The sequence below is a fragment of the Neobacillus drentensis genome (genome assembly GCF_036962125.1).
In the GTDB taxonomy this organism is placed as follows: domain Bacteria; phylum Bacillota; class Bacilli; order Bacillales; family Cytobacillaceae; genus Neobacillus; species Neobacillus drentensis_B.
Genome location: NZ_JBALOA010000003.1, coordinates 200,338 through 254,269, shown reverse-complemented (window position 1 = coordinate 254,269; position 53,932 = coordinate 200,338). Strand labels below are relative to the sequence as shown.

Annotated in this window: 56 protein-coding genes, 2 tRNA genes, 1 other RNA gene, 1 pseudogene and 1 riboswitch; of the genes and pseudogenes, 15 read left to right on the top strand and 45 right to left on the bottom strand. The window is 38.4% G+C overall.

Annotation, left to right across the window (positions count from 1 at the left end; genetic code table 11):
* Positions 1–64 precede the first annotated feature (64 nt).
* Entirely contained in the window at positions 65–1,576 is a 1,512-nt protein-coding gene (locus tag V7121_RS03300; RefSeq protein ID WP_335545706.1) for an MDR family MFS transporter, read from the top strand.
* 127 nt (positions 1,577–1,703) lie between these two features.
* Here V7121_RS03300 and V7121_RS03295 read toward each other — a convergent pair whose 3' ends face one another.
* Positions 1,704–3,635, bottom strand: coding sequence for a fructose-1,6-bisphosphatase (locus V7121_RS03295; RefSeq protein WP_335545704.1), 1,932 nt, complete (start codon positions 3,633–3,635; stop codon positions 1,704–1,706).
* Positions 3,636–3,874: 239 nt separating this feature from the next.
* Between V7121_RS03295 and V7121_RS03290 the strand changes: the two genes are divergently transcribed.
* Positions 3,875–4,291 (top strand): DUF1284 domain-containing protein, encoded by a 417-nt coding sequence (locus tag V7121_RS03290; protein WP_335545702.1) that lies wholly within the window; start codon positions 3,875–3,877, stop codon positions 4,289–4,291.
* 164 nt (positions 4,292–4,455) lie between these two features.
* Here the strand turns inward: V7121_RS03290 and V7121_RS03285 are convergent, their stop codons facing one another.
* Together V7121_RS03285 and V7121_RS03280 are read right to left on the bottom strand one after the other, a co-directional pair.
* Positions 4,456–4,671, bottom strand: coding sequence for a DNA-binding protein (locus V7121_RS03285; protein ID WP_335493797.1), 216 nt, complete (start codon positions 4,669–4,671; stop codon positions 4,456–4,458).
* Between the two features lie 224 nt (positions 4,672–4,895).
* Positions 4,896–5,918, bottom strand: a complete 1,023-nt coding sequence (locus V7121_RS03280) for a DUF3231 family protein (RefSeq protein ID WP_335545701.1) — start codon at positions 5,916–5,918, stop codon at positions 4,896–4,898.
* A 298-nt stretch (positions 5,919–6,216) separates the two neighbouring features.
* Here V7121_RS03280 and V7121_RS03275 point away from each other — a divergent pair, with 298 nt between their 5' ends.
* Complete coding sequence (locus tag V7121_RS03275; RefSeq protein WP_335493799.1) at positions 6,217–6,663, top strand: MarR family winged helix-turn-helix transcriptional regulator; 447 nt, start codon at positions 6,217–6,219, stop codon at positions 6,661–6,663.
* 138 nt (positions 6,664–6,801) lie between these two features.
* The gene (locus tag V7121_RS03270; RefSeq protein WP_335493800.1) at positions 6,802–7,668 is read left to right on the top strand and encodes a permease; all 867 of its coding nucleotides are present in this window, start codon (positions 6,802–6,804) and stop codon (positions 7,666–7,668) included.
* A gap of 257 nt (positions 7,669–7,925) precedes the next feature.
* Here the strand turns inward: V7121_RS03270 and V7121_RS03265 are convergent, their stop codons facing one another.
* The 6 genes from V7121_RS03265 to V7121_RS03240 all read right to left on the bottom strand — a co-directional run bounded on the left by V7121_RS03265 (position 7,926) and on the right by V7121_RS03240 (position 13,101).
* On the bottom strand, positions 7,926–8,537 hold the full coding sequence (locus tag V7121_RS03265) for an FMN-binding negative transcriptional regulator (protein ID WP_335493801.1): 612 nt from the start codon (positions 8,535–8,537) through the stop codon (positions 7,926–7,928).
* A gap of 6 nt (positions 8,538–8,543) precedes the next feature.
* The gene (locus tag V7121_RS03260) at positions 8,544–9,068 is read right to left on the bottom strand and encodes a GNAT family N-acetyltransferase (RefSeq protein ID WP_335545699.1); all 525 of its coding nucleotides are present in this window, start codon (positions 9,066–9,068) and stop codon (positions 8,544–8,546) included.
* 25 nt (positions 9,069–9,093) lie between these two features.
* Positions 9,094–9,546, bottom strand: a complete 453-nt coding sequence (locus V7121_RS03255; protein WP_335545697.1) for a MarR family winged helix-turn-helix transcriptional regulator — start codon at positions 9,544–9,546, stop codon at positions 9,094–9,096.
* Between the two features lie 283 nt (positions 9,547–9,829).
* Positions 9,830–10,807: a fumarylacetoacetate hydrolase family protein gene (locus tag V7121_RS03250; RefSeq protein WP_335493804.1), complete on the bottom strand. Its 978-nt coding sequence runs from the start codon at positions 10,805–10,807 to the stop codon at positions 9,830–9,832.
* A gap of 60 nt (positions 10,808–10,867) precedes the next feature.
* Positions 10,868–11,590: a FadR/GntR family transcriptional regulator gene (locus V7121_RS03245; protein WP_335545695.1), complete on the bottom strand. Its 723-nt coding sequence runs from the start codon at positions 11,588–11,590 to the stop codon at positions 10,868–10,870.
* A gap of 302 nt (positions 11,591–11,892) precedes the next feature.
* The gene (locus tag V7121_RS03240) at positions 11,893–13,101 is read right to left on the bottom strand and encodes a YhgE/Pip domain-containing protein (RefSeq protein ID WP_335545693.1); all 1,209 of its coding nucleotides are present in this window, start codon (positions 13,099–13,101) and stop codon (positions 11,893–11,895) included.
* Between the two features lie 166 nt (positions 13,102–13,267).
* On the opposite strand from V7121_RS03240, the gene V7121_RS03235 reads away from it, so the two are divergent.
* From V7121_RS03235 to V7121_RS03220, 4 genes are all read left to right on the top strand, one after another.
* Positions 13,268–13,885, top strand: a complete 618-nt coding sequence (locus tag V7121_RS03235; RefSeq protein ID WP_335493809.1) for a TetR/AcrR family transcriptional regulator — start codon at positions 13,268–13,270, stop codon at positions 13,883–13,885.
* Positions 13,886–14,091: 206 nt separating this feature from the next.
* Positions 14,092–14,703 carry a cell wall hydrolase gene (locus tag V7121_RS03230; protein ID WP_335545691.1) on the top strand — a complete coding sequence of 204 codons (612 nt, stop codon included), beginning with the start codon at positions 14,092–14,094 and terminating at the stop codon, positions 14,701–14,703.
* 149 nt (positions 14,704–14,852) lie between these two features.
* Positions 14,853–15,257, top strand: coding sequence for a VOC family protein (locus V7121_RS03225; protein WP_335545688.1), 405 nt, complete (start codon positions 14,853–14,855; stop codon positions 15,255–15,257).
* A 116-nt stretch (positions 15,258–15,373) separates the two neighbouring features.
* Positions 15,374–15,694, top strand: coding sequence for a hypothetical protein (locus V7121_RS03220; protein ID WP_335545687.1), 321 nt, complete (start codon positions 15,374–15,376; stop codon positions 15,692–15,694).
* Positions 15,695–15,750: 56 nt separating this feature from the next.
* Here the strand turns inward: V7121_RS03220 and ffs are convergent.
* The 12 genes from ffs to V7121_RS03160 all read right to left on the bottom strand — a co-directional run bounded on the left by ffs (position 15,751) and on the right by V7121_RS03160 (position 23,845).
* Positions 15,751–15,836: signal recognition particle sRNA small type (gene ffs / locus V7121_RS03215), an RNA gene on the bottom strand.
* A tRNA-Asn gene (locus V7121_RS03210) sits at positions 15,836–15,907 on the bottom strand. The genes ffs and V7121_RS03210 overlap by 1 nt, the downstream gene beginning before the upstream one ends.
* 35 nt (positions 15,908–15,942) lie before the next feature.
* A tRNA-Thr gene (locus V7121_RS03205) sits at positions 15,943–16,018 on the bottom strand.
* 178 nt (positions 16,019–16,196) lie between these two features.
* On the bottom strand, positions 16,197–16,934 hold the full coding sequence (locus V7121_RS03200) for an esterase family protein (protein ID WP_335545685.1): 738 nt from the start codon (positions 16,932–16,934) through the stop codon (positions 16,197–16,199).
* Positions 16,925–18,118 (bottom strand): ATP-grasp domain-containing protein, encoded by a 1,194-nt coding sequence (locus tag V7121_RS03195; protein WP_335545683.1) that lies wholly within the window; start codon positions 18,116–18,118, stop codon positions 16,925–16,927. Before V7121_RS03195 ends, V7121_RS03200 begins: the two co-directional genes overlap by 10 nt.
* 135 nt (positions 18,119–18,253) lie before the next feature.
* On the bottom strand, positions 18,254–19,084 hold the full coding sequence (locus tag V7121_RS03190; RefSeq protein WP_335493819.1) for an alpha/beta hydrolase: 831 nt from the start codon (positions 19,082–19,084) through the stop codon (positions 18,254–18,256).
* A gap of 232 nt (positions 19,085–19,316) precedes the next feature.
* Positions 19,317–20,399: a LysM peptidoglycan-binding domain-containing protein gene (locus V7121_RS03185; protein ID WP_335545681.1), complete on the bottom strand. Its 1,083-nt coding sequence runs from the start codon at positions 20,397–20,399 to the stop codon at positions 19,317–19,319.
* A 286-nt stretch (positions 20,400–20,685) separates the two neighbouring features.
* Positions 20,686–21,021, bottom strand: coding sequence for an IDEAL domain-containing protein (locus tag V7121_RS03180; RefSeq protein WP_335493823.1), 336 nt, complete (start codon positions 21,019–21,021; stop codon positions 20,686–20,688).
* Between the two features lie 107 nt (positions 21,022–21,128).
* Entirely contained in the window at positions 21,129–21,542 is a 414-nt protein-coding gene (locus V7121_RS03175) for an RrF2 family transcriptional regulator (protein WP_335493825.1), read from the bottom strand.
* A 151-nt stretch (positions 21,543–21,693) separates the two neighbouring features.
* The gene (locus tag V7121_RS03170) at positions 21,694–21,828 is read right to left on the bottom strand and encodes a BA3454 family stress response protein (RefSeq protein WP_335545678.1); all 135 of its coding nucleotides are present in this window, start codon (positions 21,826–21,828) and stop codon (positions 21,694–21,696) included.
* A gap of 35 nt (positions 21,829–21,863) precedes the next feature.
* Positions 21,864–22,259, bottom strand: a complete 396-nt coding sequence (gene spxA / locus V7121_RS03165) for a transcriptional regulator SpxA (RefSeq protein WP_335493829.1) — start codon at positions 22,257–22,259, stop codon at positions 21,864–21,866.
* Between the two features lie 218 nt (positions 22,260–22,477).
* Complete coding sequence (locus V7121_RS03160; protein WP_335545675.1) at positions 22,478–23,845, bottom strand: dipeptidase; 1,368 nt, start codon at positions 23,843–23,845, stop codon at positions 22,478–22,480.
* Between the two features lie 157 nt (positions 23,846–24,002).
* Here V7121_RS03160 and V7121_RS03155 point away from each other — a divergent pair, with 157 nt between their 5' ends.
* Positions 24,003–24,476 (top strand): hypothetical protein, encoded by a 474-nt coding sequence (locus tag V7121_RS03155; protein WP_335493833.1) that lies wholly within the window; start codon positions 24,003–24,005, stop codon positions 24,474–24,476.
* Between the two features lie 217 nt (positions 24,477–24,693).
* Positions 24,694–27,729, top strand: coding sequence for an efflux RND transporter permease subunit (locus V7121_RS03150; protein WP_335545673.1), 3,036 nt, complete (start codon positions 24,694–24,696; stop codon positions 27,727–27,729).
* An 85-nt stretch (positions 27,730–27,814) separates the two neighbouring features.
* On the opposite strand, the gene V7121_RS03145 is transcribed toward V7121_RS03150, so the two are convergent.
* Both V7121_RS03145 and V7121_RS03140 read right to left on the bottom strand, forming a co-directional pair.
* The gene (locus V7121_RS03145; protein ID WP_335493836.1) at positions 27,815–28,585 is read right to left on the bottom strand and encodes a YhfC family intramembrane metalloprotease; all 771 of its coding nucleotides are present in this window, start codon (positions 28,583–28,585) and stop codon (positions 27,815–27,817) included.
* 179 nt (positions 28,586–28,764) lie between these two features.
* Complete coding sequence (locus V7121_RS03140; RefSeq protein WP_335545671.1) at positions 28,765–29,334, bottom strand: hypothetical protein; 570 nt, start codon at positions 29,332–29,334, stop codon at positions 28,765–28,767.
* A 386-nt stretch (positions 29,335–29,720) separates the two neighbouring features.
* On the opposite strand from V7121_RS03140, the gene V7121_RS03135 reads away from it, so the two are divergent.
* Positions 29,721–30,578, top strand: a complete 858-nt coding sequence (locus tag V7121_RS03135) for an SPFH domain-containing protein (RefSeq protein WP_335493840.1) — start codon at positions 29,721–29,723, stop codon at positions 30,576–30,578.
* Between the two features lie 13 nt (positions 30,579–30,591).
* The gene (locus tag V7121_RS03130) at positions 30,592–30,747 is read left to right on the top strand and encodes an Arc family DNA-binding protein (RefSeq protein WP_098573206.1); all 156 of its coding nucleotides are present in this window, start codon (positions 30,592–30,594) and stop codon (positions 30,745–30,747) included.
* Positions 30,748–30,811: 64 nt separating this feature from the next.
* On the opposite strand, the gene V7121_RS03125 is transcribed toward V7121_RS03130, so the two are convergent.
* The 4 genes from V7121_RS03125 to V7121_RS03110 all read right to left on the bottom strand — a co-directional run bounded on the left by V7121_RS03125 (position 30,812) and on the right by V7121_RS03110 (position 34,464).
* Complete coding sequence (locus V7121_RS03125; RefSeq protein ID WP_335545668.1) at positions 30,812–32,005, bottom strand: macrolide family glycosyltransferase; 1,194 nt, start codon at positions 32,003–32,005, stop codon at positions 30,812–30,814.
* Between the two features lie 212 nt (positions 32,006–32,217).
* Positions 32,218–32,676: a hypothetical protein gene (locus V7121_RS03120; protein ID WP_335493844.1), complete on the bottom strand. Its 459-nt coding sequence runs from the start codon at positions 32,674–32,676 to the stop codon at positions 32,218–32,220.
* 11 nt (positions 32,677–32,687) lie between these two features.
* Positions 32,688–33,176: a CBO0543 family protein gene (locus V7121_RS03115; protein WP_335493846.1), complete on the bottom strand. Its 489-nt coding sequence runs from the start codon at positions 33,174–33,176 to the stop codon at positions 32,688–32,690.
* Between the two features lie 247 nt (positions 33,177–33,423).
* Positions 33,424–34,464 (bottom strand): NAD(P)-dependent alcohol dehydrogenase, encoded by a 1,041-nt coding sequence (locus V7121_RS03110; RefSeq protein ID WP_335493848.1) that lies wholly within the window; start codon positions 34,462–34,464, stop codon positions 33,424–33,426.
* Between the two features lie 241 nt (positions 34,465–34,705).
* Between V7121_RS03110 and V7121_RS03105 the strand changes: the two genes are divergently transcribed.
* A complete protein-coding gene (locus tag V7121_RS03105) occupies positions 34,706–35,098 on the top strand; it encodes a MerR family transcriptional regulator (protein WP_335493850.1) in 393 nt (130 codons plus the stop codon).
* A gap of 415 nt (positions 35,099–35,513) precedes the next feature.
* On the opposite strand, the gene V7121_RS03100 is transcribed toward V7121_RS03105, so the two are convergent.
* The 17 genes from V7121_RS03100 to V7121_RS03020 all read right to left on the bottom strand — a co-directional run bounded on the left by V7121_RS03100 (position 35,514) and on the right by V7121_RS03020 (position 53,074).
* Complete coding sequence (locus V7121_RS03100; RefSeq protein WP_335493853.1) at positions 35,514–35,648, bottom strand: YjcZ family sporulation protein; 135 nt, start codon at positions 35,646–35,648, stop codon at positions 35,514–35,516.
* A gap of 380 nt (positions 35,649–36,028) precedes the next feature.
* The gene (locus tag V7121_RS03095; protein ID WP_335545665.1) at positions 36,029–36,679 is read right to left on the bottom strand and encodes a vWA domain-containing protein; all 651 of its coding nucleotides are present in this window, start codon (positions 36,677–36,679) and stop codon (positions 36,029–36,031) included.
* A gap of 78 nt (positions 36,680–36,757) precedes the next feature.
* Positions 36,758–37,750, bottom strand: coding sequence for a macro domain-containing protein (locus V7121_RS03090; RefSeq protein WP_335545663.1), 993 nt, complete (start codon positions 37,748–37,750; stop codon positions 36,758–36,760).
* Positions 37,751–37,939: 189 nt separating this feature from the next.
* Positions 37,940–38,479 carry a VUT family protein gene (locus tag V7121_RS03085; RefSeq protein WP_335493859.1) on the bottom strand — a complete coding sequence of 180 codons (540 nt, stop codon included), beginning with the start codon at positions 38,477–38,479 and terminating at the stop codon, positions 37,940–37,942.
* A gap of 34 nt (positions 38,480–38,513) precedes the next feature.
* Positions 38,514–39,242, bottom strand: a complete 729-nt coding sequence (gene queE / locus V7121_RS03080) for a 7-carboxy-7-deazaguanine synthase QueE (protein ID WP_335493861.1) — start codon at positions 39,240–39,242, stop codon at positions 38,514–38,516.
* A complete protein-coding gene (gene queD / locus V7121_RS03075) occupies positions 39,239–39,715 on the bottom strand; it encodes a 6-carboxytetrahydropterin synthase QueD (protein WP_335493863.1) in 477 nt (158 codons plus the stop codon). Before queD ends, queE begins: the two co-directional genes overlap by 4 nt.
* 4 nt (positions 39,716–39,719) lie before the next feature.
* Complete coding sequence (queC, locus tag V7121_RS03070) at positions 39,720–40,373, bottom strand: 7-cyano-7-deazaguanine synthase QueC (protein WP_335493892.1); 654 nt, start codon at positions 40,371–40,373, stop codon at positions 39,720–39,722.
* A 237-nt stretch (positions 40,374–40,610) separates the two neighbouring features.
* Complete coding sequence (locus tag V7121_RS03065; RefSeq protein ID WP_335545660.1) at positions 40,611–41,669, bottom strand: PrsW family glutamic-type intramembrane protease; 1,059 nt, start codon at positions 41,667–41,669, stop codon at positions 40,611–40,613.
* 405 nt (positions 41,670–42,074) lie between these two features.
* A complete protein-coding gene (locus V7121_RS03060) occupies positions 42,075–42,542 on the bottom strand; it encodes a CoxG family protein (protein WP_335545658.1) in 468 nt (155 codons plus the stop codon).
* 221 nt (positions 42,543–42,763) lie between these two features.
* Positions 42,764–44,341 carry a phytoene desaturase family protein gene (locus tag V7121_RS03055; RefSeq protein ID WP_335545656.1) on the bottom strand — a complete coding sequence of 526 codons (1,578 nt, stop codon included), beginning with the start codon at positions 44,339–44,341 and terminating at the stop codon, positions 42,764–42,766.
* Positions 44,342–44,523: 182 nt separating this feature from the next.
* Positions 44,524–45,723: a phosphoglycerate dehydrogenase gene (locus V7121_RS03050; protein WP_335545654.1), complete on the bottom strand. Its 1,200-nt coding sequence runs from the start codon at positions 45,721–45,723 to the stop codon at positions 44,524–44,526.
* 176 nt (positions 45,724–45,899) lie between these two features.
* Positions 45,900–45,978: riboswitch (ZMP/ZTP riboswitch) on the bottom strand.
* A 100-nt stretch (positions 45,979–46,078) separates the two neighbouring features.
* A complete protein-coding gene (locus V7121_RS03045; RefSeq protein ID WP_335545652.1) occupies positions 46,079–47,104 on the bottom strand; it encodes a threonine aldolase family protein in 1,026 nt (341 codons plus the stop codon).
* Positions 47,105–47,342: 238 nt separating this feature from the next.
* Positions 47,343–47,834, bottom strand: coding sequence for a GNAT family N-acetyltransferase (locus tag V7121_RS03040; RefSeq protein ID WP_335545650.1), 492 nt, complete (start codon positions 47,832–47,834; stop codon positions 47,343–47,345).
* Positions 47,835–47,860: 26 nt separating this feature from the next.
* Positions 47,861–48,628, bottom strand: a complete 768-nt coding sequence (locus tag V7121_RS03035) for a TSUP family transporter (RefSeq protein WP_335493876.1) — start codon at positions 48,626–48,628, stop codon at positions 47,861–47,863.
* A 469-nt stretch (positions 48,629–49,097) separates the two neighbouring features.
* Positions 49,098–50,978: a molecular chaperone HtpG gene (htpG, locus tag V7121_RS03030; RefSeq protein ID WP_335545648.1), complete on the bottom strand. Its 1,881-nt coding sequence runs from the start codon at positions 50,976–50,978 to the stop codon at positions 49,098–49,100.
* Positions 50,979–51,326: 348 nt separating this feature from the next.
* On the bottom strand, positions 51,327–52,763 hold the full coding sequence (locus tag V7121_RS03025; protein WP_335545646.1) for a glycoside hydrolase family 1 protein: 1,437 nt from the start codon (positions 52,761–52,763) through the stop codon (positions 51,327–51,329).
* A 101-nt stretch (positions 52,764–52,864) separates the two neighbouring features.
* Positions 52,865–53,074: a hypothetical protein gene (locus V7121_RS03020; RefSeq protein ID WP_335545644.1), complete on the bottom strand. Its 210-nt coding sequence runs from the start codon at positions 53,072–53,074 to the stop codon at positions 52,865–52,867.
* A gap of 205 nt (positions 53,075–53,279) precedes the next feature.
* Here V7121_RS03020 and V7121_RS03015 point away from each other — a divergent pair, with 205 nt between their 5' ends.
* A complete protein-coding gene (locus V7121_RS03015; protein WP_335545643.1) occupies positions 53,280–53,465 on the top strand; it encodes a hypothetical protein in 186 nt (61 codons plus the stop codon).
* 180 nt (positions 53,466–53,645) lie between these two features.
* Complete coding sequence (locus V7121_RS03010; protein ID WP_335545641.1) at positions 53,646–53,771, top strand: hypothetical protein; 126 nt, start codon at positions 53,646–53,648, stop codon at positions 53,769–53,771.
* Positions 53,772–53,804: 33 nt separating this feature from the next.
* On the opposite strand, the pseudogene V7121_RS24880 reads toward V7121_RS03010, so the two are convergent.
* A pseudogene (locus V7121_RS24880) lies at positions 53,805–53,932 on the bottom strand (hypothetical protein); the annotation flags it as partial.

Below are 53,932 nucleotides of genomic sequence, written 5' to 3'. Positions count from 1 at the left end.
TTAGTCAATAACTTGACTAATTCAAAAATATTTCTAATATTTTTAAAAATAAGGAGAGTAGTACATGCCTAAAACAACAACAAATCGAAAAATGGTAACTGTTGCGATGCTGGTTGCGATTCTATTAGTCGCGATCGATGTCACAGTTGTCAGTACGGCCATGCCGCAGATTGTCAGTGACCTGAGCGGGTTAAAATTAATCAGCTGGGTCTTTGCCATCTATACGCTTACCACTTCTGTTACAACTCCGATTTACGGAAAATTAGCGGATTTATTCGGCCGAAAGAAAATCTTTATCACTGGTGTTATTTTGTTTGTGGTCGGCTCGATGTTGTCGGGTGCAGCTCAAACGATGACGCAATTGATTTGGTTCCGTGCTTTTCAGGGTATTGGGGCTGGTGCGGTGATGCCGCTTACCTTTACGATTATTGGTGACCTTTACCCTGGTGAGCAGCGAGCCAAAATGCAGGGAGTATTTAGTTCGGTCTGGGGAATTGCCGGTCTTTTAGGACCCTTAGTAGGCGGCTTCTTTGTTGACCAAATCAGTTGGCGTTGGATTTTCTATATTAATTTGCCGGTCGGTTTAGTCTCGCTCGTGTTAATTTCTGTCTTCTTCCACGAAACTGTTGAATTACAAAAGGACCGAAAAATTGATTATCTTGGTGCCCTTACTTTTACAATTGGAATTTCTACTCTTTTATATGCCCTGTTGAATGCTGGTCCGGGCCAAAAATACGCTTGGAATTCGACCTCCATTTACACTTTGTTTGCTGTTGCAGTCATCTTTATAGTGCTGTTTGGCTATATTGAGACCAAGGTGAAGGAACCAATGCTTCCTCCATCGTTATTCAAGATTCCCGTAATCCTCGTTTCGAATTTCATTGGTTTTCTAGCAAGTGCTGTCCTAATTGGAGTAAATGTTTATTTACCGATGTGGATTCAAACGATTCTTGGACATAGTGCGACGAGCTCAGGACTGACACTCATGCCGATGTCGATTGCTTGGCCGTTAGGTGCTACATTCGCGGGTCGTTATATGTATAAAATTGGCTCTAAGTTTACAGCAATCCTTGGTGCTATTTTGATAGCCTTAGGTGGAACATGGCTCCTTGCTGTGGAACTTGACTCCCCTTATTGGTATTTTGTAGGGATTATGATAGTGATTGGACTTGGCATGGGTTACGCAACCACTCCAACAACCGTGCTTGTTCAATCAGCGGTTGGTTGGCAAATGCGTGGCGCGGCAACCGCATCAAACTCCTTTACAAGATCCATTGGCCAAACGGTTGGGGTTGCTGTCTTCGGAACGATTTTCAACAACTCTCTGATTACGTTTGGAAAAGAACATGCAGGCGGAGGTTGGAGCGGTGGAGGCAATATTAGCAATCTCCTAAGTTCAGATACCATTAATAAGCTGCCTACAAATGTCATGACGATGATCCAGGAGGCGCTCGCCCATGGAATGCACCTTGTGTTTATTCTCGTATTTTTTATAGGGATCGCGAACCTCCTGTGTACGTTTTTCCTTCCTTCCCATAAGAAGGTAATGGAACATCAAAAGCAAGTCCAACATTAAAACGTATAGTCCTAAAAGAATGATTCATCATCTTTTTGGGATAATTAGTTTTCTTTAATAAATATCAGAGGGAGTTGACATAATTTGTCTACTCCCTCTGTCTCTTTTTCATCCTATTCTTCTGTTATTAATTCATATATCGATATTCTCTCAAACTATTCAAAATGGAAATTTCCTGTAATAGTTCTTGTCCAATATTCGTTTCTCTTACCTTTTTTCGCACCAGTTCTTTATCCACTAAGCGTTTGACCGATAATACATCCGTTCCGTCCCCTAATACGTTTTCTTTTGAATGGAACTGTTTATGAGCCACTAGCTGCATTCCGTAGGAATTATAAAGTAACGTATAGCCTGCTATACCGGTTACCGATTGATAGGGTTTGGAGAACCCACCATCGATGACAAGCATTCTTCCATTTGCTTTGATGGGATTCTCTCCCTCGATTTCTTTTACTGGCGTATGGCCATTGATAATATGGCCCTGCTCAGGATCGAGGTCAAATTCAGCTAGTAGTTTTTTACAAATTTCTTCCTTCTCACGTAAATAATAGTAAGGGTTCTTTCCTTCCTTATGCGTTGCCTTATCCTTAATAAAGTACCGTTCAAAGGTAGTCATCTCTCTTTTTCCAAACAGAGACGAGTATTCGCCGGTCCACAAATACCAAACCATATCGGTTGCCAGGTCATCTGTTTTTTCCGTGTGTTCAAATGCATATCGTAAATAAGATTCAAACGTATCGAGTAATTCACGGCCAGCATAGGTTTTATTATCAATTGTCATTTTTTCCATATTGCCTTCTTCATCTAAAGGAATACACCCATGAATTAATAAGTTGCCGTTATATTTCAAGTAAAGGCTGCCTTTTTTTATCAAGAAATTCATATGTCTCGCTAGCTTTTCAGAATGCTGAACGGAAAATAACAATTTTTCAATCACTTGTTTTTCTTCCTCTAATAATTCAGCTGGCTGCAGTGGATTAACGGTAGCAAAGCAGCTATTTTCTAGTGGGTAGGTTTTCCCGCGGATCGTGATTTCGTTCTTTTCATAATCTACCTTTTCAAGTAACAGCCTTTCAGACATATTAAAAAACGGTCGTCTTTTAATAATAGGCATTTCGAGTTTGAATTGAATCATCGCAATCGCTTGATGGATTTTGGTTATTTGCAATTTTTCATGATCTGTTATTTTTTTATCGGAGTGAACCTTCGGCCGAAATGCTGGATTATCTCCATAGTACTTTTCCGCTAGATTGAGTAAGGGTCTAAGATTGATTCCGTAAACGTCTTCAATAATATCTAAATTGTCGTATCTTGCACAAATACGAAGAATATTAGCCAAACATACCTTTGATCCAGCAAATGCCCCAATCCAGAGGACATCATGGTTGCCCCACTGAATATCAACGGAATGGTAATCGATTAGTGTATCGATAATTTTATCGGGTTCAGGTCCACGATCGTAGATGTCGCCCACCACATGAAGATGGTCGACTACTAATCTCTGCGTCGTATAGGCAAGCCCTATGATCAGCTTATCAGCCTGTCCTAAAGAGATAATCTGCTGGACAATTTTTGAATAATAATCATCCTTATTGGTGGAATCATTTCTTTTGTAAAGCAGTTCTTCAATGATATAGACAAACTGATTCGGCAACGCTTTCCGTAGCTTTGAGCGAGTGTATTTAGAGGAGGCATAAGAGATGAGCATCATCATCCGCTCGATCATTTCTTTATACCATTGATTTAATTCTAGCTCATTATAAAAATGATTTTTGATTAGCTGAAGTTTTTCTTCAGGATAATAAATTAATGTGGCAAATTCATTCCTTTGGTTTTCCGATAAGATATATTGAAAAAGGTCATTGATTTTCTCTTTTACCTTTCCAGAACCATTTCTTAATACATGTTGAAAGGCTTGATACTCCCCATGTAAATCGCTGACAAAATGTTCCGTCCCCTTAGGTAAATTAAGAATGGCTTCGAGATTAATAATTTCTGTGACTACTTTTTCTGCACTATCATATTTTTGCGCCAATAAATCTAGATATTTTTCATTCAAGAGTATGTATCCCCTTTCATAGATGACTATGTATTAACCCTTTAACACATTTCTCACATTCTATTATAAGTTTTATAATAAATATTAAAAGAGTTAGTGAGTTTATGGAATTTTTTACTCCCCTTAGTGTAACAAAAAAAGTGATCAATTTGTTCAGGTGTGATATGTTATGATGAAAAAAGAGGTAATGTTAACTAATAATAATTTTAAGTTAACATCTATAAGATAGGAGGAGAATTATGTTTCAACTGCGAGGTCATCATCTTTTTTGCCTTTTGGGCTATCGGGGAATGGGCTATTCGGATGAATACGTAAAAAATATGACACGATTGCATCAAACCTTGAGAAATAACCCAAAGACTTTAATTCAGCTTGTTAAGGGTCCTGACCAGTTGTGTGAAAAATATCCCAACTCTGGTCAATACCACTGCCAAGACCGTAATATTTATGATAGAGATCAGGCTATTTTAGATAAAATAGGACTTAAAATTGGACAAATATTGAATTGGGGGGACATTGAGTCGTGCATAAGAAAGTTTGTCGTTCCCTCCGATATTCAAATTTTGTGTGAAACTTGTTCCTGGCGTTCCTATGGAGTTTGTGAAGAAGGTATTCAAGAGATTCATGATTGGAAAGGTTTAAGGAAAGTTAAATAACCATCCGCACTTAGAACATCATTTGCTTCCACATAATCTTAATTAAATCTGAACACTGAGTTTAGATAGGTTCTTTTTTGATAACCAGATTTGCCATTGACATACACATAGCTATTCAAATTAAAATAGCTCTGGACTCTTACGAAATAGAGTACAGAGCTTTGTTATTTTCCAGAAAAAGATAATTGCTTTTCCTGAAGTGCTTCATTTAGGATTCTCACCGCTTTCGGCCCAACTCCATGTAACTTCAATATTTCTGCTTCAGTTACATGTGTCAATTGATCAAGTTTAAAGTACCCTGCATTGTTCAGAGCTCTTGTAGCAGGTTTACCAATGTTGGGGAAATCATTTTCTAGTGGTTCTTTATTGATCTTGTCCATATTTATTTCTCCTTTCTTAATTGAAAATCTTTAAATGGAGTCACCATACACTCTCCCATCTTTTATTTAATGTAACCGCGACTACTTAATTATATGGTAAATGTTGTGAATTTTAAAGCACTCATTTAGAGTTACTTTAATCCAGATTTATCACAAACGCCAAACAACCTCCTTATTTCAGGGAGGTTGTTAACGGTTTTATACAGAAGGATAACAAATGTGATTTATAATTGATTCTTTTTCCGTATTAATTCATCTCGATCCGGTGCCATTGGAGGCTGCTCTATCCATCTATTTTTTATCATGATATTCGCACCATCTTCAGAATACATTTGAACTTCTAAAGATAGTCGGTTATACATTGCACCAAGATCACCTCTAGGACTTTGACTGACAGCTGTACCGTAATACCCTATGCTCAAACCGACCAATCCAGAAGTGAAGAACATCATAAGCTTATCGGAAAATGTATACGCTGTACTATTGGTTATTTCTGAATCCCAACCCATAGGCGCCGGAAGTTTACTCTCTTCTAACTTCCCTCTAAATATTTTGATATGTTTATTCCCAACCTCTAAACCTTTTAAAAAGAATTTTTGTACATCCTTATCTTGTGCAACCTGACTAAATCCTGTAAGTGTAGCAACTCCCAAAGCGTTTCTTTGCAGATTGGCAAATAAACTATCTATTTCAGTACCTGTTAACGGTCTTTTCTCGCCAAACACATCTAACATGAACCATTGCTTTTTAACAAACTCAACCTTCTCGATATTAGGCAAGCTGGGAGATCTGATATACAATCCTTTTGATAATAATAATTCAGTTGCCTTTTTATCTAATTGCATAGTTTCGGTCAGGCAGTCCATATAATAGGTTTTGATATCACTCCTTACAGATGCTGCAACACTACCAGCGTAGGAGGTAAGTCCAACCTTAGACATTTGATTGATAAAATTAAGGACAAAACTGTCCGAATATAGTCTAGCCGCAGTTACGTTTACATCCTCTTTAATACTAAAGCCATGTGGAACTACATGCTTTTCCTCAGTTAAAATGGTGGTAATTTTTTCAATATGTGATTGAGATAACTCTAGTGCATATTTAATAATAGGCTTAATTTCTTCATCCTCCGCTTTTTCAAAAAAGTACGAAAGAACGCAAATGCTAGCGCTATCATTTAAATATTGCATCCAAAGTTGTGCAATCTCGCCAGCTGTTAGCCTGATCTGGTTTCCCTTTTCCTCCATAAGCAGCCTCCAAAAAAGATATACTGTATAATACCTTCTCATAAAAGTACTCATAGTATGTCCGATAACTGTCCCAAATACCAAAAAGGTAATCAAAATGAGATGATTCCATGCAAAAATCCATTCATATAAATGCAAAAGTTTTTTTAAATTGATTAAGTAAAAATTATTTCAAACATTTGGTGTGCTATACACACAGCAAATGAATATCCCTATAGATAAAAAATTTTCCAATTTCAAAGAAAATAAGTTGCAATTTACAAATATTTAGTATATAAATAAAGCAGAGGTGAAATAAATGGAAAATCTTAGAGAAATATTTCAAGTGATGACAAGACGTTTTGGTCTTTTGAATAAAAACTGTTGCCAGGTTGGTGGCGAAGAATTATCTCTTGTTCAGAGCCACATTCTTTACGAAATTCTTCAAAAAGACAGACCTTCGATGCAACAGGTTGCTGACACATTAGCAATCGATATAACCACATTTAGTAGGCAAATTCAAACATTAGTAAAGCTAGAGCTGGTTAAAAAAACACCACTTCCAGAAGATAAACGAGTGTCACAACTAACCCTGACAACTCAAGGGAAGTATGTTGCAACAAAGATCGATGCAGATATGAACCGATATCTTACCGAAGTTTTTTCACATATGAGCGAGTTTGAACAAGAGATGGTCATCCGATCCGTTAAACTTCTAAACGAAGCCATGTCCAAATCTACTGTTTGTTGTAAACCATTAATTTGAGCAAGAACATCTTGCTTATTTTATTAAATAATTACTTGCAAATTGCAAATAAAAAAAGCGCTGTGAAATTTAATATCCAAGCATTATGTTGTGAAATTGAGAACACAAACATTGTTAATAAACTAGGAGGGTTTGCTTATGTGGTCAGAAGTGTTTCAAAGTTTTGTTTCCATCGCATTGGAATTAACCATTTTGTTCATTGGAATCTCATTTTTAATCAATCTATTACAAGGGGTGATACCGTATGAAAAGATGGAACGACTGATGGAGAAGAGTCACCCATTAGTTAGTGCGTTAGTCGCGCTGGGATTTGCCTTTATCACGCCTTTTTGTTCATGCTCTACCATTCCTGTCGTAGTGAATCTACTCAACAAAAAAGTTCGATTTGGGATTGTCATGATTTTCTTATTCTCTTCTCCTGTTCTTGATCCGACCATCATCACCTTAATGACAGCTGTACTTGGCGCAAAGGTTGCTCTTGCCTATACTCTCATAACAGCCACATTATCCATTATCATTGGGTTTGCGTTAGAAAAGTTTGGGTTTGAAGAACAAATAAAAAATGTCGTAGTAAAGGGATATCAAGAACCTAATAAGAAATTTCAACTGAAAGCTGCATTGGTAGAAACGCTTCAACTCATGAAAAGTGTCTATCCTTATTTACTAATAGGGGCATTTATTGGTGCTTTCATTCATGGGGCCGTTCCAACCAGTTGGATTTCCACTTTTATGGGGGGTGATAAGTGGTGGCTTGTTCCGATCGCTGCAATTATTGGAATTCCACTCTATATTAGACTTTCGACGATGATTCCGATTTCACAAATTATGATTGCTAAAGGGATGGCGTTGGGGCCAGTCATGGCGCTCATGATTAGCTCGGCAGGCGCAAGTTTACCAGAATTAACTTTATTAAATAGCATTTTTAAAAAGAAACTTGTCTTTGCTTTCGTCGGTTCCGTCTTTACAATGTCAACTATATCTGGATTTTTATTCTATATTATTTAAGGAGGTATTAATAATGAACATTTTAAAAAGCCTATTTGGAAAAAAAGAAAGTCCTTGCTGCGGTGTGAAAATTGAGGAAGTAAAAGTAGATGGTAAACCAAAAGAAGAACAAAAAAATAGTTGCTGTAAATAATCACCTTCATTAGTGGTTAATCGTTCAAATATATTGATATTAAGTAAGCCAATGGTGAACAATCGCTTTTATGATATGGTCAACCAGATTTTTCTGGTTGACCAATATTCGTAGGGTTTTAGTCTTATTTTTGGAGATTTTTCCTCATAAGAGCTGCCACTTGTATTTGATCCTGATTAGTACTGTTTTCGAGGTTCTTAATAATTAACTCTTGGCGTTCTACAGGCTGATTTTGGCTTAATTTCGCTTTTGCTTCTATTTTTGTGATTTTGATTCTAAATGGCACAATTCCTTTACCCATTCCTTCGATAAAACTCGGTTCTACATCATGTAAATGGTATGGACTATCAGAGCTTTCATATTTATTTACCAAGTCATTTAACGATTCAAATATTACTTCACTATCTTCAATAATCTCCAGACTTCCATATAAATGGATAGATACATAATTCCAGGTTGGCACTGCTTTCATTGTTTCGTACCAAGAGGGAGAAATATAACAGTGTGGACCTTGGAAAACCACAAGAACTTGTTGGTTTTCCACATCTCTCCATTGTTCATTCGAACGAGCAAAATGGCCATATAAAGCATTTTCAGATTTATTTAACATTAGTGGAAGATGGGTAGCATATGGTTCCCAGTTATGATGAGAAAATAGGGTGGCAAAACCATATTTTTCGATAAAATCATAAATTACTTTTTCATCGTCAATATTAAAATGTTTAGGTATATACAAAATGAATCATCCTTCGGAAAGTGTTTTGGTCATTATCAAGTCCGTTTGTTCCTCATCACCCATATAAAAAGAGTGGGCCCCAGTTTGAACAAATCCCATTTTCTTATAAAAAGCAATCGCATTTTCATTTTTTTCCCATACGCCTAGCCAGATTTTCTTTTTATTCTCTTTCATCGCCACTTCCAACGCTTGATTTAGAAGGTGTTTACCAAGCCCATGTTTTTGGAATTGGTTCTTTATATAAATCCGCTCGATTTCAAGTGTTTGATCGCCCATTTCTTCGGACTGAGCCTCATCGGTATTTACCTTTACATATCCAGCGACTTCATTATTGTAATAAATGAAAAAGAAATACGAAGAAACATTGGTTAATTCTTTTTCTAATTGTGGTAAGTTAAATGCTCTTTCCAAATAGGCATTCATATTTTCGGGTAAATTCTGATCCTTAAAAGTCTCATTAAATGTTTCATAACTTATTTCTTGAAGCTTACGTGAATCTTCTAGTGTGCACTTTTTTATATTGATCGTCATTTAGTTATGTCGCTCCTTACTGTATTCAATATTTTCTTTTGTTTCCCTTTTTCACAAATTCCCAGTCTTTTTCTACATTTACTCTAACTTTTTGAAGAAGAGTGAAAATGTTTTCTACTTCTCTTTCAGAAAATCCCTCTAATGCAACGGTGTTGGAATAATCATTTTCTCTTTTTATAAAAGGATAAACATTTTTCCCTTTCTCTGTAGGAAAGAGTTTTTTAATTTTTTTGTTCTGTTGATCCTCTTTCTTTTCAATAAAGCCATTCAGTTCAAGCTTTTTTATTGCACGAGACGCGGTTGTTCGATCTACTTTAATCATCTCAGCCAACTTTTCTTGAATGATTCCTGGATTTTCGCATATTCGCACGAGGTACAAATACTGCCCTTTTGTAAGGTCAAATTCTTTAAATTCTATATTGCTTATAGAATCTAACGCCCTTGCAATCATTCCAATTTCTCGTAAAATTTCCTTCATCATTAACTCCTAGGTACGTATTTTTGTTGCAAATGCAATAAAAAATGTTATATATAAAATTTACCCCAATTTTGTTGTATTTGCAACATTTAAATGTAAAATGCCCCAATTTGGCACCCCATTCCCCTGTTGAGAAAAATAAAAAAGCTCCAAACTTCATTTAAGAGCTTGGAGCTTCTATTCTAATAATCCTTTTTTATCATTTTAAAGATAATATCCATAATGGCTATGAAACAAGGGGCTGGCTGGGATTAGGTATAAACCCCAGATCAAATTTCCAAATTTAAGAAACGGTTACTTTGCTTGCTACCACTTTGTTTACTTGTTCGCCAAGGTCGATTGTTCCATCTGCGCTTTTAATCTGACAACGAACCACATCGCCCTCTTTAAGGTATTTCCCATTATTGATTTGGCTTTCCACCAGTAAATCCATTTTCTTTTGGTAAGCAAGTGCTGGATTGGAAATTTCCCCTAAAATTTCTGGTGTAAGCGTTAATGCTACACCGCCAGTTGTACCTGTGATGATTAAATCTCCTTTTGATAAGTCCATCGTTTCTGAAAGCTCCTTGATGGTTTCAGCAGGTTTAAAAATCAACTGATTCGTATTGGCAGATTGACGCAATTCATCATTTACCCAGCATTTTAATTCAAGATCATGAATGAGAGCTGTCTCTTCCTTATCTAATAAGTATAGAAATGGTCCTGTTGGTCCAAATGTACGGTAGCTTTTCCCTTTTAACCATTGTCCTTCAGAAAGCTGCACATCCCGAGCAGACACATCATTAAAGATGACTAGCCCGGCAACATATTGATGAAGATTCTCATCTGTTACTTCTACGGCTTCAGTAATCTCTGTGCCAATGACCAGTCCTAACTCAATTTCATAATCTAGGAGTTGAACATGAGAAGGACGGATAATTTCGGTGTGGGCACCACAAAGTGAACTATCTGCTTTGCTAAAAATCATGTTATACGGAGGGCGGGATGCTTCAAGGCCTGCTTCTGCACGGTGTGAAGAATAATTTGCACCCTGACAAACAATTCTTGCTGGTCTTGTGACTGGACTTAAAATGGTTACCTCTTCAAGTGAAATAGCCCCATTCGTCCCCTGTTCTTTAATTGTCCTGGCTTCTTCAGTGCCAGCTTCCAAAAAATGTGCCAAAGAGCTATAGTTCCCTTTTAAGACAAGAATTTGATCGTTTGATACGACTCCCCACTGCTGTTTATTTTCCTTTTCAAATCGTACAACTTGTAATCCCATGTTCTTACCCCTCTCAAATATGCCTATTTTTTCGCAAATATAATAAGACCTCTATTGGAGTTAGTCTTGAAAACCATATATTTTTTCTAAGATTCTCTTCACTCGTCTGATTAAATCAGTCATTGTTTGCCTAGCCAACTCTTCATCTCTTGCCATGACTGCATCATATATGACACGGTGCCTTTCCAACACTTCTTGTGTCGGAGAATCATAGGGTGATTCAGGGAAATCCTTTAATGCTTGCAGTGTTTTCTCTCGGCTGATGACTAGCGCCTTTCGAAGTGTTTTCACCGTATTGATGATAAGATCATTGTGAGAAGCTTGTAAAATGCTTTCATGGAAATCATAATCCGCTCTTGCCCAAGCCTTTTCATCGCCGATGGATTGCTCTAAACGCTCAAAAGCATCTTTTATTTTTATCATGTCTTGGTCGGTTGCCCTTTTAGCCGCTAATTCAGCGGCAGTTGGTTCAAGCCCCAATCTCACCTCTGATAAATGCACTAAAAAATCTCTATTTTTCTCATCTTCGAGCACCCAAGATAGTACATCTAGATTCCACCATTGCCAATCCGAACGTGGAAGGACAACCGTACCGGCTCTTTGATTAGACCTAACAAGTCCCATGGTTGATAGGACTCTTAGCGCTTCACGAACTACCGTCCGGCTAACTTCAAGCCTTTCACTAACAACTTCTACTTTTGGCAGTAATTCTCCAGGTGCAAATTCACCTGTTACGATTTTCTTTCCTAAATCATAAACCAGTTGATCACTTCTATTCTTCATTCAGACCACTTCCTCTTCTCCAGTCTTGATGTGACCCTCATTCTAGTAAAGATGATATTTAGTAAGAATCAGAGGTTAATCAAAAAAGGGAACGCTTCCACTACCATAAATGTTGAATTTATTATATAAACACCTACCTTTTTAAGCTAAACACTCCATTTTTTAAAAATAAATATTATTTATCTGATTATTATGGTAAATAATATTTATTTTACTGTCAATATCTTTTTAAAGTTTTTACTTTGCACACATAAAAAGTAACACCAACTCCAAAGAGCTGGTGTTTTCTTATAAATTTAAAATCAAAAGCTTTGGCCAACTGATTTGTTATTTTCGTTTTGTGATATGTCTTTTACTGAACTGTGTTTTAAGGAAGAAGCTAGTATGATTACCATGCTTGTTAATCCAATCCATACGAGGTTAGATAAAGAAGAATCCCAAGATAATCCCTTTCCGAAGAAGAACAACTCTCGGAGACCTTGGATCATAAATCGCATCGGCAACCAAGAATAGATCCAATCTTGATAAAACGGAGACATCATTTCAGGAGCCATTGCGAGCAGTGGTGCACCAAAGAATAACAATAGGGCAAAAAGAGCGATACTTCTTATTCCCAGCCATGAAAGTACAGCTGAAATCATTAGGAAAAAGCTAAAGGAAGTAATCGATAGGAATAAAGCTGTATCGATAAACTGTGGGATATAAAGTCCTACCATATTATCTGCGAGCCAAGTTAAACCGAATCCAACGACAAGAGAAATAACCGCACCTATTAAAATTTGTCCTATTTTTGTAATCAATTTCTCTTTTCGATTTACAATCGGTAATTTACTAACGGCCAAAAAGATAATCGCCGCACTCGCCAAACTTCCTATCCATAACGGCTGAAATAAGGAAACAGGAGAATTTCCGTTTGCACTATTCGTACCAATTTCATTCACATTTGTAACCTTTTTTGTAATAGGTGTGGCCAGATTTGCAGCTTGTTCTGCTGTTAACGTTCTTCCTTGCTTTTCAAATCCATCTAGCAGTTGTGTACGCACATTGATGTTTATATTATCAACTATTCCATTCAACATTTGTCCTGCCATCGTTGAAGCTGCTGTATTCATTCCCTGATTGATATAGATTTGAACTTCAGGGGAAAATGGTGCTGGTGTCCTTAATGATGCCTGCTTCACACTAAAATCTTTCGGAATCACCAATGCTGCATAATATTTTTGATGATCTAACCCTTTTAATACTTCCTCTAAGGTTTTTGCTTCTACCCATTTAACTGCTGGGTCTTCGTCTGTTGTTGCTTTTGAATTTTTTTCCATTGTTTCAACGATGGTTTTACCCATATTCATTTCTGGTTGATTAGGTAACTGAACTCCCTCATCCTCATTTACGATGGCAATAGGCAGATTTTTGGGTTGAGGCTGGACTGATGGGAATAAGGTTAAAGAAAAAATAAAGATAATTGCCAAAGCGATAATCGGTGAAAGTAATATCAGTTTGTTTTTGAACATATTTTAACCTCCTACAATTTTTGATATAATAATAAACAACCTGTTGTTTATTATATTTCAGATTGTATAATTGATTCCAATTCAGTTCAATAATCAAAAACAACAGATGTGTTGGTTATTGAACACCTTTAATAAATGTGTTGGAAAAAATGAAGGAGGAATTAGTTTGCGAGATCGTACTATGGATATGCGGATTATTCGAACAAAAGAATCTATCCGAGATGCCCTCGTTGAATTGATCGATGAGAAAGGCTTCGAAGCTATTACGGTAAAGGATATTACAACAAGAGCGAAAATTAATAGGGGGACATTTTATGCCCACTATCAAGACAAATTTGATTTAATAACCAAATGTGAGGAAGAAATCATACTGGAGATGTCCAGACTTGCTAAACAGAACTTCCCAAGTGTGATTGCCGCACTGGGAACCAGCTCTCCGACTTTAGCTCCCTTTCCGCTTGCCGTTTTAATATTTGAGTATTTAAATGAAAATAGTGGATTTATGAAAGCTGTGTTAGGTCCAAAAGGCGATTTATCCTTTCAAACAAGACTGAAAAATTTTATGTGGAATACGCTGTTTGGAAATGATGCAACAGCACTTATTAAGGAGGAAAATTTGCTTGTGCCAGGACAATATTTAGCTTCCTATATTGCGTCTGCACATATAGGAGTCATTCAACAATGGCTAGATAGTGGCAGAAAAGAAACTCCGCAAGAAATGGCTCGAATCCTTTCAACCATAACAGTAAACGGCCCCTTCTTTGCAGCTGGGTTAAAAAAATAAATTTGGCAAGTAGATGGGACAGTACCTTAGAGTAATGGTACTGTCCCTTTTTATATCCGAATATAAATATAGCTCCCTATTATTATGAGACAGGATTTTATTTCAATGTAACTAAACTGTAAAACTAAACTCTCTTAATTGTAATACTAATCTATTATTCCCATTCATAGTAATAGTTTTATCGATAGCTAACTAGGAGGACTAAAATGAGAAATCTTACCATCGTATTTCTATTATTCGCTTCACTTTTATTTGCTTCCCCAGCTTTTGCTTTTCCAATTAAACAAGGGGACACACTGTCTAATAGTTTAAGAGTACATAAATTAAATCAAAATGTGATGGAAGCGATCACTCCACACAATGATGAACTTGATCTGCTTTCCATTCGTGTGAAAGCTGCTACCACAAAACAGCATACTACTAGTGAATCCCCCAAAAAAGAATCCGTCAAAATACATCTCTCAAACAATGAAATAGATCTGCTCGCTAGGTTAGTTCGGGCGGAGGCACAGACGGAACCTTACAAAGGAAAGATTGCAGTCGCTTGTGTGGTGCTGAATAGAGTTGAAAGCAGAAAATTTCCGGATACTATAAAAGAAGTTATTTATGCCCCTGGTCAATTTCAACCTGTTAGTAATGGTGAAATCAACAAGCCAGCTGATAAAGAATCTATTAGAGCTGTTAAAGCAGCATTATCTGAAAAACGCCAAATGGCACCAGGAGCCCTATTTTTCTATAACCCGGCGATCGCCACAAGTCGGTGGCTCGATTCAAGAAAAACTACCATGATTATTGGTCGACATGTTTTTAAAAAATAGAAGGAAATATCTTAAGGGGTTTACTTTCGAGGTACAAAAAGACTTCATAAAACTATATGTATTGGCGTTCAAATGCCACTAGTTTATACTGAATTATAAGATTTCATTTAAAGGACCAACAACCAAAATAAAGAAGGAGTGATTATTCAATGAAGCTCGATATCTATGTCAATTATCAAGGAGTTTGCGAGCAGGCTTTTCGGTTCTATGAACAGCATCTCGGAGGCAGAATAACATCGATGATGTCTTTCAAACAACTGCCAGATCCGACGAACGTTCCAGAAGGTCGGGAAAACGATATTCTGCATGCTACCATCGAGATTGGAGACACGGTTCTAAGGGGAGCCGACATTCCCAACGCTGAGCCTATGCGGAGTGTTTATCTGACACTTAGAGTTAACAGTACAGAAGAGGCGGAGAGACTTTATACCTTGCTTTCTGAAGGAGGAGAAATCTTTATGCCCATGGAAGAAACCTTTTTCGCTTTGCGTTTTGCTCAGCTAAGAGACAGGTTTGGAACATCATGGATGCTCCTATGTGAGCGTCATTCATAAAAGCCCATAGTAGACAAAATATTTTAATAAAAAGAGTAATTCAATTGGGAACTAAATTTTCATCTAAAAACGATGTTACCGGTAAATTACGACCAAGTTTAAGGCGGTGAATTGTTATGAGAATAAATTTTCCAGATAAACACTTGGCGGAGATAAAACGAATTGTTCAAAAGGAACTATCTATAAAAGGAATAGAACCTACAGATGAATATCTATTTATCCATTGTTATTCGAAAATACACAAAGAAACCGTCTATTATCATCTGTTCACAGAAAATGATATGTTGATCATCCGCTGCTATGCACGCGTGTTTGATAACTTGGAGCTGGGCGTAACGATCAAACGCACAGCAAAAAATGTATTTGAATTTCTGAAAAACCTAACTGGGTTAGATACCACCATTTATCTAGAAAACGGTGTAGAGGTGAAATTATAATTAAACTTAAACAAAGTCACATCCATTTTTCGGATGTGACTTCGTTATTTTCGTCCTATGTAATAGCCCACACAATTCCACTAGTTATGGCTGCTGCGTTCCCGCCCTGACCAGTTTCCTAGTGCCCTTGTTGGACTATGACTCCGCAGGTAGGACTCGAACCTACGACCGATCGGTTAACAGCCGATAGCTCTACCACTGAGCTACTGCGGAAAAAACAAGTTATTTTGCTATCGCAAAAAAAACTATGGTGCCGGCTAGAGGACTTGAACCCCCAACCTACTGATTACAAGTCAGTTGCTCTACCAATTGAGCTAAACCGGCAAACTTCCTACTTTATATTTCCATAATAATAGGAGAATGTATCTTTTTCAAGATATTTTTTGTGATAAATAATTTAGATGAATATAGAATCTAATAATCTCGTTACAATATCAATTATTTAATACATAAAAGTAAAAAAACACCAGCGACTCAACCATACTGATGTTTTGATATTTTATTAAATTAATTTTCCTAAATAATACGGCATTTGGCGTCGCCACCAAATCCAATCATGAAAAACATCTTCGCCCCACTCATCAAACGACGCTGGAATTTGTTTTTCTTTAAAGGCTTTTTTTAATGTATAGTATGAAGGCAGCCCATCCTGTTCCCAATCACCTAGCCCAGTACAAATAATGATATTTGCTGAACGATATCGATCAATAAACCAGCCGTCATTTTGATTCCATATGTAATCACTCGGTGAGTTTTCGTATACAAGTGAATCATTTCCGTAATCCCCAAAAAAGAAACGCACATCGTAAATCCCGCTAAGTGCAACGGTTGTTTGGAAGACATCCGGATGTCTCAAGAAAAAGTTCAGCGCATGATAGGCCCCCATACTACAACCCGTGGTCATCATCGGATCAAACCAACCTGTTTTATGTTTAATAAAGGGAATCGCTTCTGAAATTACGTAACGGTCATATGCCTCATGAGCCAATGCACGGTCATGGGCTGGTTTTGAGTCATGCAGCCAACTCTCGCTATCGATACTAGTCAATGTAAAAAATTGAACTTTTCCCGATTCAATAAAGTCATGACATACATCAATCATTCCAAAATCATAGTATTCAGTATGCGTCCCTCCAGATGAAGGAAAAACGACAATTGGCATACCGCTGTGTCCATATCTGTTTAATAGCATTTCACGACCTAATTCGCCACTCCAATGGTTTAATTGTTCTATATGCACAGGGGATCTCCTTTTCCTATTTTTCGTTCATGGACGAAACGGATAATTTCATCCACTTCTTCTTGCGAATCTGCATTAATTGCATAAAATTGATTTCCTTGGAGTTCCGCAAACGCATCTGGCATGCGCTGTTCAAACTTCACACGTTCGCCAAATCGTTTATAAATAGCATTCGTATCATGTTTATACACATACATATCACGCTGTGTGATACCGACACAAAACTGGTTTACCTTATCGGACTCCTTAAATTCTCCTCCTGTCACTAGAGAAGCATACTGTGCAAATAAATCAATCGAGTGTGCGAAATTGTACATATCAATCGTATAGCCGCCAGCCAAGCGGTTATTGTATTCAAGTGCCAGATAATCCCCATTTTCTAGTTTAAAAAACTCAATATGGAAAAAGCGTTCTTTCATGCCAAAAGCTTTTACAATCGCCTTTCCATATGTTTCGAGCTTTGGATCCATCTCTTTTTGAATCACATAAGCCATATCCAACTGACCGTTAACGAGTTCCAGTGTTGGCACATTATAGGTAAAGCTAGTTTGGAAAACAATGCTTCCCTTTTGATCTATTAAACCATCAAATGTACAAAGCACGCCTCCTTCGACAAATGGTTCTAAGAAGTATACTTGTGCTTCTCCCCATTCTTCTTCAAAATGTCGGACATCCTCTTCTGAACTTAATTTAAAGGTAGCAGCTGAGCCCACTCCATTATCCGGTTTGGCAATCACTGGCAGTCCTAATTCATCAATGGCTTTAGCTAACTCCTTGTTAGTTTTAACGACTCTTCCTTCTACGACAGGCACTCCTGCTTGTTTAAACAATTTTTTCATTTCAGATTTAAACTTAACTTTTTTCAGGTCATTCGTTTTATTTCCGTACACGTTAAATTGTTCACGCAACTGCGCATCAAGTTCTAACCAGTGTTCATTATTGGATTCAATGCGGTCAATTGGACCATGTTTATAAAATAAAAAGGCAACCGCACGTTTTACTTCATCTACATCTTCTAAATCATTCACACGATAATATTCTGTTAAAGAGTTTTGTAATTCGGAACCTAATTGGTCATATGGCTCTTCGCCAATTCCTAACACATTGACACCTGCGTCTTTTAAACGATGAGCAAATGGTTGAAAATTACTAGGATAGTAAGGTGATATCAAAATATAATTCATAAAAAAAAAGCCCCTTTCTCAGAATGAAAAATATTCATTATTTTCACGACTAAGCTACTATTATTTCAAATTATAATCAATATTCAAAAAAAATAACAGATTCCGATTATTTCAAATATAAATTATTCAGTTCATTTAAGACCACTTCACACTTAAGAAACGTAAACATTCCGGCAAGTGTTTTGCCCAAGCTTTTTCATTATGTTCTTCATCTGCAAAAATGTTTAAACAAATGCTATCAATAGGAACAGTGCCTTTTATCAGTTGTTGATAATACTTAAGCGAGCAATCGATATAGGCCTGTTTCATATTCCCATACATCATTTGTCTATCGGTATCATCGCCTTCCTGAGTCCCAACTTGAATGTACACGCGTTGTTCAGGATCCAATTCTTTTCTAGCAATATAACTGTCAAATGCTTTACTAGTAATCCAATTGGCTAGAGAAAAAATACCTAAACCACCAATTTGATTTTGATATTCAATACCCATAAAAGCTGAAATATTTCCTCCAAGTGAACTGCCCATCATCACTGTATGATATTTATCCGCTTTTGTTCGGTAATGCTTATCGATAAACGGCTTCACGACCGCCATGACAAACTCTGCATACTCCGCCCCTCTTCCGCCTAGTTCAATATCTTCAGGAAGTGGGCTTTCAGTTATTTTCCAAGGCGTATATTCATTAATTCGATCCTGTCCAGCGTTATCTATCCCAACAACAATCATCTTCGGTAAATCGGGGTTTTGTTTAATTGCAGGAATGACTTTCCATGAATACCCGCTATAAGATTCACTACTATAGAAAACATTTTGTCCATCATGCATATAGACCACTGGATAATATAAAGCCTCATCTTTATTATAATCCTTCGGCAATAACACACGCACGCGACGTTCTTCATTTTTATAAGACATATGTAAATGATGTGTTTCTAGTTTTAAATAAAAATAGGATTGATTCATTTAACCTTCCTCACTCTTTTGATATTACATTAAATATACTGAAAATATTTAATCTTCACAATAAAAATCACAAGAAAAATAAGAAGGGAATAAAGCAAAAATTGGCTGGTATGAGTTTGGTTCAATACCGAATCCATACCAGCCAATTAGCTGCTTAATATAAAACTCTAACTTTTCGGGATCACCTCAAATGATCCTCTTTTAACTATTACTCTTTTAGCAGAAGTAGAAGTTACGGCTGTATTTCCCACCATTGCATGTAAGGATAAGGGTCTATCGCCTTACCGTTTGCCCCATAAATTCCAAAATGTAAATGCGGTAGGAATTTTCCGTTTGTGCCTTTTTTTCCATACCCGGTATTTCCAACAAATCCTATCAATTGACCTTTCGAAACTTTTTGTCCTTTTTTCAATCCAGGAGCGTATTGCATGAAATGGGCGTAATAAAGTCGCATTCCATTCTTTGCCTTAATCAGCACTCGATATCCTCCAAGTGTGTTCCAACCAATTTTATCTACAACACCCTCTGTAGCGGAAAATACAGGCACCCATTTTGTCGCCATGATGTCAATTCCTTCGTGTCTTCTTGCCTTCCCGTCTATCGAAAAGGACCTCCCGTCACCGAATCCTCCAGCAAATGGGTCATATGTCTCCTGCGCCAGAGGGAAAACACCAGTTGAAAAGTAGTTTGGCGGCTTGAGTGATGGTTGAAGTGGTAGTATCAGTTTTTGACCCGGAAACACCATTTGCATCGTAAGATCGTTTAACGAGATGATGTCATCCATCGTATTTTCCGTCTTGTGGGCAATCTCCCATATAGAATCCCCAGGTTGAACGATATAAACAGGATCTTTTATATGCAAATGTTGCCCAGGAACAATCAAGTTTGATTTAAGATTGTTCCATTCTTTTAAGTTATCAGTGGTTGTGTTGAAATGTTTGGCAATTGAGGATAGTGTGTCCCCTTTTTCAACACGATAATGTTTTTCTTTGTTATCTTCTTTAGCCAGCCAATATACATCATATACGCTTATGACGAATTTTTTGAGTTTCTTATCATAAGATATCGGCTTCTTTAAGATGAATTTTTTTCCATTTTTAACGGCACTTCTCGATTTGGGTTTGAGACGAATACGGTCGTCTTTTTCTCTTGATATGTAAATACTCCCACCAATTTTTTCCACTTTATAACCCATGGATTGAAAAACCTTTTCTATTGGAACTTCATTAGATGCAGCATTCGCTTGATTACTTTTAAAAGTAGTGCAAAAAAGTGTACCAGCAAGCAGAACTACAGCCATTTTTCGTAAATGCAAATTTATTTCTCCCTTCATCATTAGCAAATTTATCTTTGAGGCAATGGTTGGAAAGTTCGAAGATGACACGTTCGAAATAATTTTTGATAGAATTTATAGCTTTTGCTTCTGTATTTTTCTTTATTACTGGGAATATTATACGCAAATTTACTACCTATTTTTCAAACACAGTGAAATCAACATTCAGTAAAAAAGAGCCAAAAAAGCCTGAATCTTTTATTAATAGATTCAGGCTTATAATCATTTTGATATGCGAGTTAATTTTAGTGGGAAGGATGTGTGAGATTTAATGAACTCTATTAGCAAGCTGCTTCATTGCGTTTAACTCCGAGGATAGAGCCAGGAACCATTCCTTATCCCCTGTTGATAATGCTAAGTCTAGGAGAAATTCAAGCTGTGCCTTATTGGTTACATTTGAAACCGGCATCTTCTTAACTTGTTGGCTTAAAATTGGGATGGTTTTCCCGACCGTTTGGTCATTGTCACTTTTAACTACCTTTACCTTCAACACGCCTTCGATACTTGACAGAGCTTCAACATAACCAATGATTAATTCGCCATCCCAAGATTCCGCCTTAATCCAATCACCTGTATTTAATATGGTGGTATTATTTGACAACATGCCTGATTCACCCTCTTTAATTAGTTTTATGTTACATCTTGCTGAATATGGGTTAAACTGTAACTTTTTTTATTACATTTCAAATAAAAATCAGCAGCCATAAACCGTTATTGCCGCTTATTGACAAGATTAACAATTTCTTTAATTGTATACTCCTTTAGATATTCTCCCATATGCTTTTCCACACCAAAGAAAATACTGCATAGGACTCCTTGCATATTCGCACCTACAATACATTTTTCATTGGATTCAGGACATTTGGGCTTTAGTGCACCTTCTGAGGTGATCTTATAGATATCCCAAAGATTCACTTCACTAAGTTCTAGCGGAAAAATAAATCCACCGCCCGTACCTTCTTTTGATTTAATAAATTTATGTTTTTTTAACAAACTAAGCACTTTTCGAATGCGTACCGGATGGACACCAGCACTTTCAGATATGGCATCACTTGTTGACATGCGGTCTGGCTGTAATGCCAAAAAAGTTAAACTATGAATGGCAAGGGTAAAGTCACTATTCATGAACTTGCCTCCTAAGACAACTTCTTATCTATTTTTACTAATACAAGTATTGTCTGCAGTTTTTATTAAAATTAACAACATACTGTAATGGTAAACATTACAGATAAGGTAGTCAAGCAATTAGCTTTTAAGTTCCTGTTAAACGGGTTATTTACATGCCCCATTGTTTTATGACTTGTTCTTCTGCTATTCGTTTAATGTTTTCCCAGGTCATATCTTTATTCACAATGACATTGGTATGATAGTTTTGATCATTAAATTTTACTTTTACGAATACTTCAATCATCTGATTTACCTCCTTTTAAAAAAATTTAATATAGTTTAATTGGCTTTTTTTTGCAATTCGGTGTACAAATAAGATCGAATTCTACGCGGTAGAAAACTACGAATTTCGTCCTCGTTATAGCCAACCTGTAATCTTTTTTCATCTTGGATAATTGGACGGCGCACCATTTTGGGATGCTCAATGATTAATTTGTACAATTCATTTAGCGGAAGAGATTCGATATTTACGTTTAATTCTTGAAACGCCTTTGAATTCGTGGAAATAATTTCGCTCGTCCCTTCTTCCGTCATACGAAGAATCGATTTAATCTCATCGACTGTAAGGGGATTAGATAAGATATTTCTTTCGATATAATCAATTTGATGTTCCTCAAGCCAAGCCTTTGCTTTTCGACAAGAAGCACAGCTTGGTGTCGTATATATGGTCACCATACTTTTACACCCTCCATCCGTTATTTTGGCCAAACGTTTAAATGTAATAAAAAATATTACAGTTTCTATACTGTAATTTTATTCATTACAGTTAATTTTGTCAAATGTAAAGTTTTGGTTTTAATATGAATCTTTATTAATAGTGGGATTTCAGAGGTTGATGCTGTTATAAAAATCGCCAAGTCACTACTCGTACTAAGAAGTGACTTGGCACTATTTTACTTATTAAGAAGTCCTAAAAAGGAACAAATCGTTAGGATTCCTTTATCAAAGTTTTCCAAGTTAAAGTGTTCGTTTGGTGCATGTAGATTTTCATCTGGCAAACCGAATCCCATTAAGACAACTGGTGCATTTAGGGATTGGCTAAAGTCAGATACAATCGGAATCGAACCGCCTTCTCTTTTGTAGACTGGTGCTTTCCCATAAACGGTTTCATACGCTTCTGCCGCTGTTTGAATCATCGGACTGTCGATTGGCGTTAAGAATGGGTTGCCGGTGTCTTGTAAAGACACGGTTACTGTGCATCCTTTTGGCGTATGCTCTTCCAAGTGTTTTTTGATCAATCCCTGAATCTTTTCTGGATTTTGATTGTGTACCAAACGGCAAGTGATTTTCGCATGGGCCTCGTTCGGGATGACGGTTTTTGTCCCTTCTCCCTGAAATCCGCCCCATAAGCCGTTTACTTCTAATGTAGGCCGGGAACTGATTCTCTCAGGATATGGAAAATTATTTTCCCCTCCCGTAAAATCAGTTAATCCTAATGATTTTTTAAGCTTTTCTTCATCAAATCCTAGTGCTTTAATTTGTTCTTTTTCATAGTCTGTCAATTCCACGACATCATCATAAAAATGGTCCACATTCACTTTTCCAGTGGCATCATGAAGCGTTGAAAGCAATTGGACTAATAAATGGTTGGCGTTCTGGACTCCCCCTCCGAACATGCCTGAGTGTAAATCAGAGTTTGCGGTTTTTAAGGAAAGTTCCAGTGCACAAAGACCTCGTAAAGAATAGGTGATGGCAGGGATGCCTCGGTCCCACATATCTGAATCGGAAATAATGACCACATCACAGGCTAACTTTTCTTTATTTTCTGATAGATACGGTGGAAGATGAGGACTTCCGATTTCCTCCTCTCCTTCGATGCAAAATTTTACGTTTACTGGTAATTTACCTTCTGTTTTTAAAAGTGTTTCGACTGCTTTGATATGTAAGAATGTCTGCCCTTTGTCATCGGTTGCCCCTCTGGCAAAGATCTTTTCATCACGGATCGTTGGTTCAAATGGTGGTGTCTCCCATAAATGAACAGGGTCAACGGGCTGGACATCATAATGGCCGTAAACTAAGACAGTTGGGGCATTTTCCTGATGTAACCAATCCGCATAGATAATTGGATGACCTGCTGTCTGGATAATTTCTACATGTTCCATTCCAATGGTTTCTAGTTTATTGGCAATCCATGAGGCAGCTTTTTGGATGTCCTCTTTATGCTCCGATAAGGAACTGATACTTGGAATCCGGAGCAATTCTTTTAATTCCTCGACATTTTGATGATGCTGATTGGATAACAATTCGGATAATTGACTCATAAACTCACCTTTTCTAGTTTATTTCTACATCTTATTTTATATATAAAGACAGGATTGAATTCAAGTTTTAACACTTGCACCTAAACTACCTGCTACATATTAAGAAAATGACTGGTTAAACTTATGAAGACAAAATAAACAGAGAGGAGCTAAGGCTGTGTCACGGAAACTTGTTACCTTGTTCCTATTTGCCGTTCTACTTTTTGCCGGCGGATTTCATACAGACGGCCAACCACCGCCAGACCCCGCCCAACTGGGGATGGAAGAAGGATATTATGAAGGAATCCGTTCGGGGCTTGAAGACCGCCATAAATTCAGGATATCCCGTGCTTGGCAGCAGATGCCACGATCCCAGCTGAGCTTGGACAACAAGAAGGAAATAGCTCGGCCCCTCATAAAAATAGGACTTCTCAGGCAGGTGTATCTCTCCTTTTCCTCTGGTGAGAAATTCTTCGCCTACCTTCATGCTCATCCGGAAATGAACGCGGTACAGGCAGCCCAGCGGATACTTGGGCAGAAGTTTGTGAAAGCATACGAAAAAAGCTTCCAGAAAGGTTATGAGAAATCCCTCACTGCTCCACCCAAAAAGGCGGCAAGCTATGCGGCCTTTTTGAAGGCGAAAAAAAGATAAGCTTTGAATAAAAGGGCAACCTCGAGGATGCCCTTTTATTCTGCGCCAAAAATTTTTTTTACAATAACAGAGTAAAATTCTTCTTTTTAATAAGTAGGTTACTATTGTTTTATATTTTAGTTAATTTTTTGTAAATTAGGAAAAATACCCTACTAAATCCGGGTAACAGGTGGTATAATTTACCTGCTTTACCATGTTTGTACTAGGAGGGACATTTATGATTTGGTTTACCAAATGGGCATTACGGAATAAATCAGCATTAGCTTTTGCCGTATTTGCCTCAATGATTTTTGGGGTTTTTAGTTATACCACAATTCCAATGGAACTGATGCCAGCTGCGGATCAGCCTTATGTTACTATTTCCGTAGTTGGAAACGGAATGGATGCCGTTAGCATGGATGAACAGGTAACACAGCCAATTGAAAAAGCATTAAATGGCGTGAGAGGGAAAAAAAATGTAGCAGCACAAACAGGAAATAACTTCACACAAATGACCGTCACCTTTGAATCTGACATTAATGTAAAAGAAGCCAAGCAGCAAATACAAGAAAGAATTTCTATGGTTACTCTCCCCAATGGGGTCATGAAACCGTACGTAATTAACCTGAACACCTCTGAAATTCCGATTGTAGAATTAGGTCTTACCTTTGACAAGGAAATTGGCAATCAAGAGCTAAATATCGTAGATAATGAGATTATGCCAATGTTCCAAGACCTAAAAGGTGTTGGCAATGTCATTACAAACGGCGGAAAAAATCAACAAGTGCTAATTAAAGTCGATCCTGCCAAAATAACAGCAGCACAATACCCGCTTGAAAAGCTCTATACTCTTCTTCAAGGAAAAAATGCCTCTGTTGCCGTAGGCGAACAAACCCTCAATAACGAAGCAACAAGTATTATCGTAACAGGAAAAATAGAATCACTTGATGACATCAAAAACATCCAGTTAAATAGTAAGACCAAATTGCAGGATGTTGCTGATGTAAGTATGCAAAAAGATACCAAAAGCATCACCCATTTGAATGGGAAGAATTTTATCGACGTGGTTATTCAAAAGGATTCGACCTCCAATGCCGTAACCCTTGGGAAACAAGTGGAAGATGCCGTCAAAAAGATTAACAAAGACTATGAGGGAACACTGCAAGCAACGATTTTTATGAATTTAGGGAATACCGTTCTTGATTCGATTAATTCAATGACAAGAGAAGTATTGACTGGAGCATTATTTGCGACACTTATTATCTGGTTATTCCTTCGCAGTTTCCGAATGACGCTGATCACGATTGTCAGTATTCCACTGTCACTTTGTCTAACGATGATATTACTTTCCTTCTTCGGAGTTACCTTAAACATCCTCACACTAGGAGGAATTGCAGTATCCGTCGGACGGCTCGTGGATGATAGTATCGTCGTAGTTGAAAATATTTACCGAAGAAAGAAAGATCATAAATTAACCCCAGCATTTCTTATCGAAGCCGTGAAAGAAGTCGGCGCAGCGATTACGTCCTCCACCCTTACAACGGTGGCAGTATTTCTTCCAATGATGCTGGTTTCGGGAGGATTAAGAGATCTTGTTGCCCCGTTCGCCATTACAATTACTTGTTCACTTCTAGCATCCTTGCTTGTTTCGCTGACCGTCGTACCAGCACTCAGCGGCCGGATGATGAAAAAAGTAAAGGTGAAAGAACACAAGAAAAATTCGTTTTACCTATCCCTATTAAAATGGTCGCTTAACCATAAATGGCTTCCTATCATTCTAGTGATTCTCGTAGTGATTGGATCGATTGGATTATTCGTGAGTATGCCAAAAGGGTCTGTTGACCAGAAGGATTCTGCCTACATAGCCATCAGTCTTCGCTATCAAAATGGGACTTCAATAGGTGAAATAAAAGACGGAATTTCAAAAATGGAGAGCATTCTCCAAGATAAAAAAGGGGTTAAAACTCACATTACGATTGCGGGAGTCAATGAAGATGCTGCCCAATACGGCAATCTGCAGGATGCAAACGTGGTTCAATTTATGGTTTTTCCTAAAGATGGGACTGATTCCGCCAATTTTGTAAAAGAGATTCGAAAAACAAAAGATCAGTTCCCGGCAGCAGAATTGACGGCAGACACCGCTGGTTTATTGGGAATCAATAAAACGTCCGTTTCAGTGGATGTCATTGGTAAAAATGAGGACGACATTAAAGACGCAGCTGACATCGTCAAGAAAGAAATACGTACAATTGATGGAGTCCAAAAGGTAGAAAGTAACGATCAAAATACTAAACCTACCGTTAAGATTACCGTGGATTCGAAATTGTCCAACGCACAGGAAATTTCACAGTCGGTTTATGCCATGATCCAGCCAGCTGCGATCGGAAACATCAAAATAGAAGGACGGACGACAACTGTTAAGATAGGCGCCATAAAAGAAATTCAAACGGTGAATGATCTAAAAGATTTGCAGCTTATGACACCAAATGGACCAGTAGCTTTATCTAGTATCGCTAAGATAGAAGAGCGTAAGGAGCCTGGTACCCTCTTTTCAAAAGACGGCCATCATTATCTACAAGTCAGTGCTTTTGTGGATTCAGATAAAATGGTAGATGTGACAGGCAAAATCCAGAAACAGATTGTTGTTTGGGATAAAGATCATACTTTTGGAAAAGGAACTAGTGCAGAAATTACCGGTTCTGCGATGCAATCATCGGATGATTTAGTAGAATTGGGTAAACTGGCAATGTTCTCGATTGGAATTGTGTTTATGATTTTGCTTGTTACCTTAAAATCATTCCGGGCAAGCATTGCCATTCTGATTTCTTTGCCGCTTGCCGCGATTGGTTCGCTATTAGGATTGGTGGTTACTCACTCAAGCATAAATATCTCTTCTGGTATTGGGATGTTGATGCTTGTTGGGATTGTTGTTACCAATGCGATTGTACTAGTGGACCGAATCCGTCATAACGAAGACAGCATGAGTATTCGCGAAGCAATTATGGAAGCGGGAGCGGTCCGTCTACGGCCAATTCTGATGACCGCACTGGCCACTGTATTTGCTATGCTGCCGCTTCTGGTTGCACATGAATCGGCGATGAGTTTAAATCTTGTTTCAAAAGGACTGGCGGTGGTCGTTATATTTGGACTCATCGTGTCCACCCTATTGACACTGATTGTGATTCCAACATTTTATGAGTTATTCCATTTCCGCAAAGCCAAAAAGCAAAGGCGGCATGGGAACCTGGTACCAGGTACTCCTTTAGGACAATAATTACGAAATTAGTAAAAAATAGGATCCCCCTGAAAGGGAATCCTATTTTTTATCTCTATATTTTTTTCTAAAAAGCTTCCCTATATCATTCTGGCAGCAATCCCCTAGCCTTCTTAATCATCCAAATACCAATGATCCCCCCGATGGCTACATATAGCTCTACCACCCATAAATTTGTAAAATGGCCGGTCTGCACAAATACGAGCGGAAAATCAAACGCCGCATGAATAAGGATGGCATAAATAACGTAAACAAATTTCTTTTTCACTACCGCAATCAATACCCATAAACTAAAGGCAATCTGAATGATTGCTGCGAAGAACCGTTCGACACAAGCCAATAAATAATAGGAAACGCCATTGCTTAACACGGTATCTTTTATAGCTGTGAGCTGGTCAGTTGGGATTTGTCCTGCCAACGTTTGTTCTAGTGTACCTGCATTAATCATAAACGCGAATAAAATGTTTGGCACGATCATAGTTAACATCAACACAATTGCCTCAATGCCGCCCCAGCCGACACCAAAAGAAATTCCACCTTTGTAGTTATGGTATTTTTTTAACAGCCAAGTAAATAAAAGAAAACGGCCTAGCTCTTCAAATGAGCCCGCTGCCATCCCCCCATATAACCCAAAAGCCCAAGGGTGTTGAGCATAATTTGGAAAGGCCGTAACAACTGCAAGATGAAGCGTTTTTTCCAAGACCTGTGTCATCACCACAAATCCAATCGCACCTACAATGATCGGCTTAACCGCGATCCCTGTTTTCTTTCGAAAAAACAAAATCAACCCCAAAAATAATATAAATGAAAATACTATCGGAACAAACATCGATACAATCGTTTCCGTACTAACCATTCCAATTTCCCCCTTAATTAACGTTCCTCTTTTTATTATCATTATCAATAATGATAATAATTTACTTACCAAGAACTGTCAATCTTTTTTTAACTAACCCTTGAAACTCCTTACGGTCATTTCAAAAAAAAACACTTGGGTTCTCCAAGCATTTTGATAATTACAGAAATTAGAGATTATTAGAGAACCTCCATTTTCAATGATCCTTTGATTAGCTTTATCTCTCCATTTTTGGGGATGAATTCACTGATGTTTTCCGCTTCCTTTTTTGTTTGGTTTAGGTCCCCCGGTACGTATTCTTTAAAGGAGCAGCAAAATAGTTTACGGGCAACCTTTCCTTTTTCACCAATTAAGTTAAACCATTGTTGGCCAACATAGAGAGGATTGGTTAGTTTTCTATCAATGATTTCTGCTATACGGCCATTTTCTTCGCCTGAATTCCATTTTGTTTTACAAGAAAGAGCCAAGATCAAGTAATTTTTAAACCGATCTAATTCCAGTAATTGAAGATGGTACTTATCTCGATGCAGTTGATTAAAGTTCATCAGGACAGTTTTTATACTTTTTTCAATATCTATTTCAAACTTACTTGCATCTTTCCAGATTGCTAACTTTGAATCAAAAAGCGACAGTGTCAGGATAAAATAGGCAGCATAATTTTTGGGATCATATACTTCATTAACCGCTTGCGTTTCATCTTCAGGGACAACCACATAGCTTTTATAGTCGGCAAAGAATTTTTCAAGCATATCAATACCCTCTTTCATACCTTGGTAGAATGGTTGAATAAACAAGCTTTATCTATTTCCTTCTGACAGCTATTTGCCCGATGGTGAAACAGCTAGTGGCGTTTCTCCTAATTTGACAAATAACCTTCTCATAGCATAAGAATCAGAATTTTTATATATTATATTCCTTCAGTAAAATTAAAAATCCTGCTTAATCCTCCAAATATCCTCAAAATTCATGGTTTTTAATTAATAAGTCCCTCTCTCGGATTGGTCCTTTGTCGGAACAGGTCTTTTGGCCGAGTAGGAAGGAAAGATTGGTAAATCATTTACTTTTTTTAACAGCTGTATTATGATATAAATGTGATATCACTTTTATATCACTTTTTTTAAAGGAGGGGACCCTGATGAGAGAGAAATCAATTATTAAAATGAATGGGTTTGTGGCACTGATCATCGCGCTTTTGTGTATCGTTTTTGGGGCTTATTTAATCGTAACTGGAACCATTTCACAGCAAATTTCCGGAGGATTAATCATCCTTTTAGGGCTGATTGTCGCAACAAGTTTAACCATTGTTCAACCCAATGAAGCAAAGGTATTAACGTTCTTTGGAACCTATCTCGGTGTGATTCGGGACCAAGGATTATGGGCAACAATTCCGTTTACCTTCAAACGGAGTGTTTCTTTACGTGTCACAAACTTTAACAGTGAACGGCTAAAAGTAAATGATTTAGAAGGGAATCCCATTGAGATTGCAGCAGTTGTAGTTTATAAAGTAAGAGATGCAGCCAAAGCGTTGTATGATGTAGAGAACTACGAAAAGTTCATTCAAATTCAAAGTGAAACTGGCATACGTCATATTGCGAGCAGATATGCCTACGATACCTTTGAAAATTCGGAGAACACCTTAACTCTTCGCCAAAATAGCGATGAGGTGGCTGATGTCCTTGCTCGTGACTTACAAAACCGGCTGGATGTGGCCGGAGTGGATGTCATTCAAGCTCAAATTATGCATCTTGCCTACTCTTCAGAAATCGCTTCTGCGATGCTTCAACGACAACAAGCGCAAGCGGTGTTATCAGCCCGTAAAGTGATTGTCGACGGAGCCGTTGGGCTTGTAAAAGCGGCAATTGACCAGCTGGCCGAGCAGGAAATTGTCGAACTCGATGAGGAGAAAAAAGCGCAAATGGTCAATAACTTAATGGTCGCGATTGTTTCCGAGAAAGGAACACAGCCGATCATCAATACAGGAAGCATTTATTAAGGTTGTGTGGTAAATGAGCAAAAGAAAATCATTTCCGCTTCGCATTGACCCCAAATTGTACGAAGTGCTGGAAAAATGGGCCGAGGATGAAATTAGAAGCGTGAACGCCCAAATCGAGGTCATCTTAAAAGAGGCTGCCAAAAAGGCGGGAAGATTAAAAAAAGAATAGACAGAGAAAAGGCTCCTTTCAGATGAATGGAGCCTTTTCTTGACTTGGCAGTTTAAATATTTGACTAGTTAGCTATAAAATTGAATATCTCATCCACCGCTCGGTTAAACCCTCCCGATGTTTGAAAGGATTCGCTAATTACTCCCACAGCTTTCTGGAAAGATGACTGGTTTAACACGTGCTCTGCGGCTTCAAGCAGTTGATTGGCCGTCAAGGTTTTCATTTGTAATTGAATACCTGCTCCAAGATTGGCAACTCGCTCGGCAATGATCGGCTGATCCGCACTTTGCGGGATTACAATGAGTGGAACCCCATTGTAGAGAGCCTCATGAGTACTGTTCATTCCTCCGTGTGTGATAAATAATTTCGTGTATTTTAGCACTTCCGTTTGTGGAAGATAATTTTTCACGATAAAATTTTGGGGGATTTCTCCTAAATCAAGCAGAGAGGTTTGGTTTCCAATCGACATGACGACAGTGTGATTGGTATTTCTAAAGGCTTCAATACATAACCTATAAAAATCAACCGACCGGTTAAAAACTGTCCCGAGAGAAATGTAAATGGAATTTTTCCCTTTGATAGCAACCTGGTCAAAGTCTTCGTGTAAGAATCGGGAAGCGATGGATGGACCTACAAATTTATAAGTTTGCTCGAATACTTCTCCACAAGGTTGAAACTCCCTCGATGTATAAACGATGGTTAGTGGTGCTGGATTACAAAAAACCTCATAAGGAGAATCGATCTCCACCCTATATTTTTCCTTCACCTTTTCCGTCAGACTTTGATATTCACCAGATATAGCTTTAACTATTTCTGAAGGATTATTTTTTGTAAACTGATCTAACATTCGATCGAATGAAGATTTACTCTCTGCAAAAGAAGTACACGAATTAATTGCGGGGAGGTTAAGGATCTGGGCAAGTAACCGTCCACAACCAAACATAGAATCGTGAATGATGTAATCAAAATGCTCTCCATTAATCTGCTCGAGAATGCTAGGGATGACAATATCCGCTGTATGTAACAGACCGTTGATTCTTTCGAGTAAATAATTCCTCCCGCCTGAGATAAAGGCTTTAATAAACTTTTCACCGTCAATCGTCCGGACAATCGCTCCCGTCCTCTCGATACGCTCACGAAAAGCTTCAATCGTAAAGTATACTACCTCTTCTCCACGTGAAACAAGCTCTTCCACCACTCCAATCGTTGGATTAATATGGCCTTCCGAACCAGCATTAATAAATAAAACACGTGCCATTGTTATCACTCCTCCGGTAAACGGTTCTATTAAAAATTTACCTTTAAACCGTCCATTCGTCTAGTAATATGGACAGTTGCAAACTTCCATGATGTAGTAAGCTCTTATTTCATCTGTAACAAAAAAAAGGCTGCTTCAGCAACCCATGTTCACAGATTTTGAATTGTTTACATGCTTCCTTCCAGAAGTGTCTTCTGCAAATTAAAGTAGGTTTACGTTCTCGTTTTAATTAATACATACCGAATGATAAATCCAATTGCTAACCCAGGAATAAGAGACATCATGGGAAGCCAAATAGGACCAAAAAATATGCCGAAGAACTTATTTGGTGAGTACATAAGACCTATCGTGACAAAATATGCACCAAATGCAAATGGGACAAACGAAAACCGAGGATTTTCCCCTTCCGCACATTTATAAGCATCATACATGGCAAACATATAGACACATGGGTAAAACATTAGCCATTGATAATTCACCACTTCTGCCGCTTCTTTTATTTGCCCAAGAAAGCTAAACATAATAGCTTGGTTAAAAAAACTGTTAACATTAATTATGAATTCCAAAACGATAAACATGATTCCTTTAATAAGTTGACCGTTTAACAGCTGACCAAAGCCTGGAAAAGCCACACTCCATAGGATAGCTTCTAACTTATAAGTATTCTTCATAGAATCAACCTTTAGTTTTCGATGATATTTTGCTTTCCTTTAAACTTGTCTACTATCTTTAATAAACCAACAAACCCTCTAATCATAAATAACGTAAAATTAACACTTGCAAAAGTATGAAATGGTGACCATTTATTCCATTTAAATAATCTGGTGTTCTTTTCCATAAACCACTGAGCAAAACTCATCGGAACACTAAAAATAAAACTTTTAAGTAAAATTTTCCAAAGTTTATCATTGTATGAAATCTTAACCCAAATTACACTTAATATTGGGAAAAATAATACGTCATAAATAACATTTGTTTTAAAAATTTTTGGAAAAGGCCGAACGGGGTATTCCACTCTTCTTGTTCCCACAACATAAGCATCAACTAGAGTTGCAAGTACACCTTTTGAAAAAAGAATTAGCAGATTTTCTCTCATTTTTGGTCCTTTAAATAAGAAAGGCAATGAAATAAAGCATAAAGCTGTAAGTATATTTAACAGTTTTTTTTCCATAAAAAAACACCCTTCCAAAGTGTTATTAATTTCCTTATTACGGTTTCCTAATTGAAGGAAATTATCCATTTAATTACATATAAAAAGCTAATCGTGAAGTTACAATTAGCTTTTTATCCAATTTATCAAATGTGCTCAGACTTTGTCTTTAAAAACAATTCGAGTGAAATTTACGGAAAACAATTAAAAAGGATGCCCCAAAAGCTTAATTCTGGGACATCCTTGATTGATTTATCGCATACACCACTTATATGGTGCTGGTGTCAATTACGAATCGATACTTCACATCTGAAGCTAATACGCGCTTGTAGGCTTCGTCAATTTGGTCTGCTGAGATGACTTCAATTTTCGGAACAATATGATGCTCAGCACAGAAATTTAACATTTCCTGAGTCTCACGGATACCGCCAATCATCGAACCTGCAAATGAACGACGATGTCCGATCAGCGAGAATACGTTAAGAGACAACGGCTCTGCTGGCGCACCCACGTTGACTAGTGTACCATCTAACGCCAACAAGGAGAGGTAGGCACTAATGTCAATCTTTGCGCTTACCGTATTGATGATGAGATCAAATGAACCCGCAAGTTTTTGAAACGTCTCTGAATCGCTTGTGGCATAATAAGCGTCAGCGCCGAATTCCAAGCCATCGGCCTTTTTGTTTAATGTTTGTGAGAGAACGGTGACTTCGGCACCCATGGCATGTGCTATCTTGACACCCATATGACCAAGACCGCCCAACCCAACAACCGCTACTTTCTTACCTGGACCAGCTCCCCAATGGTTTAGTGGAGAATAGGTTGTAATACCTGCACAAAGTAATGGTGCGGCAGCGTCAAGCGAGATGTTATCTGGAATTCTAACTACAAAGTCCTCAGTGACAACAATATGGGTTGAATAGCCACCTTGAGTAGGCTCGCCATATTTGTCAACGCCCGCATAGGTAGGGACATTTCCTTTTAGACAGTATTGTTCTTCTCCTTTTCGGCAGTTCTCACATTCGCCACAGGAGTCAACCATACAACCGACTCCAACTCGGTCACCGACCTTATACTTTGTAACCTCTGCTCCTACTTCAGTGACAAATCCCGCAATCTCATGTCCAGGCACAAGTGGATAGTTCACAGGTCCCCATTCGCCATGAGCTGTATGTATGTCAGAATGGCATATCCCTGCATATTTAATTTCAATCAAAACATCATGTAAATCAAGGTCACGTCTTTTAATTTCAGCAGCTCGAAACGGTTTATCAGGACCGTCAACTGCTCTTGCTTTAGCTGTTATCATTTGTTTAAACCTCCAATAGTATGTGATTCTCCAAGAGAATGGACTTTGATTCACATCTCCCCTTCTTCTCTTGCAAAACTAGAATAAACCCTCTAGTTAACTCTAGGTCAAGTAAAAAGTTTATTTTAGTATAATAGGATGATAAAGTTTTTTTTGAGATTTAGAGTCCAGGATGGTAGAATCTTAACAAAGCATAGAGTTAACTCGATGTCTATATCAAAAGAAAAGAAGGTCTATGAAGATGTCATATTATTCTATAAGCGAAGTGGCAAAAGAATTAAATCTCACCGTATATGCGTTACGTTATTACGACAAGGAGGGCCTTATCCCTTTTGTTGAACGGACCCCGAGTGGAACCCGATTATTTAAAGAATCCGATATTGAAGCATTAAAAATCATTCAATGTCTAAAATCTACCGGGATGCCTATTAAAGAAATTAAAGGTTTCATAGCTTGGTGTTCTGAAGGTGATTCCTCCTTACAGCAAAGATATAACTTGTTCTTGGAGCGAAAAGCAGCTGTAGAAGCACAATTAGCAGAACTGAATAAGACAATGGAACTCATTAATCATAAATGTAACTACTATAGGACTGCCTTAGATGCAGGAACAGAAGGTATTCATAAAATAGGATAAATTATCATTAGGGGAATATTGAAGTTGTATTATGCCCGTGGTGGAGAAATAAAAGGCTCTTCGGTAACCATAGGAGCCGTATGATGACCATGAAGGAGAAAAAAGAGTCTCTTCGGTAACCATAGGTGCCGTATGATGACCGTGAAGGAGAAAAAAGAATCTCTTCGGTAATCATAGGTGCCGTATAATGACCGTGAAGGAGAAAAAAGAGTCTCTTCGGTAACCATAGGAGCTGGAAGATGCCCGCGGAGGAGAAATCAGTATTCATTGGGCGCGAATGGTCAAAAAGATGCCTATATCGTAGTTATATTAAAAAGTGTTCAATCAACCAGAACAGAAAAAGGCTATCGAATTTTTCGACAGCCTGCAAAAAGCCCATCTTGGGCTTTTTTAAGTTAAACATTGCCACTTTTTCTTAGTAGCAGAGTGCTGCTCCAACAATAATTAACAAGATAAACAATACAACGATTAAAGCGAAGCCACCACCGTAGCCTACACCGCCGTACCCATAGCCGCCACAACAACCACCAAATCCACCGTAACCAAACATTTTATTACCTCCCTTTTTTATTTTCCTTACAATCTATGTTTAGAAATTAAAAATGGGAAGGGCTCTTTCACTAATTTTTTAGGTGGACAAAGACAATAACTATAACCAGTTTCTGTACGAATCAAAAAAGTCCACACCGGGACTTTTTCAAGGTATGCTTACATCCAAATAATCAGGTGTGGACTCAACGATGATGTATATTACCCATTTTCTGTTTATTTATATGAAAATCAGCACTTGTCCCTTTCAGCTTTATCTTGAGTGCATATTATATAATACACCAACCGAAAGACATTTTATAATCTCCGAAGAGGCGTTTGCAACTAGTGCAGACGCTTTTTATTATTAGAAAAGGATGATGTTTGTCCTTAACTTTTGCCTTACTTCCTTGACCGCCGATTATAATCTCGTTCAATTCCTTCTTTCCAGCTTCGATCAATCTTTTTGCCGCTTCGAAGGTTGCTGACGACTTCACTTACCGCTTGATAATTTAATTGCGTTCCGATTTTGTCCGCATGGTATTCCACCGCAAAGTCCTCATCAATTCCAAATTGTGCAGCGGTGGTCACCGCATCAATATTGGCTCCAAGGAAGATAAATTCCCAGCCATATTTCTCTTTTTGCAGCTGAACCATTTTCTTGATTTTGTCCGACGAGAATTCACTGCTGGCATTTTCCATTCCATCCGTGGTAATCACGAATAGTACCTTTTCGGCCCGTTCCACTTCACTGGTCCTCTTTTGAACATTTACCATTTTTTGAATCGTAAAACCAATCGCATCAAGTAATGCGGTCGTACCGCCTACTTCATATTCTTTGTCGGTGAGAGGAGCTAGCCCTCTCACATTGATTCGGTCGTGCAATAATTCATAACGGTGATCGAAAAGAGCAGTCGTCACAAGGGCTTCACCCTCCGCTTTTTGTTGTTTTTTCAGCATTGCATTGAAACCACCGATGGAATCTGCTTCAAGCCCTGCCATTGATCCGCTTTTATCTAAAATAAACACTAACTCAGTTAAATTCTTTTTCATTCTTGTCATCCTCCATTTCTTTGATGAATATAGGATAACAATTTTAAAAAAAGAAAAGGTCGCTTCGAAAGCGACATTTTACGCACCCAATAATGTTTGATCAAACGCAAATAAAGCTTCATTAATTTCATGAATATTGTAGTTGGCCTGTTGGATGAAAAATTCTATAATGACGTCAAATTTACTACTGTGCGACAAGGTGTAACCGGCCGTCGAAAGCAGCTCGTCCGTTTCCTCTAAGTTCAATTGTAATGCAATCGCAAAGGCTAAGGCAGTTTTCTTAGTTGGAGTATAATCGACTCCATTGCGAATTTTTGAGAATAGGCGCCTGTCCACATTCGCTCGTTTATACGTCTCGACATCGGTCATGCCTTTTTCATCAATGAACCGCAGCATCCGCTCGGAAAAGGATTCCTCAAGGTGGTTTAACAGGTTTATCAAAGATTCAGTAGCTTTTTCATATACATCCTGCTTGTTATAGACGATATTGTGCATCGCAAACCGTTCTTCACTCATGCTGCGAATGGCGCTTTCTACTTCTTCTACATAATGCTCATCTATGTATTGATGGATGGTTGTAAATAATTTCGAGCTTAATCCGAACGCTTTTTTATCAAAAACAACAAGATAAACAAACATGTCATGATTTATTAAAAAGGAACTAATCGTCGAAATTGCCATTTGCAGTGCTTCCTCTTTTGGATAACCATAGATGCCTGTTGAGATCAATGGAAACGCAATCGACTCGCATTGATGCTTGTTTGCTAGTTCCAAAGAGTTAAGGTAAGATGCTTTTAACAAAGCTGCCTCTTGCTTCGTCCCCCCTTGCCAAATAGGTCCTGGAGTATGAATGATATATTTGGCATCCAGCTTGAAGCCATCGGTAAGAACGGCTTCTCCTACCTTACAACTGCCAATTTGGTCACATGCATCCTGCAGTTCACTGGCCCCGGCGGCACGAAAGATTGCCCCACAAACACCGCCACCCATTTTCAAGGCTGCATTCGCGGCATTCACAATTACATCGACCTTCATTTTTGTTATATCATTGCGAACAATTTCTAATGGCATACAAACTTCCCTTCCCCTAAAAAATATAGTTTTTAAGCTTTCTAGCAAAAGCAATCCACTTATTCCAGTTGATAGTAAAATTATAACATTTATCAGGAAAAGTTGAGCTTTCGACGGATAAATTATCTCAGTAAAAAAGCACTCACCTAGGAACAGCGCTCGCCATTCCCAAGTAAGTGCTTATTTATATTAATTCGAGATAACCTCTTTGCTTGATGGTTTGCTAACCTGACTCAAGATGATGGCCGCAATCCCCTGGATAATTGTTTTCACAATTACTTGACCTAGGATTGCTGCAGGAACGGCTTCCCACGGTAAGAAGTTTGCTCCGAATGGGCTCAGGCCGATGATCACAAATATAACGGAATCTAATAAACCGCCAACGATTCCACTATAGAAAACTCGCCAGCTCATTGGTAATTTCAATCTTGTATAAATTTCAGTATCTGTCGTTTCTGCCACAGCAAACGAGAGTGCAGAAGCTAAGACGATGATTAGTGTATCACCTAAAATAGCTGATACAATAGCAGATAATAATAAGGCTGTTCCTATGAAAAGATACGTTTTCTTTCTTCCATATTTGTTTTGGACCAAATCTCTAAAAATGAACGTTGCTCCAATAAACAATGTTCCCATTGGGACAATAAATTCCCCTAGCTGCAATGGTGCAACAGCTGCTGTAACCACATTCGCCGTTACGATTGATACTAAATATAATAGGATTCTCATCCATTCCACCCCTTTGTTTCTTCCATTACTATACTTACACGCCGCGCTTATTTCCCCACAGCAGAGCATGTAATTGCGGTAAAACTTTTACATTATTCAATTGTGGATCCGCAACCACACAATTGACTAACCACTCATATTTTAAGAGGAGTTTCTCAATCAATTCCCGATTATTAAAATTGGTTAGGTCATCATTGCCAACCTGAAGAAAGAACGGAATCTCCTCATATCGCTTATGGACCATTTTCGCATACTCCAGATCCGTTTCATCAAAAATAACCACTTTTAGACTCACTTGATTTTTAAACTCATCTCCTTTTAAATTTTGAACAATAGAATCTAAGATTTCAAAATTCGTAATCATATTGGAGCTTGGCGGCTTTGGTGAGATGGTCAGTTCATCGATGTGTACGAACCAGTCCTGCCACCTGCTGCCTTGGGTTTCGATCCCTATCTTTATCTCTTTTTCTTTTAATAAATCAATCAATACATCTAAATTCTTCAGCAGAGCTGGATTTCCCCCAGAAATCGTCACAAATGAGAAATTGTCGCCGCCAACTCGCTTTAACTCTGCCCAGATCTCTTCAGCCGTCAGTAACTGAATATCTTCTTTGGCACTGCCATCCCAAGTGAAGGCAGAATCACACCAGCTGCATGAATAATCGCAGCCGGCCGTCCGGACAAACATCGTCTTTTGACCAATGACCATTCCTTCTCCTTGGATAGTCGGACCAAATATTTCTAGCACTGGAATCTTACTCATTCCTCCATCCACTCCCTTCTCGCTTCTGCATAGCTAGTTGGGGTTTCGAAAAGACGAACAAATTCTACTCGTGCTCCAGTATAGTGATTCCTACGCTCTTCCACCGCTAACGCTTCCTTCATTTTCTCATAAATCCAGACCACCATATTTTCGGCAGTGGTATTCATAAATGGCAGGGTTTCATTCAAATATTGATGATCTAGAAAGATCTCGATTTCATTTTTCCAAATCTCTTTTATATCGCCAAAGTCAATCATTAAGCCGCGATCGTCAACAAACCCGCTAATTCCAAAAATCACTCGGTAAGTATGGCCGTGTAAATTTTTGCATTTTCCTTCATAACAATGTAAGTGATGTGAAGCGTCGAAGGTAAATTCTTTGCTGACGAGTACACGCTTATGATGATATTTTAATTGCTCTGGATGTATGTCCTCATTTATTTTCTGAAGTTTATCGACGATTCGAAAACCCATCGTGCTAAAACCTCCCATTTAAGAAGTCATCGAGACCTCTTTTTCGTAACAAACAGGCAGGGCATTCGCCGCATCCATCAGCAATCACACCATTGTAGCAGGTTAAGGTTTTTTCGCGAACAAAGTCCAAGGCCCCTAATTCATCCGCTAGTGCCCATGTTTCTGCTTTATTAATCCACATTAATGGGGTATGAATCACAAAATTATCATCCATCGATAAATTCAAGGTTACATTCAATGACTTGATAAACATATCACGACAATCTGGGTAGCCGCTGAAATCCGTTTCACACACGCCGGTGACTAAATGCTTCGCCCCAATCTGACGGGCTAACACACCAGCAAACGTTAGGAATAACAGGTTACGTCCTGGTACAAATGTCGACGGAAGTTCGCCTTCACCGCCATCTGTCACTGGTATATCTGAACGTGTTAACGCATTGGGTGCGAGTTGATTCAGTAAGGACATATCTAAAATATGGTGTTTCACACCCAATTCATTCGCAATATTTTTGGCACATTCTATTTCTAAACTATGCCGTTGATTGTAATCAAACGTCACAGCTTCAACTTCCTTAAATCGCTTTAATGCCCAAAATAAACAAGTGGTGCTGTCTTGCCCACCACTAAATACAACAATGGCTTTCTCATTTTTCAACATTTATTTCCGATACTTCCTTTCAAAATAGAAAAAACAGTACTCCAAGATAGAAGTACTGCTTCATCTTAGTTTTTTTAATGAGGGGGGCTAGAACCTCTTATCGCTTATGCGATTTTATATTATTTTTATTAACTATATAATTATAAACTAATATTATAATTTTTCCACCTTTTTGTCGACAATTTTCGCGTTTTGGCTTGGATGAATGATTGGAAAAGCACTCTCTACCCTATCTTACACCATTAATTTTCTTTCTGCGATTTCCTTAAGACCGGCTCGAATCAGTAGTAAAACCACGATCCAGGAAGCTGCCGTTAAAAGCAATTGTCCGAAGGGAAACATTCCTGGTATGGGGGTGTCCCATAAAGCATGAATCACCACTACTAAAAGGAACACGCGTAAAAATTTAAATCGGATTAACAGGTTAAGATTAAATGGCTGATCCCCTTGAACCCTGCAGAATGCTGCGCCAGTCAGGGCCGCCCAGGCAACATGACCGCCAGGAGCAAAGATTCCTCGCCAAAGTATCGTGTTGTAAAGGTTTGCACCATCTCCAGAGAGCAATGCTCTTAATGCATATCCTGCTGTTTCAAAGGCGGCAAAACCGGCTCCAACCGCCGCCCCAATTAGCAATCCATTTAGAATATATCTGTATTTTCGGTACCGGACAAACGTAATCACCGTTATGGCTTTAGCAAGTTCCTCGGCAATGCCTATCGTAATTGGATTGATATTGTTTTTCAGAATATCAAAAAACACGAGGGCGACTAGCATGGAGAGAATCCCGCCAATCATTACGATAAAAATAACGCGGTAAAAGGCAATATTTTGTGGAGCATTCATTTCCCAAAAGAAAATTAACGTGGTAAACGGGGCAGCAAATGCACCAACAAGAATTAGTCCGGGGATAAAGTTAACATTACTAAAATAGCTCACACCAACGTAAAACCCTGCAAATGCAAGCAGCGAAATGATGAAAACCCTCGCAAACAGCCATGGCTTTGGCCAGGTATCTTTCACTTCAGAAATTTTGGGTGTCGTGAGGGCCGTTCCGACGATAAACAGTCGTTCTGCTTCCAGTTCACTATGATCCTTGAAAACACGTGAAAATATATTTTGAAATTTCGGTTCAATGGAACGTTCAATTTTTGGGACCATATTCACATAATCGGCAAACTCATAAAAAAAACTATTGTCATCCGTTGGTGTGTGAGTTTTAATAAACTTTTCCCCACAGCTTAAACAGAATTTTGCTCCATCTGGATTGGTATATACACATTGCGGGCATTTCAAATTATTTCACCCCTATAGGTTTCAAGTCTGCGTTACCGCTGCTACTCTGTTGGTCAACTTCATCATAGCAAAAACATCCTCTAAAAGAGGATGCCCAATAAAAGGTTATTTATTTGTGATTCAATCGACCAGCAGTGGAATTCCGCTTGCTGAGATGGGGTCATTTTTTTGTTCATCCTTACGAATCCGTTTTATAAATGGTTAGTTCGGATAGAAACCGGTTTCTTTTTCGTGCAAAAAAATGATGTCAGTTAATTCTGAATACTAATTGTTAAATATTACTATAAAATTATCATTGAATGGTGTCAATACGAATGGAAATATTTGGTTCATAGTTCCTATGTAATATAGGTCAAGTGTCCCCCTGATTAACAAAAAAAAGGAAAGGTGTCCACGTTACCGCTGTCACCTTCCTTTTCGTTTCAAATAATAAAGTTGTAACTTTATATCTTTTTCTACTTTTTGAAAAAATGTCTCCAAGCCACTATTAGCCCCGCCCTCTAAGAGGCGCTGACCTCCTAAGGCTAGTGCACCGGTTACACGTGCATCAGCTATACATTTTAACGGGGTCGACCCTTGTTGATCTTTAAGATATAGATCAGCATTCCCCGCAATGTCACCGAGATTACCTGTTCCTTTCACTTGTAACTGAATTAAGGATGACGACTTGTTCTCAATAAGTCGTATTTCAAGAGCAAAGCGATCATGAATCGGACCTATATTAACCTCCAGCTCTGCTTGGTACCTGCCTTTACTCACTTCTGAAAAAGACTTACAACCAGGGAGAGCGTTCCGCAGCACTTGTTCATCTTTGATATATTTCCAGACAATGTTTCTTGGTAATCCGAAAGTGTAATCATATTCCAGTCTCACTGTTATCACCCTCCAATTGATCACAGAAAATACAATTATTTATATGTATTCAACTGGATTGTATTTGGTTAAATGTTAAAAATATTTTAAAAGGATGATCTAAGCTTCGATTCCCAATTGATAAGGCCCCTTAGTGCCCTCCTACGCTCATAAAAAATAGACCCTACTTCTAACCGGAGTAGGGCCTGCCTAATGAATAGATTGATAGGATTAATTGTCTTTTATTGTGACAATAGTTTCTGAGCCACGATATAACCTGATCCGCCATTCACTCCATGACCAGGCCAGGTTGCGGCTCCAAGCATATACACGTTTGGAATTGCTGTCTGATGACCCGGTTGGCCAGGTAAAGGTCTAAGAAGATAACTTTGCCCCAAGTCATGTGCTCCACCATAAGGATCCCCAGGACCCGAGTTCGGATTAAATCTTGCAATCGTGTCAGGGGTGACTACGTATTTTCCGATTACTGCACTTGGGATGTTTGGAATATGTTTACTCACCACATTAAGCACTCGTTCAGTAAACCGCTCGGTTAAATCATGTGTCCATGAACCATCGCCCACATCAATTAGGTTAGCAGAATCTCCGCGAGGGCGGATTGGGACTTCCAGCACTTGAATTCGCATGATTGCTTTCCCAGCTGGAGCACGCGTTGGATCAAGATTGGTTGAGCAGTCAACTGTAAAGGTTGGGTTAGCTGGGAGCAAATTGGCCGCTCCTTGGGCAATTGCTAGTGTAAAACCATCCAGTCCATCTGTTAGATGTGGTTGACCCACACGGTTAAACCGTTTATCTGGCCACTTCGGCAGCTCGCTTAGTGCCAGATGGATTTGAACACAGCCTCGGCCATATCGGTACTGTCTCGCCTGTGCTCGAAGGGGTGGTGAAATCTCAGTTTCTGCCAAGAGCGAAAGATATAGCTGGTCAGGTGTGGTCGAGGCCACCACAGCCTGTTTGGCATGATATTTTTTCCCTTTTGCCGTTCTTACGCCAATCGCACGACCGTTCTCGACTAGAATCCGCTCAACATGTGTATCTGTGAGAATCTCGCCTCCATAATCCTTAATTAATTGGGATAATGCTTGCGCCAGCCTCTCACTTCCTCCCTCCGGAGTAGGCATCCCGCCGCCCATCAACGCCATCACTGTCAGTGGCACCCAAATCCCGCTGCCGACTTCATCTGGCGTGCGGCCGAGATGAGTGACCCATGATGCAAGCATTGCCCGCGTCACCGGTGACTTAAGCGAACTGACAGTATTTCGTGCGGTTGAGACTAGCGAGGCTGCGAAAGGCGAATACCCCGCCCCTCCCTCTTCGTGGAGCAACCGGTTTAGCATAGGCGCAGCTTCTTTGCTGGAGAGATCCATATTGAATAACCCAAAAACATCGTTAACATATGGATTTAGCTGTTCAAACATCCTAGCAAGTGCTGCGCCATCACCAGGTGCTAACCGTTCCGCCTCAGCTATAAGTTCTTCAAAGGATGTAGGCAGGACGGCTGTTCGTCCGTCTTCCATCGATACGCCTGTTGGCAGGTCTGTATTTAAGTAGCGAAGCCCGCGTGCTTCCAGATCCTCTCTTAGCTCAGCGTAGGCGGGTCCCGTTGTAAAGAGTGGATGCGCGGCAGCAAATACATCATGTTTAAAACCTGGCAGTGTCAACTCTTCGGTGCGCAAAAATCCGCCTGGGCGGTCATTCTTTTCCAATACCAAAACGCTTCGACCCGCGCGAGTTAAATAGGCAGCAGTAATTAACGCATTATGCCCGCTGCCAATAATAATGACATCAAAATTCCCCATCATATCTCTCCTTTTAGCTGTTCAAGCCCTTTCTACGTAAAAAGATATTCTGATATCTAGATACTAAGTACTAAATCTAGTCCATTTTTTAATAATTTTTTTAAGCATATTTGTAAAATAGGCACAAAAAAAGTGCAGTTATATGTAAACTGCACTTAGTAACTAGATATATTCTCTTAATTTTATATAATCCGAACTGTAACAAGTCCTTCGATTTGATTGATTTTTTCCTGTAAACCTGGAATGACATCGCCATTGATTTTATTGTCAATGTCAATCATCGTATAGGCGTATTCCCCACGGCTGCGATTAATCATATCAGCGATGTTTAAATTATAGCTTGAAATTGCCAGTGTCAACTGCCCCACCATATTTGGAACATTCTTGTGGAATGCCGCAACCCGTCGCTTGCCTGTATACGGAAGCGAAGCGTTTGGAAAATTCACTGAGTTTTTGATATTTCCTGTTTCCAGAAAGTCCTTCACCTGGCGGGCCGCCATAATCGCACAATTTTCTTCTGACTCTTGAGTTGAAGCACCAAGATGTGGGATTGGGATAGCATTCTTCATTTTTAAGACATTTTCATTTGGGAAGTCTGTAATATATTTCCCAACCTTCCCACTTTCAAGTGCAGCAGACATATCCGCTTCATTTACAAGCTCTCCACGAGAGAAATTTAAAATATGAACGTCCTGCTTCATTAGGCTGAAGGTTCCTTCGTTAAACATGCCTCTTGTGTCATCGGTTAATGGAACATGTACCGTAATGTAATCTGATTCAGCAAACAACTGTTCAATCGTCATCGCACGTTGGATATTGCGGGACAAGTTCCAAGCCGTATCAATTGATATGAACGGGTCAAATCCAATCACATCCATGTCTAAATCGATGGCATCATTTGCAACAAGTGCTCCGATCGCTCCTAAGCCAATCACACCTAGTGTTTTCCCCTTGATTTCTTTTCCAACGAATTGCTTCTTCCCTGCTTCAACTAGCTTCGGGACTTGGTCACCTTCCCCCTGAAGTGTTTTGGTCCATGCGACACCGTCAAAAAGGTTGCGGGATGATGCCATTAACGTGGTGAGCACCATTTCTTTTACAGCATTGGCATTAGCTCCAGGGGTATTAAAAACAACAACCCCTTTCTCCGTACACTTTTCGACTGGGATATTATTAACTCCCGCACCGGCACGTGCGATTGCCTTTAAGTTCTTTCCAAATTCTAATGCATGCATGTTAAAACTGCGAACAACGATTGCATCCGGATTTTCACTATCATTATCGATTGTAAATTGATCCTTATTAAATACATTTAGCCCACTCTTGGCAATATTATTTAATGTTTTAATGGTTTTCTTTTTATCAACAGTTATTGCGCTCATCTCGTTTTCTCCTTTTTGCCTCTTAATTGTTTGTCAAACTTACGTACGGGGACTTAGCAACCTTTAAATATTATTAAAATCTGACTCTACCAACTAATTCATTTAAGCATGGACGACTCCTAGCCGATGATCTATCCCCTCCTACTATAAAGAAAGAGGCAAGGATTTTAATTCCCTACCTCTGCCCAGGCGAACGGCTGCGACACTATGCGCTCCCTCACGATGATCCGTGTTTCGCCAGTTACACATAGTCTTTTTTATTTCTCTAACAATAGCAAATTTTCTAATAATATTCAAGTATAAAGATGATAAAAAATTTATTTTAACTTTTAAACAAGTTACCTACCTAATTTAATCAAATAATACTGTTTAAATCTTCAAGAAAAGCTTTAACCTGTTCCTCTTTTGTTGCCCAGGATGTGACGAGTCGAATCGCCGAATGATTGGTATCAACCTTTTCCCAAATATGAAACGCATAGTTTTTTGCCAGTTCGGTAATCAGGGCATTCGGAAGAATCGGAAAAATCTGGTTGGATGGAGAATGGGTCAAAAACGGTATATTAGACTTGCTTATTTCCGTTTGGAGCGATGCTGCCATTTTATTAGCATGTTCGGCCATCTCAAAGAACAAATTGTCTTTAAATAGTTCAAGGAACTGGATGCCTAGGAGTCTCCCTTTGGCAAGCAACGCTCCTTTTTGCTTCATATGATAACGAAAGTCTTCCTTCAGATGATCACGGCAGATGACTAATGCCTCTCCGAGGAGAGCCCCATTCTTCGTTCCTCCAATATAGAACGCATCTACTAGTTCAGGTAGATCGGTGAACTGAAGGTCATTTTCTTCCGAACAGAGGGCTGATCCCAGCCTAGCTCCATCCATATATAAAATCAGCTGCTTCTTTTTACAATACTCACTTAATTGCTCTAGTTCACTCTTCGAATAAATGGTTCCGATTTCGGTCGAATTAGATATGTATACGAGCTTGGGTTTGACCATATGTTCATCAGGATGACCATCGAGGACTGCTTGGATATGAGCAGGAGTTAATTTCCCGTTTTCTGCTTCTATCGAAAGGACTTTATGACCCGTCGCTTCGATGGCCCCGGTTTCATGTCCAAGAATGTGGCCGGTACTAGCTGCCATCGCCGCTTCATGCGGTCGTAAGAAGGCCGAAATCGCAATCAAATTGGTTTGCGTTCCGCCAGAAATGAGGTGGATATCAACGTCTGTTCTTCCCAGTCTCTCTTTTAGCAATTCAACCGCTTTTTGGGAAAATTGATCCTCCCCATATCCGTCCTCCAGGACAAGGTTGGATTCTAGTAAAGCATTCAATATTCTAGGATGTGCGCCTTCACTGTAATCGTTCTTAAAGCTGTACATTGGATTGCCCCCGTTTAATGATTTATACTGTCTTTTCTTTACTATCGTAACATATTTTTCAATTGTCTAAAAACAATGAATATAGGCTTGGCTAAAATCTAGTTTCTACTAGACTCGATTTTCTTAATTCGCCCATTAATACTGCCTATTCGCCCATTAAGGTCCAACAATCGCACATTACTATCTGAAATTCGATCATAAGTCTCAAGAATTCGCCCATTCTTTAGAAAGTTGTTTCCTATTGTAATAATTTTTGATACTTATTGAATCCATTCGTTTGGCCAACCAAGGTGAAACCACAATTTTGATAAAATTCATTTAGTTTTTGATTATGAGCGACACAATCAAGTCTTAAATAGCTTACACGATTCGCGAAATAATTTTCGGTCCACTGAAGAGCTTCCCATCCCAACCCATTTCCCTTAGCGTTTAATCCAATCGCAAGGCGGTGTATGTATACGGAAGGTTCAATACTCTTTCCCCATATCTCGATATCCCAGTCATTTTGTTTTAAGGAAGCCGTAAACGTTCCCATGACTTTGTTGTCTATCTCGAGTACATACGTCTCCTCAATTAAAATTGCTCGATGAATTGGATCGTACTCACCACCGTCTAATAAATACGACCATTGATTAATTCCCTTTGATTGAAGCCATACTGCATTCTCTTTTAGAAGCTTGCGAATGGGTTCAATCTCCTCACTTCTCGCCAAACGAATGACACAATCCAAGCTGAAACATCTCCACTCTACTTTTTTTATTGAAAATAATCGTAAGCATTTTTAGCTAACAATAAAAAGGTAACGACAATAAAGAGGGCACGGACATAGCCGCTGCCGCGTTTAATCGCAAATTTCGAACCGCAAACAGCCCCAGCTAATTGAGCCAAGCCCATTGGGATCCCGTACGCGTAATTGACTTGTCCCAAAATGATGAACATTAGTAATGCCGCAATATTACTGCCGAAATTTAAAAATTTCGCATTCCCAGCTGCCTTTAAAAAGTTAAATCCCATCATTAAAAACGCAAAGATGAAAAATGAACCTGTTCCGGGACCGATAAATCCATCATAGAATCCAATCGCAAAAATGACGATCATAAAAATTAGCTGCTGGTGGAATGCCATTTTTTTATCAGTTGAATTTGAGCCCCAATCTTTCTTAAAAATCGTATAGATGGCCACTACAGCAAGCATGATTAGCATCAGTGGCTTTAACAGTTCGGGATTCATTAAATGGACCGTCCATGCCCCAATCATCGAGCCAATAAACGTCAGGGGAAATAGCCTATAGACAGATTTTAAATTAATCTGGCCAGAACGATAAAACATGATTGTACTAGTTAAAGAGCCGATCGTTCCCGCTAATTTATTGGTGGCAACCGCAGCCGCCGGCGACAGACCGGTAAACAGCAATGCCGGCAAGGCGATTAAACCACCGCCACCGACAACGGAATCGATAAAGGCGGCTAAAAAGCCAAAAACTACTAAAATAATTAATAACGTTGGATCTAAATCAAAAAACATCAAATCAGCCTTTCTTTTGTCTTCACTATATGGAGTTTACCTCTCAAAAAGCAAATGGACAAACTTCATCAACCTAAAAATATCTACCACCCTTACCATGAAACGGGTGCCACTTTCCCACTTCTATCTTGCAGGAACCCTTTGAAGTAGGGTTCAAAGAAAAGGAGCTTGATTTTTGGCGACCACTTTTCCAGAACCATGGGATTATTCACAGAGAAATACATTTTTGCACCCATGTTCCCTGCTTTTTCTACGGTATTAATAGAAATAGTTAGCATCATTTTTGATTCTGCATCGAAGTATAACTCTCCACCTGGAAAGTGTCCAGCCATTTTCTGAAAAATTTCCGTAAGATGACTTTCCTGAAAATAGTAGAAAACAGTGCCTTATTATATTCCCTCCAAGTGACGAAACTTTGCTAATTCATATAAAAAACCGCACTCACCTTTAAGTGAGTGCGGGAGATAATTTACACCATGATCTTACAAATATCATTTGTAAATTCAACCGGGTCTTGAATTGGTAGACCTTCAATCAATAGTGCTTGATTGTATAATAACTTAGTGTACAGGTCCAGTTTACCTTTATCATTTTCATAAGCCTCTTTTAAGGATTGGAAGACTTCATGGTTTTTATTGATTTCTAACACCTTGTCCGCCTTTATATTTTGATTATCAGGCATTGCAGCAAGGATTTTTTCCATCTCAATCGAAATTTCACCTTCGGTTGCGATGCAGACGGGGTGCGATTTTAAGCGTTTTGAAATCCGTACATCCTTTACTTTATCAGCTAAGATGTTTTTCATATAGTCAAACAGTTCTTTGTTTTCCTGCTGATTGGAATCGGACTCGTCTTTATTATCTTCCCCTTCAATTCCTAAGTCACCACTTGAGATCGACTTGAATTCTTTCTCTTTGTAGGTCAATAACATTTTGATCGCGAACTCATCGATATCCTCAGTGAAATAAAGAATTTCATAGCCTTTTTCAGAAACAAATTCTGCTTGTGGGAGTTTGTCGATTCGTTCAATTGATTCCCCGGAAGCATAATAAATATATTTTTGATCTTCTGGCATTCTAGAAACATATTCGTCCAAGGTGACCTGCTTTTTCTCTTTAGAAGAATAGAACAGGATTAGGTCCTGTAAGGCTTCTTTATTTGCGCCGAAGTCACTGTACACGCCGTATTTTAACTGACGGCCAAACGATTGATAGAACTGTTCATACTTTTCTCGTTCATTTCTTAACAGTTTTTGCAATTCGCTTTTAATGTTTTTGCTAATGTTTTTTGCAATCAGTTTCAATTGGCGGTCGTGCTGGAGCATTTCTCTTGAAATATTAAGTGATAAATCCTCGGAATCAACCATACCTTTTACGAAACTGAAATGGTCTGGAAGCAAGTCCGCACATTTCTCCATGATTAGAACCCCATTTGAATAAAGTTCTAAGCCCTTTTCAAATTCCTTTGAATAGAAATCGTACGGAGTTTTTTCTGGGATATAAAGAATCGCATTATATCGTATTGAACCTTCTACGTTAATATGGATATGTTTAATCGGTTTATCAAAACCGTAGCGTTTTTCTGCATAGAAGTTTGTGTAATCCTCATCAGTTAACTCACTTTTATTCTTTTTCCATATCGGCACCATACTATTGATGATTTGTTCTTCTTGCACATCCTCGTATTCAGACTCGCTGCCTTCTTTGAGTCTTCGGTCAGTGACATCCATTTTGATCGGATAGCGAATGAAATCAGAATATTTCTTAATGATTGACTTTAAGCGATATTCCTGTAGATACTCATCATAATTCTCATCTTCTGTATTCTCTTTCAGTTTTAAGATAATTTCTGTACCAACTGAATCCTTTTCAACCGGCTCTATCGTATATCCATCGGCCCCAGTAGATTCCCACTTATAGGCCTCATCACTTCCTAAGGCTTTACTAATAACAGTCACCACATCTGCAACCATGAATGCTGCATAAAAACCTACACCGAACTGACCGATGATGTCATAGCCGTCTTTAATTTCGTTTTCTTTTTTAAATGCGAGGGAACCACTTTTTGCAATCGTCCCAAGGTTATTTTCCAATTCTTCTTTTGTCATTCCAATCCCCGTATCAACAATTTTCAATGTACGGTTTTCTTGGTCTGGAATCAATTTAATGAAATAGCTGTCTTTGTCAAAACTTAAAGCATCATCTGTTAACGCTTTGTAATAGATTTTATCAATCGCATCACTAGCATTCGATAATAACTCTCGTAAATACACCTCTTTGTGTGTATAAATGGAGTTAATCATCATTTCTAGTAATCGTTTCGATTCAGCTTTAAACTCTTTCTTTGCCATAAAACTATCCCCTTTCCAGTGAAAATGATTATGTAGTAACTGAATTGTTTTTTTATATAACAATTCAGGATACTGTTAGCACTCTAATTAACCGAGTGCTAATCCGATATAATTTTAATATCATATTCTCCGTAATTGTGTCAATAGGTAGAATGATTTTTAGTTCCGCCAGAAGTTATTTGTTTCCTCGTGCCAACCACTATTTTCTCTGGGGGTACGGGCATGATTAGGCTTTTTCAATACCGTTAGCCCTTTTTTCTATCGCCACGGCCACGATTAACTTTACTAGATAACCATCCTCATAAAAGCGACTGCCCTATCAGAGCAATCGCCTCATTAGTGGGTTTATTAAAGTTTTTCGCCATTAGTCTCGATCACATCTTTATACCAGAAGAAGGACTTTTTCTTGCTTCGTTCTAGTGTCCCGCTGCCGTCATCCTGCTTGTCTACATAGATGAATCCATACCTTTTAGAATACTCGCCAGAAGACATGCTGACCATATCAATACATCCCCAAGTGGTATATCCCATCAGTTCCACTCCGTCTTCAATCGATTCCCCCATAGCCTTCACATGTTCACGAAGATAATCAATCCGGTAATCATCGTTGATTGAGCCGTCTTCTTCCACTTTGTCATAAGCCCCTAATCCATTTTCAACAACAAATAGTGGTATCTGGTACCGGTCATATAATTGGTTTAAACTAATCCGCAAACCGACAGGGTCAATTTCCCAGCCCCAATCACTAGCCTTTAGGAAAGGATTCTTAACTCCGCCAATCAGATTTCCTTGCGAACTTTCCAAATCGGATTTCTGTCTTTTCTCCGTTCGAGACATATAATAGCTTAAGCCAATATAATCAACAGTGCCTTGTTTAATTAAATCGAGGTCTCCGTCCCGAATATCTATTTCAATCTTGTGCTCATTAAAGTACCGTTTAATAAACGCAGGATATTCACCTCGGACCTGCACATCGGCACAAAAATAGTTAAAAAAGCGTTCTTCCTGGAGAGCATACATGACATTTTCTGGATTGGAATCATAGGAATACACAGGTGCATATAGAATCATACAGCCAATTTTTGCGTCTGGGATGATTTCATGACATGCCTTTACAGCTATAGCACTAGCGACAAATTGATGATGATAGGCCTGAAATGTAGGCTGGTATTTGTCATCTTCTTTATGTATTGCGAAGCCAAGGCCCATAATCGGCATAATTAACCCACTATTAATTTCATTAAAGGTCATCCAATATTTCACTTTATTTTTATAACGATTAAGGATTACCTGGACGTACCTCTCAAAGAAGGTGACCACTTCTCGATTTCTCCAGCCTCCATATTCTTTTACAAGGTTTACCGGCATTTCATAGTGAGAAATCGTCACAACTGGTTCGATTCCATATTTATGCAATTCATCAAATACACGGTCATAAAAAGCCAAGCCATCTTCATTCGCTTCTAGCTCATTTCCTTGGGGAAAAATTCTTGTCCATGCAATTGACATACGGAATACTTTAAAGCCCATTTCGGCAAATAATGCAATGTCCTCTTTATAACGATTATAGAAGTCAATTCCTTCATGATTAGGATAATAGTATTTATTGCGATCGATTTCAAAATTGAAGCCTGGCGATTGGAGGATGTTAAGTCTGTCCTTTCCACCTGGAAGGACATCGGCAATATTTAGCCCTTTGTTCCCTTCATTAAAACCGCCTTCCATTTGATTGGCCGCGGTCGCCCCTCCCCATAAAAACCCTTTTGGAAATTGATATTTCTCCATTTGATTACCTCCGTATATTTTATCCATAGTAATTAGCTTTTGTTGGTTTTGCATATTTATTACTACTCTCCTAAAAATTCAACAACACAAAAAAGCAACGCTTAATGCGCTGCCATTTGGATTGTACCTGGTTTAATTAAATATTGTTCTAAATCTGTCACGCTTAACCCTTTTTTCTTCACTGATTTACCAATGAGTTCAATTTCATAGTTCAATGATTTGGAAAGTTTCTCTTGCTCAATTTTTTTATTAATATGATAAAAAAATTGAGCAACCATATCAACTGGTAATTGATCATAAAAATTAGCCAAATTTACCCCACCATTTTTGGAACTATTTATGTGATAAAGATAACATAGTAAAGCTTATTTTTGTATACAATTTGTGAAAATATTATGCCAATTTCCTCATCTAAGGGAATCTTTTTCTTTCTTCATCATTAAATTTACACAATTGACATATTTGTAACAGGATTGACATATATTTTATCAATCGCATAGGAAGGAGGGTGAACCAATGGATAATCGCATCGTTTTATTTCTTGCTACGATATTATCTGGTTTTGCACTTATTAGAGTTCCTTTAGCCGATTCATTTCTTGAAAGCGTTTCACCGGTCACTGATATTATTGGTATCTTAACTGTTTTAATCTTCTCACTCGTTTTGATTTATAAAGGCGTCAAAGGTTTATTCAGTAAGTAGCGCTAGGCTGGAAAGCACTTCATGAGGTGCTTTTCTTTTTGTGTTCGATTTATCATAACCAAAAGTTATAATAACTATTCTAATTTCGCATTTTACGAATAACGATATTCATCGTAACATAATAACTATCAAGATAAACAATGATACTTAAGAAAAAATAACATACAGGGGTGTTTAAAAATGGAAACTTTAAAAACGAATGTAACTAAAATAGTAAAAGAATTGAGAAAAAGTATGGTTAATGGTTGGGGAGTAGTAGAACTTAAGGAAAGTGTTGAAGAAAGTCAAAAAACTCGGAAAAACTAATCCGAGTTTTTTTGTACTTAAATCATGTTTTTATCATTGGGTTTTCAGAATACCTTTTTGATCGAAAGAATACCACTTTCCATTTATTTTATTTCTACCAGTCAGCATGACTCCCTTTGAATTAAAGTAGTACTTCTTGCCACTTATCGTTTGCCAACCCG

Bases quoted from the DNA above. Each gene is read 5' to 3' on its own strand.
- V7121_RS03195 (WP_335545683.1), bottom strand. From the start codon at position 18,118: ATGAATTATATTTTGATATCACCTTACTATCCTAGTAATTTTCAACCA.
- V7121_RS03180 (WP_335493823.1), bottom strand. From the start codon at position 21,021: ATGTTGTCAAATAATACCACCATATTAAATACAGGTGATTGGATTAAG.
- V7121_RS03300 (WP_335545706.1), top strand. From the start codon at position 65: ATGCCTAAAACAACAACAAATCGAAAAATGGTAACTGTTGCGATGCTG.
- V7121_RS03130 (WP_098573206.1), top strand. From the start codon at position 30,592: ATGAGCAAAAGAAAATCATTTCCGCTTCGCATTGACCCCAAATTGTAC.
- V7121_RS03170 (WP_335545678.1), bottom strand. From the start codon at position 21,828: ATGATTGAAGTATTCGTAAAAGTAAAATTTAATGATCAAAACTATCAT.
- V7121_RS03175 (WP_335493825.1), bottom strand. From the start codon at position 21,542: ATGAATAGTGACTTTACCCTTGCCATTCATAGTTTAACTTTTTTGGCA.
- V7121_RS03110 (WP_335493848.1), bottom strand. From the start codon at position 34,464: ATGATAACAGCTAAAGCAAGAGCAGTTGACGGTCCTGATAAACCGTTT.
- V7121_RS03035 (WP_335493876.1), bottom strand. From the start codon at position 48,628: ATGTTTTTTGATTTAGATCCAACGTTATTAATTATTTTAGTAGTTTTT.
- queE (WP_335493861.1), bottom strand. From the start codon at position 39,242: ATGAGTAAGATTCCAGTGCTAGAAATATTTGGTCCGACTATCCAAGGA.
- V7121_RS03135 (WP_335493840.1), top strand. From the start codon at position 29,721: ATGAGAGAGAAATCAATTATTAAAATGAATGGGTTTGTGGCACTGATC.
- spxA (WP_335493829.1), bottom strand. From the start codon at position 22,259: ATGGTGACCATATATACGACACCAAGCTGTGCTTCTTGTCGAAAAGCA.
- V7121_RS03105 (WP_335493850.1), top strand. From the start codon at position 34,706: ATGTCATATTATTCTATAAGCGAAGTGGCAAAAGAATTAAATCTCACC.
- htpG (WP_335545648.1), bottom strand. From the start codon at position 50,978: ATGGCAAAGAAAGAGTTTAAAGCTGAATCGAAACGATTACTAGAAATG.
- V7121_RS03050 (WP_335545654.1), bottom strand. From the start codon at position 45,723: ATGAGCGCAATAACTGTTGATAAAAAGAAAACCATTAAAACATTAAAT.
- V7121_RS03225 (WP_335545688.1), top strand. From the start codon at position 14,853: ATGAAGCTCGATATCTATGTCAATTATCAAGGAGTTTGCGAGCAGGCT.
- V7121_RS03245 (WP_335545695.1), bottom strand. From the start codon at position 11,590: ATGAAGAATAGAAGTGATCAACTGGTTTATGATTTAGGAAAGAAAATC.
- V7121_RS03150 (WP_335545673.1), top strand. From the start codon at position 24,694: ATGATTTGGTTTACCAAATGGGCATTACGGAATAAATCAGCATTAGCT.
- V7121_RS03160 (WP_335545675.1), bottom strand. From the start codon at position 23,845: ATGAGTCAATTATCCGAATTGTTATCCAATCAGCATCATCAAAATGTC.
- V7121_RS03090 (WP_335545663.1), bottom strand. From the start codon at position 37,750: ATGCCATTAGAAATTGTTCGCAATGATATAACAAAAATGAAGGTCGAT.
- V7121_RS03125 (WP_335545668.1), bottom strand. From the start codon at position 32,005: ATGGCACGTGTTTTATTTATTAATGCTGGTTCGGAAGGCCATATTAAT.
- V7121_RS03280 (WP_335545701.1), bottom strand. From the start codon at position 5,918: ATGGAGGAAAAGGGAAACCAGATCAGGCTAACAGCTGGCGAGATTGCA.
- V7121_RS03255 (WP_335545697.1), bottom strand. From the start codon at position 9,546: ATGAAGGAAATTTTACGAGAAATTGGAATGATTGCAAGGGCGTTAGAT.
- V7121_RS03285 (WP_335493797.1), bottom strand. From the start codon at position 4,671: ATGGACAAGATCAATAAAGAACCACTAGAAAATGATTTCCCCAACATT.
- V7121_RS03190 (WP_335493819.1), bottom strand. From the start codon at position 19,084: ATGAATCAATCCTATTTTTATTTAAAACTAGAAACACATCATTTACAT.
- V7121_RS03240 (WP_335545693.1), bottom strand. From the start codon at position 13,101: ATGTTCAAAAACAAACTGATATTACTTTCACCGATTATCGCTTTGGCA.
- V7121_RS03085 (WP_335493859.1), bottom strand. From the start codon at position 38,479: ATGAGAATCCTATTATATTTAGTATCAATCGTAACGGCGAATGTGGTT.
- V7121_RS03275 (WP_335493799.1), top strand. From the start codon at position 6,217: ATGGAAAATCTTAGAGAAATATTTCAAGTGATGACAAGACGTTTTGGT.
- V7121_RS03010 (WP_335545641.1), top strand. From the start codon at position 53,646: ATGGAAACTTTAAAAACGAATGTAACTAAAATAGTAAAAGAATTGAGA.
- V7121_RS03250 (WP_335493804.1), bottom strand. From the start codon at position 10,807: ATGGGATTACAAGTTGTACGATTTGAAAAGGAAAATAAACAGCAGTGG.
- V7121_RS03220 (WP_335545687.1), top strand. From the start codon at position 15,374: ATGAGAATAAATTTTCCAGATAAACACTTGGCGGAGATAAAACGAATT.
- queD (WP_335493863.1), bottom strand. From the start codon at position 39,715: ATGGGTTTTCGAATCGTCGATAAACTTCAGAAAATAAATGAGGACATA.
- V7121_RS03115 (WP_335493846.1), bottom strand. From the start codon at position 33,176: ATGGAAAAAAAACTGTTAAATATACTTACAGCTTTATGCTTTATTTCA.
- V7121_RS03015 (WP_335545643.1), top strand. From the start codon at position 53,280: ATGGATAATCGCATCGTTTTATTTCTTGCTACGATATTATCTGGTTTT.
- V7121_RS03095 (WP_335545665.1), bottom strand. From the start codon at position 36,679: ATGAAAAAGAATTTAACTGAGTTAGTGTTTATTTTAGATAAAAGCGGA.
- V7121_RS03100 (WP_335493853.1), bottom strand. From the start codon at position 35,648: ATGTTTGGTTACGGTGGATTTGGTGGTTGTTGTGGCGGCTATGGGTAC.
- V7121_RS03055 (WP_335545656.1), bottom strand. From the start codon at position 44,341: ATGGGGAATTTTGATGTCATTATTATTGGCAGCGGGCATAATGCGTTA.
- V7121_RS03145 (WP_335493836.1), bottom strand. From the start codon at position 28,585: ATGGTTAGTACGGAAACGATTGTATCGATGTTTGTTCCGATAGTATTT.
- V7121_RS03120 (WP_335493844.1), bottom strand. From the start codon at position 32,676: ATGAAGAATACTTATAAGTTAGAAGCTATCCTATGGAGTGTGGCTTTT.
- V7121_RS03260 (WP_335545699.1), bottom strand. From the start codon at position 9,068: ATGACGATCAATATAAAAAAGTGCACACTAGAAGATTCACGTAAGCTT.
- V7121_RS03290 (WP_335545702.1), top strand. From the start codon at position 3,875: ATGTTTCAACTGCGAGGTCATCATCTTTTTTGCCTTTTGGGCTATCGG.
- V7121_RS03045 (WP_335545652.1), bottom strand. From the start codon at position 47,104: ATGTACAGCTTTAAGAACGATTACAGTGAAGGCGCACATCCTAGAATA.
- V7121_RS03270 (WP_335493800.1), top strand. From the start codon at position 6,802: ATGTGGTCAGAAGTGTTTCAAAGTTTTGTTTCCATCGCATTGGAATTA.
- V7121_RS03140 (WP_335545671.1), bottom strand. From the start codon at position 29,334: ATGCTTGAAAAATTCTTTGCCGACTATAAAAGCTATGTGGTTGTCCCT.
- V7121_RS03025 (WP_335545646.1), bottom strand. From the start codon at position 52,763: ATGGAGAAATATCAATTTCCAAAAGGGTTTTTATGGGGAGGGGCGACC.
- V7121_RS03230 (WP_335545691.1), top strand. From the start codon at position 14,092: ATGAGAAATCTTACCATCGTATTTCTATTATTCGCTTCACTTTTATTT.